Here is a 44442-nt window from a genome sequence, read left to right as displayed (position 1 = left end):
AGTCATGGCCGCCCATGATTTCTCCCGTGCCGCCTGAGTCAAATTAGCTGGCGTACCTAGCTGCGCCCCACGCGCCTTCTTCGCGGCGAGCGCATCACGGGTGCGGGTAGAAATGGCCGACGCCTCTTTCTGGGCCACGGCCGCCATGATGTGGAGGGTAAACTCATCGGCCGCCGGCAAGTCGACGGCCTGGAAGCGCACGCGGCTTTCCATAAGCGCAGCTAAGAAGGCGACGTTGCGCGCGAGCCGGTCCAGTTTGGCCACGAGTAGCACGGCATCTTCCTGTCGAGCGCAGGCGATGGCCGCTTGCAATTGGGGACGCTCGTTTTTCTTGCCGCTCTCAATTTCGAGAAAGGTCGCCACGAGTTGGGCATCGCCGCGCAGGAAGTTTTGCACAGCGGCCTGCTGGGCTTCAAGTCCGAGCCCGGACTGCCCTTGGCGGACGGTACTCACCCGGAAGTAGGCGACAAAGGTGGTCATTGGTACAAAACTACCCCAAAAGCACATCTTGTCACAAAAGTTAAACGGACGTTTAACAAATGACTATACCTCCTATCTTTACCTAAAAGCCCTTCCCACGCGCCCGTCTTTCTGTCATGCCCGCCTATTTTGCCTACTACCGCGTCTCAACCAAGCAGCAAGGCGCCTCCGGTCTCGGGCTCGAAGCGCAGCAGGCAGCCGTGGTCAGCTTCCTGAAAGGAGAGCAACCGCAGGGCGAGTATGTCGAAGTGGAGAGTGGCAAAAAGAACCAACGCCCGCAACTGCTCGCCGCAATGGCCGCGGCCCGCGCAGCGGGCGGAGTACTCCTTATCGCCAAGCTTGACCGGTTATCGCGCAATGCGAGTTTCATCCTGACCCTGCGTGACTCGGGGGTGGATTTTGTGTGTTGCGACATGCCCGATGCGAACACCCTTACCGTGGGCCTCTTCGCCGTACTTGCCCAGCACGAGCGCGAGACCATTTCGAAGCGCACCAAGGATGCGCTCGCCGCCAAGAAGGCGCGGGGCGCTCAGTTAGGCACGCCCGCTAATCTAACGGCGGCGGCCCGTGAGCAGAGCCTACTCGTGCGGCGAGCCCACCTACAGCAGCACCCGGGCCTGCGGCAAACGGCGGCCTTTATTGCGTCCCGTCGGGCGCAGGGGGTGAGCTTTCGCCAACTGGCGGGGGAGTTGAATGCCCTCGGCTTTACCGCCCCACGGGGAGGAACCTTTAACCAGAAGCAGGTCCAGCGCTTACACGAACGGCTTCCGCTAGTGAGTAAGCATACAGCCGCCGAGTGACCTTTATATAATAGGAGCAGCTAGGACTTGTTTAACTGGTACTCGAAAGAAGAAATAGGGAGCCGCGTTACCTTCTCCCTACCTACCTGGTCCCCGCGTCACGAGGACTTCCTGGGGTTCGACGCGATGACAGCAGCCAGAGGCCACCAGCCACCAGCGCCAGGGCGGCCCCTACGACGGCCGCTTTGGGCAAGGCGGGCGCTGCCTTTACTGGTTTCGCCTGGGCAATGGACTCATCGGTGAAGGGCTGGCGACTGGTCACAGCCAGAATCAGGCGAGCGGCTTCGGCGGGCTGGTCCCACTGTGGAAAGTGACCACAGTGCTCAAACCAATACAGGCGCGCATCGGGGAATTTCTCCAGGGCCAGTTTCGACTGGCTCGGCCAACACACCCGGTCCTGCCGGCCCCAGCCGATGACCAGGGGCCCGGGGATGCTGCCCTGGGGCGCGGGCTGCTGCACTTGACCGTGCGCCAGCTGGTCGAGCAATTCATCGAAGGCGGGCGAGTGAGCGAACGAGTGCATCTCGTCGATGGCCTGCTGCGCATCCACGGCCCAGGGCCGGGCCGAGAACTGGGGCAGCAGCAGCGTGCGCCCCACCGCCGAACCGGCCAGGGCGGGCATCACCGGTTGCAGGGCTTTCACGAGCTTGACCGACAGGTCCACCGAATGGTAGAAAAAGGGAATCTGCCAGCCCTGCCAGAAGCCGCCCGGGTCCAGGGAGACCACCGCGCCGAGCACCCCGCCGCGCCGGGCCAGCTCCAGCACCAGGCGCGCGCCCATGGAGCTGCCCACGGCATCAATGTCCAGCAGGTCGTGCTGGGTGAGAAAGCCCGTCACCGCGTCGGCCAAGGTGGCGATCGAGTTTTCGCCGGTTAGCTGAGGGGTTTCGCCGTGGCCGGGCAAGTCCACGGCAATGACGTCGCGCTCGGCGGCCAGGGCGTCGAGCAAGGTGTTCCAAGACCGCCAGCTGCCGCCGATGCCGTGAACTAGTAACAGGGGGCGGCCGGTGCCGCGGCGAACGAAGTGCAGGTTCATAAAATAGCAGCAGGGGAAGGGAAATAAGGAAGTAGCCGCCGGGCGGTACCTACCGGTCAGTCGGAACGGCGGTGCCCGGCTCCCCCTACAACGGAGAACTGTCCCGCAGGGACGAAAGCAGCCAATAGAAACTACTGCCTTTCCAGGACCAGCAGCTGACCCGTCGCGTTCGCGGCCCTTATCGTACTCTTTAGAGTACTGCCGGATATAATCGGCTTTAACTATCCTCTTCACCGGCTGGCCATCCCTTCCCCCCTCATAGCTTCCGCCTATTCCTTTCCTGATTGAGGTGGCCCAGCTACGACTCAGGTTCGATTTTTAACTCTTATCGTACCTAGAGTCTCCTTTCTGAATGGTAACCCTGAACCTCCTTTAGAACAACCCATCCTTTTCTGCTAGCCTATGCGGCAGGAAGGGAGCAACACGCCAGGCGGGCTCGGGCCGCGCCGCCAGCCCGGCCACGACGGCCAGGCACAGGGCAAACCAGCCCCAGGGCAGGCGCAAATCGAGCACCGATAAACTGGCAAAAACCATGGTCGTGGCCACGCTGGCCAGCGACTGAAAGGCCTGGTTGAGGCCAAACACCTCGCCCCGGTCGGCCTCCGTAGTGTGGCGCGCCAGGCGGCCCTCCAATAGGCCAGGAAGGAGCGACAGTGTGGCACAATCGAGCGCCACTACCCCGTAAAAGGCCAGCTTTGAGGTGCCCACTAGCCCGTAGCTCAGCAGCACGGGCGTGCCCAGCACTGCCAGCCACACCACGCTGCGGCGCTGGGGCAGGCGGTCGGCGAGGTAGGTGAAGAACCCGTAGTTGAAGACAATGCTGAGCCCGCCAAAAAAGATGAACAGATAGGAAATCTCCCGGGCGTCCAGCTGCAAGGGGCCCTGGCTCAGAAACGGGATGAAGTAGAAATAGTAGCCCGCGCTCAGGGTGAAGGCGACCTGCGTGAGCACCAGGCGCTGGGTACCGGGGTTGGTGGCTTCCTTGGCCCGCAAGCGCGCCCATAAGGTGAGCGGGTTGCTGCTGCGAGCCAACTCGGCGCGCAGCTCGGCCCCCCGCACAGCATTGCGCTGGCGAATGGTTTCGGGCAGCAAGCAGCTGAGCAGCACGTTGAGCGCCGCCAGCCCCACGGCCAAGCGCACCACGTAGGTAGCCTGCTGGCCCACCGGCACGTGCAAAACCGTGAGTAGCAGGCCCGCTGCCAGCGGCCCCAGCACGAAGCCCAGCGAAACAAGGGCGCCCTCCAGGCCCTGGTTGCGGAACAGCCGCTCGGGGGACGACACATCGGTAATAGCCGAGCGGGCCGTGGCGTACAAGCCATTGGTCAGGCCGTCGGAGACGCGGTTGGCAAGGTAGGCACTGGCCCGCACCGGCAGCAGCAGCCCCGTGGCCAGCAGCGTACCGATGGCCGAAACGATGAAAATGGGCCGGCGGCCGTAGCCGTCGCTGAGCCGCCCCAGCAAGGGCGCCGCCACCAATTGCACGCCCAGAAAGAGGCCGGTGCCCACCGAGAGCCAAACCTGCGGCTGGGCGAGCCCGCGCACAAAGTCGGGCATGACGGGCCCAATGGCGGTTCCGACCAGCACATCGACCAGGATGATGGCATATACTAAGGTCAGGCGGTGGTCAGCGGGAATAGGCACGGGGCAAAAGTAGGTGCCTAGCCCAGCGCGAGAAGGATGGTCACTCGTCAGAAAGGTATCATTTGTAACCATTATGATACCTAAACCTGCGGGAAAGAAAGGTTGCGTTTGCTATAATCTCTGCTTTTATAGCTCACCGGGAAAATCGACGCAGCTTAAGTCATTGCCCAAGCAAGCTGGCTACTTAGTTAGGTAGTGCCAGCTAGGCAAGGCGGGGAAAGTGAGCGAAGGATTTCCGGCTATATAATTCTCAAGCAAGGAGTGCTGCTTTACGCCTCGCTCAAGCTGCCAGGTTTCGGCTACCGCTGGCCTGCTGCGCCAGGAAGTTTACCAGGCCTTGCGGAAACGCCCGCCCCAGGATGCCGTATAAAGGGCCGGATGTGACCGGCATTCTCCCGCCTGGCGGCCGCCGACTGGTGCTCAATGCTGCGACTAGGAGTGCGCCTCGTAGCCGCCTTCACCAGTCAGCCTACCGGCGCTCTCGGCCACCGATGGCTTGGTAAGCTTGGCCCCACGCGCAGGTGCCTGCACCTAAGTTCGAGCACGTCCACCCAAAAAATGGAGGCTTCATAGGTCCACCAGGATTGGTCGGGCGGGGCTTCATTACTTAAACAGTCACTAGTTATGTTCGAGCACTCGAAGAAAATACGCTACGCCGTCGTGGGGGGCGGGCAGATTGCACAGCAGGCATTTATGCCCGGCATTGCGCGCACCAATAACTCAGAACTTGCGGCGCTGGTGACCGGGGACCCGGTGAAGGCTGACGAACTCGCCGGTCAATACGACATCAAGGCGTGGTCATACGAACAGTATAGTGCACTATTGGCCTTGGTTAAAAGTTTGGTCCAAAAGTTAAACGGGCGGGTCAGGGTTTTGCTCCCAGTTGAAGGCCAGCAGGGCCTCGATATCGAAGCGGAGCGAATCTTTGAGGGCGTCGTCGGAGAAGTCAAACTCGCCGTGCAGGTTGATGTGCTGCCAACTCACGGGCGAGCTGGCGGCGATGGCGTTGGCCACCGACTGGCGCTCGGCCGCCGGGGCCTGGAATAGGTACTGATTGAGGTAGAGACAGTTCCAGCACACAATCGTGTTCTGCACGAGCTGTTTGCAGGCATCGGCCAGTTGCTGCTCTTCCTTGCCGGCGTAGGGAATCTGCCCGTTTTGGCCGTAGAACACGGCCCGGGCGAACGTATGCGTGCTTTCGAGATTATCTAGCTGGTCATCAATGCGCTTGCGCAGGCTCTGGTCGTCCATGTAGCGCAGCAAAAACTCGGTACGCACCACCCGGCCCAGCTCGCGTAAGGCCAGGTAGAGGGGGTGCTGCTGGGAATAAGAGTTAAGCCGGCGCAGCAGGGTGGAAGCCGTTACCTGCTTCTGCTTGAGGCTCACCACCAGTCGCAGGAGCGTGTCCCACTGGGCCTCGATGAGGCCCTGGTCGATATACTTGACCGGGGCCAGGCCGTWGGCCGTCAGGTCCGGTACGTCCATCCCGGCGAAGGCGTAGAGCTGCTGGTCCTGAAACGACTGGATGCGGGGCGCAAACTCGATGGTCAGGAAGGCGGTGAGCGCGAAGTTGACTTCCGTGAAGCCGTGGGTATCCGTACTGTGGATGGTGGACTCCACCACGTCATTGTGCAGCAGCCCATCGACCAGATAGGCGGCCTCGCGCTCGGACGAGCTGAAGGTGGTGGAGTAGAAGAGCCGGTGGCGGTCGTCCAGAAAGCCGTAGGAAACGATGCCCTTCTCCTGGCCGAAGTACTTGTAGGAATGGGTGGCGTGAATCGAGTCGACGGCCACGTAGTATTTCTGGCCATCGGAGGAGGTGTGCACCACCTCGGGGTGACGTTTGAAGAGGCGGCTCACGGGCAGCTTGCCGGTCAGGGCCACCACGGCGTCATTGGCCCGGCGCAGGTTGTCGAGCGAGAAGTACCAGTTGACGGTGTTTTCCAGCGTGGCGAGCGCTACGTGCTTGGTGGCGTGGGCCATGCGCGTCAGCCCCAGATTGCAGCCGTAGGCCATGAGGCCAGCGAAGAACACCCGCTCCGCGGGCCGGGGAGGCCGATTACGGGGGCTCCAATGCGTGAGGCAGTCCGTGAAGTGACACTCCTGGTTGACGGTATGCAACACCTCGTGCAACGAAATCAGCCCTGGTCCTGGGAACAGCGGCCGGGTGGCGGGCGCATCCTGCTCCACCGGTCGGGCGGGGGTCAGGAAGCGGGGTCGCCCATTGGCACGCGGGCGCACACCGGGGTTGGTGCCGGCGTCCAGCCGCTCGCAGGTGCGGGCGAAGGCGGTGGCCAGCTTGGCTTGCAGTTCGGCCAACCAGGGCCCCGGCTCGCGCAGGTGGGTCAGGTCCGTCTGGACCAGCAACTCCTCCCGCTGTCGCTCCCAGGTGGCCGCGTCGAGCAGGTAGGTGTCGAAGGGGCGGTAGCGCAGCGAGTGGGCCAGGTTCAGCTTGCCGGCTTTCAGGTGGTCAGCCACGTGGCCCGCTAGCAGGGCCTTGTACAGGGAAACGGGGCTTTCGGCCTGCGCCAGGGCAGTCCGCTCGGCTGCTTTCAAAAAGGTAGTTGGCGGCTGGCTGCTTACCTGTCCGTCCCGCGCCCGGTACTGGGTGAGGGCCTGCGCCAGGKGGCTATCGGCCGCGCCTTCATAGGCCACGCTGCGCAGAATCTCGCCCAGTCGGCGCTGGAGCGTCCGGGAGCGCTCCTCGATAATCTGGTAGTAGGGGCCGGTGCTACTGCCCCCCCCTCCTTTGCGTAGCTGTTGGGCCGTTTGGCCCAACTGGCCGAAGGCCGCCACGGCCGGGGTTTGCAGCCAGGCCAGCAGGGCCGCTACCTTCTCCTCGTTGGTGCGGGCAAATGAAAAAGCCACCGCTTCGAGTTGCGCCAGCGCTGCGCTGTGGCTCACCACGCCCTCGAGCAACTGGCGCAGCTGGCCGGCCGTATCCTGCTGCTGGCGGTAGACGCGCTCCTGGGTCTCGCGCTGGGCAGCGTTGCGGTGGGTCTGCACGGCCTGCAACAGGGTCTCGGTCAGCAGGTCGCCGACCTGGTAGTACTGATAGACCACGAAGCAAAGCACCATCAGGTATTTCTTATCGGCCTGCTGCTGCACCTGAAAAACCTGCGTCCGCTCGACGTAGCGGGCGTAGTAGCGCACCACTTCCTCCGATAAGTCCAGCGCCTGCACCACGGGGTACACGTGGGTAAACAGCGCTTGGAGTACGGCGTAGTCCTGCACATTGGCGCGGATAGCCATCGGGCGCATCACCTCCAGGCTGCGCTTGAGCGTGGTGAGCCGGTAGGGGCGGTGGGAGTGGGCCGGCGCTTCTTCGGGTGTGGTGAACAGGGCATCCAGCTGCTGGCGCACGGCGGGCGTCAGGTGGTGGGCTAGCTGGGTGGTGAGGTGCTGCTCGACCGTGCGAAAGGCCTCGGTGACGAGGCCAGCCAGCGCCGCGTAGGTCGGCACTTCCCAGCGATGGGCGCGGATATAATCGGCCGCCGAGTGGAACACGGCCACTGGGTTCATTTGCTGGCGGGCAAAATGCGTCACCTGCTGGCGCACGGCGGCCTCGGCCTGCTCGAAGGACAGCACCCCGAATTGCTGCAGAATATACTCCCGGTGGTGGAAGCGGGTGGCCTTGTCGTAGCGCGCCCACTCGACCTCTCCCAGGTGGTAGCGCTGCTGCACGTAAGCGCAATCGGCGGCCAGAAACCGGTCGGCCGGGAAGAAGCGCCCGGTGGCTTTGAAGTAGCCGACCTGGAGCACGAAGCCGCCCCGGCTGTGCGGGGCCAGCAGCGTGGCCAGAAATTGGGTGGCCCAGTCGGGCAAGGCAAAGAAGAGCTGCCGCTGGGGCTGATTGAAAACAGGCGGCTGGTCGAAGGCGCGACGTTGAGTCGCATCGAGCAAGGGTAGGTGGCGGGCCATTAGGGGAGAGCAAATCCTAAAAGTAGCCCGCTGGCTTGTTCAGTGAAACGAACGTTTTAGTGAACAACTAAGCTGACCACCTGCCGACCGGGTAACTGGCCCCAAAAGCCGCCGATTTGGTTCAGAAAACTTGTTCAGCAATCAAAGTACAGAAAAGGGTATCTTCGTAACGCATAACCTGTACTTTACCCCATGAAAATCGGCTACGCCCGCGTCTCGACCCGCGACCAGAACCTGGAACTGCAACTCGATGCCTTGAATAAGGCCGGCTGCGAAACCATCTACCAGGAGAAGGTGTCCGGCGCGAGCGCCAGCCGCCCGGAGCTGGAGCGGCTGCTGACGCAGTTGCGCACCGGCGACACGGTTTACATCTACAAGCTCGACCGGCTTGGGCGCTCGCTACGCCACCTGCTGAAGGTAGTCGGTGACTTGCAGCAACTGGGCGTGGGGCTGGTCTCGCTCACCGATGCCATCAACACGACCTCGGCCCAGGGCCGCCTCGTGTTTAATCTATTTGCCTCGCTGGCCGAGTTTGAGCGCGAGCTCATTCGCGAGCGCACCCACGCCGGGCTGGCCTCGGCCCGCGCGCGGGGCCGGGTGGGTGGTCGCCAACGGGGCCTTTCCGAAGAAGCGGAGCGCACGGCCATCATCGCCGAAACCCTCTACCGCGAGCAGCAACTCGGGGTGAATGAGATTGCCCAGCGCTTGCACATCTCCAAAGTTACCCTTTACAAGTATTTACGCCATCGCAAAGTGGTGATTCACGCCCACCGCAAACCAGCCCCCAGTAACCCGCCCGTTTAACTTTTGTACCAAACTTTTAACCAAGGCCACTATTGGCTTCCGGCGAAATCGACGCCGTGTACGTGGCTACCCCGAATGCCCTGCATACCCCCTTCGTGGTAGCCGCGCTGGAGGCCGGTATCCACGTGCTGCTGGAAAAGCCCATGGCCTCGAGCGTAGCCGAAGCCGAACAAATCCTGGCCGCGCAGCAAGCAAGCGGAGCTAAACTCATGGTTGCTTATCGCCTGCACCACGAGCCCGGCAACGTGGAACTCTTTACACGGGCCCAAAACGGGGACTTTGGCGAGTTGCGGGCCTTTACTGCTACCTTCACCCAGGACGTAGCGGAAGCCAACTCTCGCGGTCACAATGGCTATTGGGGTGGGCCAGTGCCTGACATGGGCACTTATCCGCTCAACGCGGTGCGCAACCTCTTCGGCGAGGAGCCTATAAGCGTGTATGCGGTCGGCACGAAGACGCCGACGCGGGGCTTCAATTTTCACGATACGGTAGCCGTGACCCTGCGTTTTGCCAGCGAGCGCACCGCCCAGTTCACCGTTAGCTACGCAACGGCGGCGGCCGAGAGCTTCACCCTGGTCGGCACCAAGGCCACGGTGTACGCCTCGCCCTGCTTTGGGTTTGGGCCCAAGGTGGGCATCTCATACGTGGAGAAAACCAAGGAAGGCAGCCAGACGCACGCGTTCAAGCCGGTCGAGCAGTTTGGCAACGAAACACAATACTTCTCCGATTGCATTCTCCACGACCAGCACCCGGAAGCTGATGGGAAGGAAGGACTGCTGGATGTGCGCGTGCTGGCCGCCGTCGAGCAGTCGCTAGCCACCGGGGAAGCGGTGGCGTTGCCCCCCAGGCAGCGCCACCGCCGGGTGCAAGCTGACCAAGCCCTGGAGCTAAAGCCTGCCCCGGAGCCCAGCGAAGACGACATGATTAGTATTATTCCGCAATCGGCGTAAGCGCTGGCTTGCGGGCAGCACTTTCTGCACGCGGGCCGCCCCCGTAAACGTTAGGAAGTGCCTCTCTACACCATTTGCAGTCTCTACTTGAAACGGAGCGTTTACGCTTCGCTAAACAGATAGCCCCGACCTTCTTACAAAGGCTGGGGCTATCCGTATTGAGCATTTATCGTACCTAGAGTCCTCGGCGTCGGGTTGTCTAACTCACTGCTGATAATAGTGTCTTATCAGTCCTTATGTTACCAGCATCACTAAGCATCTCTCTATTTACAGCTGGTTCACTTGTATGGTAAGCGTACACCTGTTAGCGCACCCGAGTTTTGCTTCTCAAAATCACCTGAAACCCAAAAGTCCTCCTTGCCCCTAGGGGCAGGGAGGACTTTAAAAAGGGGAGTCGAGCCGAAGCCGACCAGCCAAGGCTTTACATTCGGGACGCTACTTGCTGTCCGTATCCAAGCTCTTCATATACGCCACCAGCTCTGCTCGTTGCGCGGGCGTAACGACGTAGAAGGGATGCGGGGCAGTTTTGCCGCGCTTGGCATCGAATAGTTCGTCGAGACTGTGCACCGAATCGTCGTGTAGGAACACGGGCTTGCGGGCCAAGTCCAGCAGCAGCGGCAAGGCATTGCCGCGAATGCCGCCGCCGGGGCTGGCATCAACTACCACCATCTTATCATCGAAGGTGCCGGGCGAATTCTGGATGGGCGTGAGCGGGGGCTTGCGCTGGGCAATTACCTTGGGCGCGTAGGCTGGCCAAATCACGTTCATCGGCACGAGCTTGCTCTGCACTGCGATACCCTGGTTGGTGTTGTGGCAGTCCGTGCACTTCTGCGAGACGAACAGGGCGCGGCCTTTCTCAACCAGCGCAGCATTGGCTACTACCCCTTTGGGGGCTTGCAGGCTGTTGACGTAGGCTTGCAGGTCGCGCAGCTTCTGCTCGTCGACGCGCTTGCCGGTGGGCGTGGGCGGGTCACCAGGCTTGCCCTGCATGTGGGCCGTCACGTAGGGGTAGCCCGTGACGCCAGTGGCGGCCAGCACACGCTTATAGCCCGCCAGCATCGAGTCGCCGGCTGTGGCGCCAAGGCCGTGGATGAACTGCATCCCGCCTGGCGAGAGCAAGTTGCTCTGGTCGAATAGGGCGGTGTACACCGTGTTGTTAAAGTCGTTCAAATCGCTGTTTTGGCCCGACGAGCCATAGGGCGCGGCCAAATCCTGGCGGAAGAAAGGCGTGATGTGAATCGAGTTGCCATTGCCATCGGGCGAGTCGTCGAACGTGCCGACGGGGTAGTACTTCGGGTTGCTGAAGTAAGCATCAAACTCGGCTTCCGTCGATTTGGCGGTGAGGCCCTTGGGGGCACGGCCGATGGTGCTGCCATCGGGGCCTACCAGCTGCGCGGTGGTAAAGAAGGCGCGGGTATTATCGCAGGTAGCYAGTAGTTTGCCGACGTTCAGCGTGTGCGGCGTCGGCCCGTCAATGCGCTTGCCGATGGTGCCTTTGTCCGTGAGCTCATACATCGACTTGTCGGTGATGGCGTGGCACAGGGCGCACGTCACGCCCACCTTACCGCCCTTAGGCACCATGCCGATAACGGCGTTGGCTTTCACGAGCTGGTCCAGAATGCTGGGGTCGTTGAGCTTAGGCGCTTTGGCGGGCGAGTGGTCCGTCTTTACTTCGCTGGCCAAGGCCGTTCTGAGGGCCGCCGGGATGGCATCGGCATCAAAACTTACCCCAGCCTGTAGCGCTTGCAGCACCGTCAGCTTGGCGGTTTTCATGCCTTGGGGCATCCGGGCGGCGTCGGTCCAGAAGCCCTCGTCCCCGAAGGTTTCGTAGCGGTACACGTCGCGGCCCGCTTCGATGCTGCCCGCGTGCAGTGCCGTGCTGGTAGCCCCGTTGGTGGTGGTGTCGCCTACGGCCTCGTGGGCGGTAGTGGGCGAGTCGGTGGTAGCCGTGGAACTGCCGCCGCTATTGCAGGCTACTGCCGCAACTAGGGCGAGGCCCGATGCGACGAGCGCGGGTACCCGCAAGGAATGAAAGGTGGACATGGGCCAGTGGTAAGGTGGAGTAGGAAGCGCAGCGCCAGACGGAGAAAGTATTTGGTGGCTACAAAAGGGGAGGCTAAGCAGGAAAGCGGCGTTGGCGTACAAGCCGAGTAAGCCCAGCCATTTTGTACTAGCGGGCGTAACACCCCAGCTAATAAGTGGACCTACGACTTAATCAGGCAACTGGTTGATATCAGTCGGCTCCACCTTGGCCACGGCGTTGGTGGCGTGGCGGTAGTTGCTCGACGAGGCGTAGGCCTTGATGCGCACCCGGTTGATGGAGCCCAGCGGCAGGTGCTCGGGTAGGCAATGGAAGGGGTTGAAGGAGAGCACGTCGTCGGCGTACACGCGGCGGGCGGGGCTGTAGGCGTCCTGGGCCGGCAGCACGATTTTGCCCAGCGCCTGGTAGGGGCTCTGGTCCTGGGGCCAGTCGATAGAGGCATCCTCCACGGGCATGGTTTTCAGGTCGGTGCAGAGCTGGGCGCGCAACTCGTACTCGGCCCCCTGGCTTTTGAAAAAATCCACGACCATGTCGCGGTAGGCCCCCGGTTCCGATACGTCCATCTCCTTGCCGACCAGGGCTTTTAAGTTTTCCGAAAGCGGGGCTACGCTGATTTTAGCTACGTAGTCGCCGTAGCGGATAGCGCCGAGCGTGGTGTAGGTTTCGCCCAGCATGTGGTGGTTGGGGTGCGCTTGCACCACCATCGGCAACTCCTTCTTCGTGCCTAGGGCCTCCAGTGCCTTGTCAACGACTACGCCCACTTCGTTGATAACGGTTTGGACGATTTCGGGGCCGTGGGCTAGCTTCTCGATGCGCAGTTGCATATCGTGGTAGCTTTTCACGTCGCCGGTCGGGATGATGGTATCGTTGACCATCAGGAAGTCCTGGGTAAGGGCATCCGCCTCTTCGGCCAGAAACTTCTTGCCCTCTACCCCAATGATTTTCAGCCCGAAGCCCTTCACGGCGGGCTGGTTATCGGGCTGGATGGCGCCCGGCGAGGTCGAGAGCCGGATGATAACCGGGAAGGTTTTGGTTTCCTTGAACATGCCCTGGGCCAGGTGCTCGGGCAGGTTGGGGTAGAGCTGCAATTCGCCGCGCAGAATGCCGTGGCTTTTGGCGTGGGCATCACGGATGGCATGACGGTTCTTCTCGAACATCATGCGGGCAACCCGCGCCATCGAGGCCACGGTATCGGAGCCGAGCTGGTCTTCGTTGGGCTGGATTTCTTCAACGCCGTCGGCGAAGCGAACGTAGCTGGTAGGCAGGGACATGGAGCAGAAATTAGAGGAGATACGGACGGTTATTGAAAAGCGGCCTTCAGGCGGGTGGCGGCAAAATCCTGGGCGTCGTTGGCCGGGGGCACCACGGCGTAGGTGCCGAAGAACTCGTGGGTCGTGCCCGCGTAGAGCTGGTACTGCACGCTTACGCCGGCGGTGGTGAGCTTATCGCGCAGGGTCATGCCTTCTGTTTGGAGGGGGTCGATTTCGGCGGCGATGATGGTGGTGGGCGGTAGGCCGCGCAGGTCGGCCACATCAACCAGTGAAATCAGGCGGTTGTCGCCATCGGCGGGTGTGTTGAAGTACAAGCCCGTAAAATATTGAATATTGGCCTTGCTCAGCGGCACCGCGTTGGCGTAGGTCGTATAGGAAGTCGTGGTCAGGTTGTTGTCGGCCACGGGGTACACCAGCAATTCGTGCACAGGCAAGGTCACGCCGCGCTCGCGGGCCAGGATGCACACGGCGGCGGCCATGTTGCCGCCCGCGCTTTCGCCGGCCACCGCAATTTTGGCGGGGTTCACGTTGAGGGCGGCGGCGTTGTCGCGCACGTACTTGTAGGCCGCGTAGGCGTCCTCGTGGGCGGCCGGAAACTTGTTGGCCGTTTCGGAGGCCAGGCGGTAATCCACCGAAAATACGATGGCTCCGGTGCGCTCGGCCAGGGCCTGCGCCGAGGGCTCGTACACGTCGAGCGAGCCAATCACCCAACCGCCKCCGTGGTAGTAAACGATGGCCGGGCGGGCCCCGGTGGCCACGGCCGTGGGTTTGTACACCCGCACCGGCACGCCGTCGGGGGCCGAGGCGGCGGTGTAGGCTTTGGGCAGCACCATCTGGCTGACGGTAACGGCGGCCGCCGGGGCGCTGCGGTTGTTCTTGGCCAGCAGCGCGTTTACGGCGTCCGTTACGCTGTGCGTCATGCGGGCCTGGCGGGCCGAAAGCGTGGGCAGCATCGGGTCGTTGAAGGCAATGAATTGCTCGACAACGGCCCACATCTGGTCGTTCTCGTTAGGTGCGTAAGCGGGCTTGGCAGTGGTGGGCTGGACAAGGCTCGGCGATGAGTCACCGTCTTTCTTGCACGACGCCAGCGGGGCTCCTACGGTAGTGGCGCAGGCGGCGAGCACGAGCAAACGGGCTAGGCGCTGCTTCAGCTGACGCGGCGTGGGTTGGGTAACAGGTAGGTGGTTCATATGATTGAAATAGGCAGGGCTAGGCTAGCGCATACGGCGGCGCGTCTTAATGCCTACGGCGTAGGGACGAGATGGCCGTTAGCCGGGATGAACTGCTTCTTTATGGGGATAAGTGGCCCACCTTATTTCAGGAAATGAACTGCTTGAGAAACTGCTGCAAGCCCTCGCTGTAGCTGCGGGAGGAACTCAGGTGCGTGCCGTCGTGCAGGGTTAGCAAAAACTCGCCGTGGGCCCAGGGGTGCAGCTCTTTGACCTGCTGCACGTTGACAATGAGCGAGCGGTGGATGCGCAGAAACTGGGCTGGGTCGAACTGCCGTTCCAGCTGGCTCAGGGTGGCGCGCAGCACGTGCTCGGCCCCGGAGGTGTGCACCGTCACGTAGTTGGCCGCCGCTTCCAGGTATTGCACCTGCGCGGTGGGCACGAAGTAGTAGCGGCCTGGCTGCTTGATGAGTAGCTGGGTGGGAAAAGCGGGGGCGGCGGGCGCCGGCGGCAGGGTGCGCAGCAACGTGGCGAGCTGCTGCTGCAGCGGCTCCACCGATGGTCGCGCCACGCGCTGAGCCACGTGCGCCAGGCAGCGCGCAAACCGGTCCGGGTCCAGGGGCTTGAGCAGGTAGTCGACGGCGTGGTGCTCAAAGGCTTGCAGCGTGTACTGGTCGTAAGCCGTCACGAATACAATAAGCGGTAGCTGCGGTAAGTGCTGCACGCGTTGCAGCACCTGCAAGCCGCTGAAGTCCGGCATCTGCACGTCCAAAAACACCAGGTCAATGCCCTCATCTTCGGTGAGGGCCGCTATGGCTTCCGTACCGTTGCTGCACTCGCCCCGGATGGCAAAATCAGGCCGCTCGGCCAGCAACTGCCCAATGCGACGACGGGCCAGGGGTTCATCATCTACCAGCAGGGCGCGAATAGGTTTCAAGAGCGTTGGGAGGGGCTAGGTCAAAAAAGGCAGTTCCAGGTGTACGCTCGTGCCTTGGCCGGGCGCCGGGCGCAGGGCCAGCACGTAGCGGTCGCCGTAGAGGGCGCGCAGCCGCTGCTCGCTGTTGGTGAGGCCCACGCCCCAGGGGCTGGCCGGGGCCGGACCGGGGCCCGAGTCGCGCACTTCCAGCACCAGTTGCCCATCGCGGCGGTCGGCCTGGATGTGCAGCCGGCCCTGGCCGCCTGCGCTCAGGCCGTGGCGCACGGCGTTTTCGACCAGCGGCTGGAGCAGCAGGTGCGGAATGAGGGCGGGCAAGACCGCCGGGGCTATCTGGTAGGTGACGGCGAGTCGGTCGGAAAAGCGCACCTGCTCCATTTCCAGGTAGAGCTCGATGAAGTGCAGTTCTTGCGCCAAGGGCACCTGCTGCGACTCGGTGTGGTCGAGTACCATGCGCAAAAACTCGCCGAGCTTGGCCGTCATGCGCTGCGCTTTCTGGGGCTCATCGCCGATGAGCGTGGCGATGGCATTGAGCGTGTTGAAGAGAAAGTGGGGGTTGAGCTGCTGCTTAAGGGCCAGCAGCTGGGCTTGCACGAGCTGCATTTCCAGGCGCACGGCATCCAGGTTGCGTCGCTGCCATTTGTCGTGGTAGTCCAGGGCGTAGGCCACGAACAGCAGCAGCCAGTAAATAAGAATCCAGACGTTGACCGACGAAAGCACTGCTGCCCACAACACCGGCCCGCCGGGCGCGCCGGCCAGGTACAGCGCCCCCACGTACAGGCCCCGGTAAATGATGGTAAGCCCCACGCTGGCGGCGGCATGCACCAGCAGATAAGGCAGCCAACGCGCGCGACCCGCCGTGAGGTTAAAGCGCGTGGCCAGCTGGAAGACGACCGGGGTGAGCAGCGTACCAAGCAGCCCGTAAATCAAGGGCCCTAGCAGGACGGTGCGCCAGTGCAGCGGCGTAGCCCCCGTGATGGCCTGCCCGTAGTCGAGCACCATCATGAACACGGTAAACACGCCCCAGGCCAGCGCCACGCGCAACCAGGTAATGCGATGAAATAAGGACATGCAAGTGGCGAGGGAATAGGCTCTCTCCAACGCATAATTCCTTCGCAGAGTTGAGAGCTGCAGCTGGAACGCATTTACCCCTTCCGAAAATTGCGCTTTTTAGTAGCACTACCTAAAACGGGTGCGAAGCGTCGTTTACGAAACGGGATAAGCTGCTTTTTCTTCCCCTTTATTATTATTCACCAACCGACTTGCCGGCTTTGGAAAGTGCCCTTCCAGCAACTGAATCCGGTTGACTTTGCTGTTGCTGTCGAAGTCACAGCCGCTAGGCACATTGGCAGTCGGTCGCAGTTATGCTTCCGCTTTAGCTCAGAGAGGGTTGTCTTGTGGAATCGGTTTCTGAGTGAACTTCTCGCTTATCTGCTAGTAAGTCCAAGCTAGATTAAGCAATCATCTCAAGTACGATTTTTAACATTTATCGTACCTAAAGTCTGCGGCGGTAGGTTGCTAAACTCAATTCTGATAAGTAAACATTATCAGTCCTTATGTGCAAGAATAGGTAGCCGTTCACTTTACTAATCACTACCTATTTTTCAAGCTTATTCTAACCTAGCTCACTATCTATGGAGTGGCAAAGCATTACCTAACTCAGTAGACCAGTTGCAAGCAGCGGAATTCTTGCTTCAGCCCGTTCCGCCAGGCGACTTGCCAGTTCTTCATTGAAACGCGCTTCGTCGGTACTTAAATCAACGTATTCCGAAGCGGGGATGGCGTTTCCTGCGCAAGCGAAGGGTAGTTAAGATGCTCTGTGCGCTCTCCGTACTTCTATCTACAACGCTTGCTAGCATATCGGCAGGCGGCAGGCCAGCGGGCAGTAGACAAGAAAAATTAACGCCGGGCAGTTTTTTACTGTTCATCGGGTTAGGAGCCATTTACCTTACTTCCTAGCTCCTGCCTTGCTTATGACCCGACAACTGCTCGTTGACTTCTCCGACGTATTCGATGAGGCCAGCTTACCTATTGAAACTTATCTAGCGGGTATAAGCCGGCTGCGACGTCTGCAATGCGTGGCCCATTTACTAGGTTACCTAAGCCAAGTGCCCGCTTCAGAGCGGGACTACAAAACGGATATGGAGCAGATTTTTGCTCCACATAATCGCCCCTTTGCATCGGTAGTTTACCATAAAATGACAAGCCTAGCCCAGCGCACAGGGGCTAAGGTCAACTTTCTACATCCCAAGGTGGTGCTTCAGCTTTATGGATACTGCTTCGAACTGCCCGACTGTGCGGACACACAATCTTACCCAGAGGTCGAGCGAAACCTTTATAAGGCCTGTCTAACGTTGAATGGGCCATACATTCGGCAGCAAGACCACGCCATGGCAGATGCTAATCGGCTGCTGCCAACCCATCGGTTAGCGGCGCTAGCGCTGGCGGGTACCTTCTCTGACTTTGAGTTGGTTAATCACCGCTTGCCCAATATTACCTTGTTGCAACTCATTAAGTCTGTGCGCTTTTTCGAGTTTATAGAGGCAGAAGCACGATTTCAGCCCCTTTTGCAGGCTTTCTTAGAGCGCTTCGGATGCCAGGATTGGCCGGAGTACTTCCGTAAGCTTAGCGGGGTAATTAAGCCCGTCATGCAGGCCAAGAAGCGCGGCCGTATTGCGGTAGAGGTAACCCCCGATGCTGACTTTGAGGCCAACCGCGCCTTCTTACGGCACTTTACCCTTCCCGAAAACATGCCGTTAGACCAAGCCGACTTTACTAGCTTGCGGACTACGCCGCTATGCGAAGAGGAGCCGGGCACATTTGCGCTGGTTTATCCCGTGCTGGTATTGGAGGCACTGCACAAAGGCTTGTACTTCCAGTTCGCCCTTGCCAACCGGACTCTGCCGAAAGGCCAGCGGGAGCCCGACTGGCGCTCGGTGTACTGCGACTTATTCTCGGAGCAATACCTGATGTACATGCTGTTGGATGCCACTTTTCGGGGCCGGGGGTTGGCCTTGAGCGGCCGGGCCATCTTCGACGGCTGGCAGTTGAAAGGGCAATCTGAGCCCGACTACTATTTCCGCCATGATAACCGAGCTGTGCTGTTCGAATCGAAAGATGTGTGGGTAAACAAGGTTGCCAAGGCCGGCCACGACTTCGCCACGTACCTGGATGAGGTAAAGAAAAAGTTCTACGAAGATGAAGAACAGCACCCCAAAGCCGCGCGGCAGCTGGCGAACAACGTTAAGCGCCTGCTGCGCCACAAGCTACCTTTTGATGCCAATTTCGACCCGGCCGAGTTGATAATTTACCCGGTACTGGTGGTACAGGACCGGCTCTATAACCAGCCCGGCCTGAACGTGGTCGTCAACGACTGGTTTCAGGAGGAATTGGCTAAGCTGGCGAAGGAAGGGCTACCCGTGCATAACGTGCGCCCGCTCATTATCATCGACGCTGATACGCTGCTGGCCTACCACGAGGATTTCCGCGACGGGCGGCTGGTGTTTGAAGATGTATTGGAAGAGTACGTGGCTTACCTACGTGCTCCGGCCTGGGCCGGTATCAGCGTGGCCGAGGACGAGCAGCGGCAGATGCAGAGCATCCATCCCTTCGCCCTATTCCTAGAGAACTACGCGGAAAAGCGCGGCATGTCGGGTACTCCTAAGGAGATGCTATACCAGATTCTACCCATCATCAATCGGGGCGTGTCTGACGAGCCAGCGCAGTTGTAAGTTTTCCTTTAAAACAGACCAATATAATCTAGGGTAAGGCGCCTTTGTAACAGCGCCTTACTTTACTCACGTAAAGTTAATTAATGCTCCGTTTAATATTAATAAACGTTATAAACTCGTCATTATGATGCAGAGGAGAATTCTCTGAGCACATTATGCTTGCCAATATTCTCAAAATCGACCTGCTCTGACCAGAGCAAGGCTGTGTAGTGTTGGTGTATTAAAAGGAACGCTCGGTGCTAGCCGCCGCAGGACTGAGTAGCGCTGTGGTCGTAGCAGGGCTGGGTTTCCATATAGATTCGGGGTTAGTGAAGCAGGCTCACAGTTTCTAAACTAGGCCTTGCTTATCTATGCCTTTCCCACTGGCTGCCGTTGACGCCGGGCTGCCGGTGCTACCTTTGCCCCCGATGCGTCTGTTTGCCCTGCTGTTTTCCTTATACCTCACCTGCCTCTCGTGCCTGCCTTGCGCCGACGATGTGCCGGTGCGCGAGGAGCAGACCCAAACGACCATCAGCGCCCGCTCGCATTCCGACGGTGGCCACAATATGGGCGACTGGTGCTCGCCGCTGTGCCAGTGCCATTGCTGCGCCGGCGCGGTAGTCTCCCTGCTCGGGACGACTCCCCTGGCTTTTCCCAGGCCTCTCCAGTGGGCCACCGGTTCACGTCACGCCCCGCTCATCGTGGCGGCCCCGACGCGGATAGCCGGTGACGTGTGGCAACCGCCGCAGGCCTAGCCTTCCCCTCTCTTTCCTGCTGACCCCGCCGGGTAGCTGGGCGCTGTATGCGCGCCGGCCGCCTTCTTCGTGCGTTCCGCACGGGCCGGGTTATGTCGCTGCCGCTGCCGCCCGTTGGGCCGGGGCCGCCGCGCCGCAGGGTTTTTCGGAAGCGTTAGACCTAACCCCCAGCAACGGATGTTCGACCGGCTGATTCATTTTTCTATCCATAACAAACTCATTATCGGGCTGCTGACCCTGGCCCTTGTGGCCTGGGGCGGCTACTCGCTCAGTCGGCTCCCGATTGACGCGCTGCCCGACATCACCAGCAACCAGGTCGTGGTGTACACCGTGGCCCCGTCGCTGGCCGCCCAAGAGATTGAGCGCCTGGTGTCCTTTCCCGTCGAGCAGGCCATGGCCACCATCCCCGGCCAGACCGAAATCCGCTCGTTTTCGCGCTTCGGCCTCTCGGTGGTCACCGTCGTTTTTGAGGACAAGACCGACATTTACTGGGCGCGCACCCAGGTGTCGGAGCGGCTCAAGGAAGCCGAAAGCCAGATTCCGGCCGGCACCGGCCGCCCCGAGCTGGCCCCGCTCAGCACGGGCCTGGGCGAGATTTACCAGTACCTGGTGCGCGCCAAGCCGGGCTACGAAAAGAAGTACGACGCCACGGCGCTGCGGACTATCCAGGACTGGATAGTCCGCCGCCAGCTGCTGGGCACGCCCGGTGTGGCCGACGTAAGCAGCTTCGGCGGCTTGCTCAAGCAGTACGAAGTGGCCCTCGACCCCGAGCGTTTGCGCTCGCTGGGCGTCACGGTGAACGAGGTGTACCAGGCCGTGGCCGCCAACAACCAGAACGCCGGCGGGGCCTACCTCGACCAGAACCCCACCGCCGCCTTCATCCGCACCGAAGGCCTGGCCACGAGTCCCGCCGACATTGGCAACATCGTCATCCGCAGTACCCGCGCCGGCTTGCCCGTGCTGGTGCGCGACGTGGCCGAGGTGCGCTACGGCGCGGCTGTGCGCTACGGGGCGATGACGCTCAACAACCAGGGCGAAGTGACCGGTGGGCTGGTGCTCATGCTCAAAGGGGCCAACGCCGCCGAGGTGATTAAGGACGTGAAAACGCGCATGGCCACCATCCGCAAAACACTGCCCCAAGGCGTCACCGTGGAGCCGTTTCTGGACCGCTCCAACCTGGTAGACCGGGCCATTCACACCGTCACCAAGAACCTGTTGGAGGGCGCGCTCATCGTGATTTTCGTGCTGGTTCTCTTTCTCGGTAACTGGCGCGCCGGGCTGGTGGTGGCCTCGGTCATTCCGCTGGCCATGCTCTTTGCCGTGAGTCTGATGCGCCTGTTCGGCGTGTCGGGCAACCTGATGAGCCTGGGCGCGATTGACTTCGGCCTCATCGTGGACGGGGCCGTGATTATCGTCGAAGCCATCATTCACCGCCTGCACGGCGGGCAGCTGCAAGTACCGGGCAACCGCCTTAATACTGAGCAGATGGACGACGAGACCTACCACGCGGCCAGTAAAATCCGCTCGTCGGCCGCGTTCGGCGAAATCATCATCCTCATCGTGTATTTGCCGCTGCTGGCCCTGGCGGGCATCGAGGGCAAGATGTTCCGGCCCATGGCCGAAACCGTGGCCTTTGCCATTCTCGGGGCCTTCATCCTGAGTCTGACCTACGTGCCCATGATGTCGGCGCTGGCCCTGAGCCGGTCCACGGCGAACAAAAAGACGCTATCCGACCGGATGATGGCCTTCTTCACGCGGGTCTATCWCCCCATGCTAGAAGGGGCGCTGCGCCACCAAGCCGTGGTGCTGCTCACTGCCATCGGCCTACTGGTGGGCAGCTTTTTCCTGTTTCGCACGCTCGGCGGCGAGTTCATCCCAACGCTCAGCGAAGGCGACTTCGCTATCGAGATGCGCACGCTCACTGGCAGCTCCCTGAGCTACACCATCGAGCAGGCGCAACAGGCCGGGGCCATCCTCAAAAAGCAGTTTCCTGAAGTCAAGGAAGTAGTGGCTAAAATCGGGGCGGGCGAGATTCCCACCGACCCCATGCCCGTCGAGGCTGCCGACGTGATGGTGATTCTCAAGGACCAAAAGGAGTGGACGTCGGCCGATAACCGCGAGGCGCTGGCCGACAAGATGGCCCAGGCCCTGAAGGTGATGCCCGGCGTCACGTTCGGCTTCCAGCAGCCTATCCAGATGCGCTTCAACGAGCTGATTTCCGGGGCCAAGCAGGACGTGGTGCTCAAAATCTACGGTGAGGACTTGCAGCAGCTGGCCGACTACGCCCAGCAGGCCGGGCGCTTGGTGCGCCAGGTAGACGGGGCCGAAGACGTGTACATCGAGCAGGTCACGGGTCTGCCCCAAATCGTGGTGCAGCTCGACCGCAACCGCCTGGCGCAGTTCGGTCTGAACGTGGCCGACGTCAACCGCACCGTGCAAACGGCCTTCGCGGGTGAAACCGCCGGCCAGGTGTTTGAGCAGGAGCGCCGCTTCGATTTGGTGCTGCGCCTGCGCCAGGACCTGCGCAAGGACATCAACAGCGTGCGCCGGCTGTTCATCGCCGGCCCCAACGGCCGGCAGGTGCCGCTGGAGCAGGTGGCCAGCGTGGAACTGCGCGAGGGCCCTAACCAGATTCAGCGCGACGACGCCAAGCGCCGCATCACGGTGGCCTTCAACGTGCGGGGTCGCGACGTGGAAACCGTCGTTAAGGAACTGCAAGGCAAAATCGATCGGCAGGTAAAATTCGCGCCGGGCTACTACACCACTTACGGCGGCCAGTTCGAGAACCTGCGCCAGGCCACCGACCGCCTTAGCATTGCCGTGCCGGTGGCCTTGGTGCTCATCTTCGTGCTGCTGTTCTTCACCTTCGGCTCGCTGAAGCAGTCGGTTATGATTTTCACGGCCATTCCGCTATCGGCCATCGGCGGCATCGCCGCGCTGTGGCTGCGCGGCATGCCGTTCAGCATCTCAGCCGGAGTGGGCTTCATTGCCCTATTCGGGGTGGCTGTGCTCAACGGCATTGTGCTGATTGGCTACTTCAACCAGCTGAAAGCCGACGGAATTGCGGACCTGAGCGAACGCATCCTGCGCGGCACCGAAGTGCGCCTGCGGCCCGTGCTGATGACGGCCACCGTGGCCTCGCTGGGCTTTTTGCCCATGGCGCTGGCCACCTCGGCCGGGGCCGAGGTGCAGCGCCCGCTGGCCACCGTCGTCATCGGCGGGCTGGTGTCGGCCACGCTGCTTACCCTGCTGGTACTACCCGTGCTCTACGCGCTTTCGGAACGGAAAAAGGCAGCGGAACCCGCGCCCGAAGCCAGCAAGCCCCTCGCTAAAAGCCTCCCCGTAGCGACGCTGCTCCTGCTGCTGTTGCCGTTGCTAAGCCAGGCCCAAAGCCCGCTCACCGCGCCCCAAGCCGTGACCCAGGCCTTGCAAACCAACGGCACGGTGCTGGCTGGCCAGCGCGCCCTCGAAGCCCAGCAGGCCGTGCGCCACACGGCCTACGACTACGGCCGCACCACGATAACCGGCAGCTACGGGCAGTACAATTCCCAGAACCGGGACAACCAGTTCTCCATCACCCAGGCGCTGGCCCTGCCCGGCGTGTACCGCAGCGCCGCTGGCCTGGCCGATGCCCGCATTGCCGGCCAGCAGGCCCAGCTGGTGCAGGTGCAGGCGGAATTGCGCCGCCAGGTGCGCCTGAACTACGAGCAGGCCGTGCACGCCCGCCACCGCCTGCGGGTGCTGCGCGGGCAGGACAGCGTGTACACCGAGTTTCTCCGGTCCGCCACCCTGCGCTTTAAAACCGGCGAAGCGGCCCGTCTCGAACCTGCCACGGCCCTGGTGCAACAGGGCGAAATCCGCACCCAGCTGCTGGCCGCCCGCACCGACTTCCGGGTGGCCCAGCGCCAGCTGCAAGCCCTGCTGCAAGTGCCCACGGCCGTGGTCGTGGCCGACAGCCTGCTGCGCCCGCTGGCTTTGCTGGGCGCGGCCTTGCTGGCCGATACCACCGCGCCCGCGCTGGCCGACACGCTGTTGCGGACCACCAATCCCCGGGCGCAGGTTCTCGCGCAGCAGGTAGTAGAGCGCCGCGCCGAAACCCGCGTGGCCCGGGCCGCCGGCTTGCCCGAGTTCACGGTCGGCTACTTCAACCAAAGCATCATTGGCTACCAGCGCCTCGATGCGGCGGGCACCGAAAGCTACTTCGGCCCCGGTGCCCGCTTCCAGGGCGTGCAGGCGGGCGTAGCCGTGCCCTTGCTGCGCGGTCCGCAAAAGGCGCGGGTGCGGGCCGCCCGCCTGCAAGAGCAGGTGGCCCAGGCCGGCTACGACCGCTACCGGGCCGAAATCGCTGGCCAGCTTGATGAGCTGCTGGCCCGCCGCCGCGAGCAGCAGCAGCGCCTGGCCTACTTCGAGGCCACGGCCCTGCCCCAGGCCGCTATCATCACCCGCTTGTCCACCATCGGCTACAAGGCGGGCGAAACCGGCTACTCGGAATACCTGCTCAACCTGGAGCGCGCCCGCCGCCTGCGTCTGGACTACCTCGACGCCCTGCTGCAACACAACCAGACCGTTATCGAGCTGGAATACCTCTTAGGCGCTCAGTAGCCAACCGGCTACCCGCCCCCTCCTTCAACTCCGCCCCATGCGAATCCTAGCAACCTATGCTTTGCTGCTCAGCCTGCTTGCCGGCTGCGGCGCAAAAGAAGCCTCCCTTGATAAAGACCAAGAAGCACCCACCGAGGCCGCCGGGGAGGCGGCGGAAAAGGCCGCCCCTGACCGCGTGACCCTCACCACGGCGGAGCAGCAGGTGGGCGGCGTGCGCCTGGGCGCCCTCACCCAGCGGCCCATGAGCGGCGGCCTTAAAGTGAACGGCGTGCTCGACGTGCCCCCCGAAAACCTCGTTTCGGTCAGCGCCCCGCTGGGCGGCTTCGTGGACCGCACCGACCTGCTGCAAGGCTCGCGGGTGCGCGCCGGCCAGGTGCTGGCCGTTATCCGCAACCCCGATTTCGTGCAACTCCAGCAAGATTACCTCGAAGCCCGCAGCCAGCTCAAGTACGCCCGCGCCGAGTACGAGCGGCAGGGCGAGCTGTACCGCCAGGAAGTGGCCCCGCAGAAAAACTACCAGCGGGCCCAGGCCGAGTACGAGGCCCTGCAAGTGAAAACCAACGCCCAGGCCGCCCGCCTGCGCCTGGCGGGCCTGCCCATCGGCGGGGGCATCGTGAGCACGGCCACCTTGCGCGCCCCCAAAGGCGGCTACGTCAAAGCCGTAAACGTGAGCATCGGCCAGAGCGTGACCCCGACCGACGTGCTGTTTGAAATCGTGAACCCCGAGCACCTGCACGTCGAGCTGACGGTGTTTGAAAAGGACATTCCGCAGGTGAAAGCGCAGCAGCTGGTGCGCTTCTCGCTGGGCAACGACTCGGTGAGCCGCGAGCGCACGGCCCACGTCTACCTCATCAGCAAGACCATCAGCGACGAGCGCACCGTGCGCGTGCATGCCCACCTCGACCGAGAGGACGAGCAGCTATTGCCCGGCACCTTCGTGCGGGCCGTCATCGAAACCAACCGCGTGACGGTGCCCACCCTGCCCGAAAAGGCGGTGGTGCAGTACGGCGCGCAGGCCTTTGTCTTCGTGGCGGCCGGTTCGGCGGCGAAAGCCGGCACCGCCGCTTACCGGATGGTGCCCGTCACGCGGGGCGTGAGCGAAGACGGCTACACCGAAATCCACCTGCCCGCCGCCGAGCAGGGCAAGCCCCTGCGCTTCGTCACCGAAGGCGCGTATGCGCTGCTAGGCAAACTTAAAAACGCCGAAGAGGAAGAATAACATCATGCCCCACCCCCAAGAAGACCTGCTCATCGCCAAGCAGATTGCGCCCACGGCCATGCGCCTGCTCGTGCTCCAGGTGCTCCAGCAGCACGCGGCGGCCCTGAGCCTAACCGATGTGGAGCAGCTGCTTCAGCCCGTGGACCGGGTTACCGTGCACCGCACCCTGAAAACCTTCACCGAAAAAGGGCTGGCCCATCGCATTGAGGATGGCAGCGGGGCCGCCAAGTACGCCCTCTGCGAGCCGGCCTGCACGCCCGAGCTGCACCAAGACCTGCACGTGCATTTTTTCTGCACGAGCTGCCGYGAAACCAGCTGCCTGCCCACGGTCGCCGTGCCGGCCATCACGTTGCCCGGCGCGTACCAAGTGCAGGAAACCAGCTTGGTCATGAAAGGGCGGTGCGCCCGCTGCGCAGCCCCCACCGAAACAATGCAATAGCATTGCATTGCCCGGCGCGCGAATTTTGCGGGCGCAACCGGCGGTGCGCTTGCCCTACCCCCTCCGCCCCATGCTCGAACTACTCACCGGCACCTTGCTCCTTAGCCTCCTGCACGCCGCCATTCCCAACCACTGGGCACCGGTGCTGGCCGTGGCGCGCGCCGAGCGCTGGCCCCTAGGCCGGGCCGTGGGCCTGACGGCGGTGGCCGGCCTGGCGCACGTGCTGAGCACGGTACTGCTGGGTTTGGCGCTGGGGCTGCTGGGCTGGCGGCTTTCGGCGCGCTTCGCGCAAGCTGCCGGCTGGGCCGCCCCGGCGCTGCTGGTGAGCATCGGCCTGTTCTACGCCCGCTCGGGGCCGGGGCATGCCCACCCCGAACCGGCCCCGGCCCGCCGGCCGCGCCAGTTGGTGCTGGGCCTGGCCCTGACCATGTTTCTGGCCCCCTGCCTCGAAATCCAGACCTTCTTTCTCACGGCCGGCACCCGCGGGCCGGCCGCGCTGGTGCTGCTCATGGCCGTGTACCTGGTCGTGACCGTGGCCGCCATGTGCGCGCTGGTGGCCCTGGCGCACCGCGGTCTGCACCGCCTGCCGCTGGCCGGCTTCGCCCGCTACGAGCGCCGCCTCACCGGGGCCGTGCTGGTGGCCGTGGGCCTAGCCGGCTTTTTCATGGACTGGTAGCCCCAACCCAGCCCTTTTCGCTAATTGACTTGATTTTAATACCATGCCCGACCCTGCTTCTCCCAACACCAACGAAGAGCTGAACACCGCCAAGCAGGTGCAGCTTGAAAATGTGGGTGCCCTTAGTCGCGACCAACTCACGCCCGCGGCGGCCACCGAAGCCCAGGGCCACGACGTGCCCGGCCACGACCACGCCTCTGCCGAGGACGCGCACGACCATGCCGGCCACGCGCACCACGAGCACAAAGGCCACGACCACGCCGGCCACTCCCACGACCCCGGCGAACTGAGCCTTACGGACGATGACGAGCACGACCATGACCACGGCCCCGCCGGCGCCAATCCGTACCTGCTACCCGGCATCAGCCTGGCGCTGCTGCTGGTCGGCCTGGCGCTGGACTACTATAAGGTAGGCTTCTTCACCGGCTACGTGCGCCCGGCGTGGTACGGGCTGGCCTTCGCGCTGGTGGGCTGGAACGTGGTCAAGGCCGCCGTGCTCAGCATTCCCAGCGGCAACATCTTCAATGAGTTTCTACTCATGAGCATCGCCACCATCGGGGCGTTCGCTATCGGCGAGTACCCCGAAGGCGTGGCCGTAATGCTGTTCTACACGGTGGGCGAGCTGTTTCAGGACGCGGCCGTGAACCGGGCCAAGCGCAGCATTCGCGCCCTGCTCGAAATTCAGGCCACCGAAGTCACCGTCGTGCGCGCCGGCCAGTCCCTGGTCATCGACCCCAAAGCCGTGCTGGTGGGCGATGTGATGGAAGTGAAGCCCGGCGAAAAAGTGGCCCTCGATGGCACGCTGAACGCCCGCCCGGCCAGCTTCAACACCGCCGCGCTCACCGGCGAGTCGGCCCCCCAGACCAAGCAGCCCGGCGAGGCCGTGCTGGCCGGCATGCTGAACCTCGACACGCTGGCCCAGGTCACCGTCACGGCGGCTTTCCAGGATACCAAGCTGAGCAAGATTCTGGCCATGGTGCAGGACGCGGTGGGCCGCAAGGCCAAGACCCAGCAGTTCATCACCAAGTTCGCCAAGGTCTACACGCCCATTGTGGTGCTACTGGCCGCGCTGCTGGTGCTGGTGCCCTACTTCGTGGTGCCGGACTACGTGTTCCGCGACTGGCTCTACCGGGCGCTGGTGTTTCTGGTTATTTCGTGCCCCTGCGCGCTGGTTATCAGCATTCCGCTGGGCTACTTCGGCGGCATCGGCGCGGCATCCAAGGCCGGCATCCTCTTCAAGGGCTCCAACTTTTTGGACGTGCTGCGCGAAATCGATACCGTGGTGCTGGACAAGACCGGTACCCTCACCAAGGGCGTGTTCGAAGTGCAGCAGGTGCAGCCCGCGCCCGGCACCGCGCCCGCGCAGCTGCTGCGGCTGGTCGGGGCCCTGGAAAGCAAATCGACCCACCCCATTGCCAAGGCAGTAGTGGCCCACGTCGGCGCGGCCAGCGCGGGCATTCCGGTTGAAGACGTGGAGGAAATACCCGGCTACGGCCTACGGGGCAAGGTGGACGGCCGCGACGTGCTGGCCGGCAACACCAAGCTGCTGCAAAAATTTAGTATTGCCTACCCCCCCGCCGTGGACCAGGTGGCCGACAGCATCGTGGTAGCCGCCGTCGATGGCCGGTACGCCGGCTACCTGACCGTCGCCGACGCCCCCAAGGAAGACGCCGCCCAGGCCGTGCGCGAGCTGCGGGCCGATGGCATCACCAGGCTCGTCATGCTCTCCGGCGACAAGGACAGCATCGTGCAGCGCGTGGCCAAAGAGCTGGGCATCACCGAGGCCCACGGCGGCCTGCTGCCCGAGGACAAGGCCCGCTACGTGCAGCAGTATCTCACCGAAGGCCGCAAGCTGGCCTTCGTGGGCGACGGGGTGAACGACGCCCCGGTCGTGGCCCTGGCCGACGTGGGCATCGCCATGGGCGGGCTCGGCTCCGACGCCACCATCGAAACGGCCGATGTCGTCATCCAAACCGACCACCCCAGCAAAATCGCCACCGCCCGCCGCATTGCCCGCACCACCCACACCATCGTGTGGCAGAATATCTGGCTGGCCTTCGCCGTGAAGGCCGTCGTGCTGGCCTTGGGCGCGGGGGGTCTGGCCACCATGTGGGAAGCCGTGTTTGCCGACGTGGGGGTAGCCCTGCTGGCGATTCTCAACGCCGTGCGCATCCAGCGCATGGACTTCACCAGCCAGCCCTAAGCCCATGCTGCTGACCATTCCCACCGCCGCTACCCCGTCCTGGACCACCCTGCTCGGCTTCTCGCTGCTGCCCGCCATCGTGATGATTGCCGGCGCGGGCCTGGCCGTTTGGCGCGCCCCCGGCCCGCAGCTGCGCAGCGCCATCCTGCACTTTGCGGCCGGCGTCATCTTCTCCGTAGTGGCCGTCGAACTGCTGCCCGATATCGTGCAGCACCACGCGCCCTACGAAGTGGCCCTGGGCTTCGGCCTGGGCGTGGCCGCCATGCTCGGGCTGCGCACCCTTACCCAGCGCCTGGAAAAGCAGGCAGCCGCCGCGCCCGCGTCAGCGGTGGTGCCCGCCACTACGGCGGCCCCGCTGCCGTGGGGCTTGCTCGTGGCCATCGGCATTGATATTCTCATCGACGGGCTGCTGCTCGGCATCGGCTTCGCGGCCGGGGCCAAAGAAGGCACCCTGCTGGCTATTGCGCTCACCATCGAGCTGCTGTCGCTGGGCCTGGCGACGGCCGTGGAGCTGCGCGACGGTGGGCACAGCAAGGGGCGGTCCGTGGCCATTGTGGCCGGCACCTCGCTCATGCTGCTGCTCGGGGCCGGCATCGGCACTACCGTGCTGCGCGGGGCGACCGGCAACGTGCTCGAAATCGTGCTCTCCTTCGGCCTGGCCGCCCTGCTCTTCCTGGTTACCGAGGAACTGCTGACCGAGGCCCACGAGGAAGCCGAAACGCCGCTGCTCACGCTGGCCTTTTTCGTGGGCTTTCTTTTGTTTCTGCTACTGGGCATGGTTGCCTAGCGGCTGTTTCACAATTGCTTATTCGCTTCCGAAGACTGCGCCCCGGTTCAACGCTACCCTTCTTTTTTACCCGAACCACTTCATTTCCACTTTTCCCTTCACGACGATGGCTGACCATCCCGAAGAACACCAGAAAATCATTGAGGCCCACCAGAAGGCCGCCCACTACTTCGAGCACGCGGTGCAAAACCACCGCGCCGCCGTGGAGCACCTCAAAAAAGGGGACCACGAAAAGGCCGCTCACCACGGCTACACGGCCTACGGTTTCGCCTCCCACGCGCAGAAGCACGCCGAGGAAGCCGCCCTGCACCACTCGCACGAGCACGGCGACCACGAGCCCCTGCACGCGCACGAGCAAGGTGGTGCCCAGTAAAAAAGGTTAGTTTGAGAAGCCCGTTTCCGACTGGAAGCGGGCTTTTTTTGTGGCATTTGCCTTCTGGTGAGAGTGCAAGATGAGTTGCTTTCTAGACTTTATAGTAGACCCTTATTTTCTAGTGCAGTCGTTGGAAAACGGGTAACTTAAGGGAAGAAAAAAGTGCTTCTACAGGCTGGTATGCAAGTTTTGGGAGGGGGAAAAAGATAGAAAAAGCAGCAAAATACTTGCTCACTTTGTTGCTACTTTAGCAACAAAGTGCTATCTTTATAGTAAGGAAAGGGTAACGAAGCCCCTCCTAAAACCCCTCACAAAATGGATAGTGTTCGCAACACTCCTACCCCAGGTGCCGGCGCTGCAAAAGCCGACGCCTACCAGGTAATCACTGACCGCATCTTGGAAAAGATGGAGGCCGGACAAATTCCGTGGCAAAAGCCCTGGCACTCGCTGGGCTCGCCCCGTAACTACGCCACGCAGCACGTGTACACGGGCATCAACGCCTTTCTGCTGCACTTCCTCAGCGAAGGCGCGCCGTTGTTCTTGACGTTCCAGCAGGCAAAAAAGCTGGGCGGCAATATTCGCAAGGGTGCCAAAGGCTTCCCCATCATTTTCTACAACGTCACCGAGAAAATGAAAGAGGGCGCGCAATCGGACGATGATACCGAGCGCCGGGCCTTCGTTCGTTACTCGACCGTTTTCAACGTGTCCGACGTGGAGGGCGTGAACCTACTACTGCCCGAAGAAGTGGCCGGTAAGCACCAGCCGCTCGAAGTGGCGGAGGCCATCGTAACCAGCTGGGCGGACCGCCCCCGCCTCACTAGCCTCGACCAGCGGGCCTACTACGTGCCCGGTCAGGACTACGTGAACCTGCCCGCTTTCGGCAGTTTCATAAACGCGGAACACTACTATAAAACGCTGTTCCACGAGTTTACCCACGCCACCGGCCACCCCAAACGCCTCAACCGCCCCGACCTAGCCAATAACATGGCCACGAAGGGAGCCGCCGGGTACGCCCGCGAGGAGTTGACTGCCGAAATGGGGGCGGCCTTCCTGTGCGGCGCGGCCGGTATCAGCCCCGAAGCCACGGACGAGAATACGGCCGCTTACCTGCAATTCTGGCTGGGTTGCCTGCGCAACGATAAGAAGCTATTGATACAGGCGGCCAGTCACGCGCAGAAAGCCGCTAACCTGATTTTAGGCCACGAGCCACCCCAGCCGGAGATACCGGCGTTGCCGAGCGGTTCGGCCGCTGTGGACCAGCCGATGATGCTGGCCGCCTAAGTCGCCCCAATGGTACCGGGTAGGCCCCCCTACCCGGTACTAAGTGGGAGCAGAGTAGTGACTCGTCAAACCGTTAAAATCTTGTTTAGTAACATGGGAGCCCTAAAATTAGAAACGCTGGCAGCTGCTGCCGAGCCTACTGAAGCCATCGCGCTTCAACCCGTTGCCGCCGTGGCCCTAATGGGTATTGAGCTACGCCATTTTCCCCTTGATGCGTTGTACATCGGTGGTAACTACCGCACGGCCATGAGTGCGCCGGGCCTAGAGGAATTGACCGAGAGCATTCGACATTCGGGCCTTATTCAGCCCATTACGGTACGCCCGCTGGCGGAACCCGTTGAGGGCAAGTACTTCGCCCTAGTGGCGGGGGCGCGGCGTTACGCGGCCCACGAACGGGCTGGACTGCCTACCATCTTGTGCAACGTGCGCGAAATGAGCGCGCAGCAGGCCGAGGAAGCCCGCCTGATTGAAAATGTGCAGCGTGAAAACCCACACCCGGCCGACGAGGCCGTGGCCGTGGGTAAGCTCAGCGAGAACGGCGCGACGTATCAGGAGATAGCTAGTCGCCTCGGGAAGCCGCTGCGCTGGGTGGCCCAGCGCAAGGCCGTGAGTCAATTGGTTGGTACCTGGCTACGGGCGCTTCGCGCCGACAAGCTCACGCTGGCCGCCGCCGAGGAGTTGGCCCGGTGGCCGCAAGCGGTGCAGGCGCGTTTGGCTGCGGAGAACTATAAAAATCAGCGCGACGCGACGCTAAGCGAAAGCACGGTAAAATACTGGCTGCAAAGCGAAACGCACATATTAAGTGCTGCCCCTTGGGGCCTCTATGATGCCAACCTTTACCCCCAGGCCGGGGCTTGCGCTACGTGTCCAAAGCGGAGCAGCTGCGCTGGGGTGCTGTTCGAGCAGCCCGGTAAAGGGAAAGATTCCTGCCTTGACAAGGGGTGCTGGGGCGTGAAGCTGGCCCGCCGCACTGCGCTGGCTATTAAGGAGAACAGCACCGACCAGCAGCCCGCCTACCTGCTTTCCAGCCGCTCCTACGAAACGCCGGCTGGGGCCTTGTCGCCCGGCCGTTACGAAGTGAGCAAGAAGAAAAAAGGCACCGTGGCCGGCGTGTTCATCGACGGGCCACAGCAGGCCCACGCCGTGCGCATTCTGTTGGTGGGGCTATCCGCAGCGGCTCAAAAGAACCACCAGGAGGCTCAGCAGGAAGCCCGCCGCAAGCGGCTGACCCAGCAGGCGACTAAATCCGTGCTGGCGGGCCGCGTCGTGGTGCTACTGGGGCAGCCCGATGAGGAAGGCGGACAAGTGCGGCGTGTGCTACTTGGGGAAGCCATTACGGAGCGGCTGCTTCACCACCGTACTGCGCTAGACGAGCTAGTGCTGGCCCACTTAGTGCGTGATTGGAAATGGTCCGTTATGCTGGATAAAACCCGCAAGGCCCTGCGCGGCGACGAGTACCGTCAATGGGTACGGGCGCAGGTCCAGGCCACCGCCCCAACCGAGGAAGTGCTGACCCGCTTGCTGCTCTACGTGCTGGCGCACCACGATTTGAGTAGTGAGTACAACGACCAGCAGCAGAAGGTAGTGACCCTACTCAACCGGCCGGAGCTTACGCAGGGACTAGCCGAGGCGGCCCAGGACCGACTAGCTCAGCAGTACGACCCCCTGACGCTGCGCGCCCGCAGCTAATCACTAACGGCCCCGGCTTGCTTACTAGCAGGTCGGGGCTTTAGGAGTCGCCCGCCCGGCTCTTTTTTCCCTGTAGTTATCTGACTGTGGCGAAGCTACACGCCTTTATTGCGGGGCTAGCGGTACTTTCGTCCCTTATGAAACCGGAGCCTACTCAGACCTTCAGCCAGCTGCTGCGTGCGGATAACCGTTTTACTGACCGCGACTTTATGAAAGCGCTGGTTATGGGCCACCCGAAGTTTAAGAGTCGCGAGGCTGACCCGTCGCTGTTCACCGTCGGAGAACTTATGCTACTGGCCAACCTCATTGGGCAACCAATCAAGGAAGTGATGCGGGTGGTGCTGGCGCAGGCCGAGCACAATCCGCAGGTGGCCGAGAAGAGCAAAGAGGCTCAAGAGCAGGTGGTGGGCCGCAAATACTACCCGCGAAAGGCGAAAGAAACGACGCTGTAAGCTGATTATCAGCAAGCTTATTCCTTTCTGCTGTTTCTGCCTTGTTGCCAAAATAGGAACAAGGCTAGAAATAGTAGTACCTTGCTACACCCATCCAAAACGACAACGGGAGCCCCTGCTGCAAACAGAGACTCCCGTCTAAAACAAATAGGATTCGCATGACAAATATAGAGACCATTTACTTGGACTCCAATATCTGCCGTTACCCCCACGAGGTACGGCAGTACGGGCCCTACCGTGGGCTGGCCATTGACTTAATCATGTGGGTGGCTAAAGAGACGTTCATTCCGAGCTTTCGCCAGAACCTGGCCCTGTTGCTTGATACCCCTAGCATTACGTTTCACGCGTCAGACTTTTACACCCTTTTCGGCCATAGCCGCAACTCGCTGCTACAACCTATGACGAAGGGTGGCCAGGTCATTTTTGCCTTGCAGCCCAAGTTTCGAGCCGATTACGGCCGCACGATTCTGGACGCGGTGCTCTTCAGCATGTCGGCCCACTCCATGCTCTACGACTCGAAGGAGTACCGGGTGGCTGGTCCCAAGCGCGAGACTCGCTATGTGCTGGGCAGCCTCAAGTTGTTCAAAGGCTTGACCATAACGCGTCGCGACCGCTCGTTTGTGCGGTATACCATGTCGGTGAATCCTGACTTCGTGCAGAATAATCACTTCCTGAGTCAGCTCATTACCCTACCCGACTATGCTAGCCTGCGCACGGCTGGCACTGAGCAGGAGCCAACGGGTAGCAGCTGGACCGTGGGCCGCTTCCTGTATCTGCGAATGCGCTATGCCTGGGGCCTCTGGTGCAGCAAGGACAACAAGGGCAAGCTGAAGTTTATAGAGAACTTCGACGAGCTCAAGGAAATCGCAGGTTTCGAGAAAACCCCATCCAAGAAAGCTGCGAGCTTACTGCGTGGGTTTCTCGCCCGGGTCTGTGCTTTGAATAGCATTCCTTTCACAGCTGAGGTCACCAAAATCGGGTCTACTGACCATCGCCAAGCCGACGGCACAATTGAGGACAAGTACCAAGTGCTGCTCACCAAGAAGCCTGAAATAGCGAAAGCTGAGGCTGAGGAACAGAAGCGCCAGAAGTCACAGAAGAATCAACTGAACTTTCAACAAAATCTGGTGGCTGTAGCTAAGCAAATGGAGAGATAAAGTCAGTATAAATCAAGTAGTTGTGGCAGTATAAAAAAGTCCATTTCCGTATTCGGGTGGACTTTTTTTATTACTTTTTTATACTGTCTTATTTGGTTCACCAACCTGTCTTATTTCGTTCACCTACTGTCTTATTTCGTTCACCACTGTCTTATTTCATTCACCGCATCTGTCTTATTTTGTTCCCCACCCTGTCTTATTTCGTTCACCTACTCCGTATAGATTAGAAGAATAAAGAAGATTAAGAATAGTAACCCGAAGTCAAGCAACGATTGGCTTTCAGAGAGGTGTTGGGACGGCCTAGCGCCTTAAAAGGCCAGTATTCGGCCTAGAGGTTATGCCTGTGGCACGAACTGTACTCAACGCAGGAATCTATACACAAAAAAAGAAGCCCCTCTCAGAGGGTCTGAAAACGCTTCAAATGTGTGCGGCCGGAAAAAGTCCGGCGGGAAGAAAGAAAGGCTCCGCACACTAGGGGCGCAGGATTAATCTCGTTTGATAGGGGTAGCGCAAGAGTAGGAACAGAAATTCCCGTTAGGGAAATGCAAAACGGGCTAATGCCTCAAAAAACGTCCGTTTTTGTGCTTCGTGCTTGTTTATCAGCTCGATAGCTAGACTGATGTAACATCTGTACCAAACTTTTAACTAAGGCCACTAGCCCCGGCTCTGCGCTACCTTTGGCCCATGCGCGCCGAGCAGCCTTTTTCAGCCACTACTCCCCGGCCGCCCCTGGTGGCGGGGCCGGTAATTGCGCTGGCCTGGCTGCTATTCAGCGGCTTCATGGTGCTGCTGATTTTTGGGCAAAACCTGTCGGCCGGCACGCCCACCGACTGGCGCGAGGCGCTGGGCGGGCGCTTGCTGCACGGGCTGATTTGGGGGCTGTTGACGCCAGTGGTGTTTGCGCTGGCGGCCCGCTTCGACCTCACCGAGCGGCGGCGCTGGCTGCCCAAGCTGCTGGCGCACGCGGCGGCCAGCTACGGGCTCACCCTGACCTACCGCCTCGTGTATGCTGGGGCGATGGACGCGGTGGGGGCCTTGCCGGGCGGCTTTTCGCTGGCCAGCGTGGTGGCCAATGCCAACAACTGGGTGCCCATCTACTGGATGCTGCTCTGCATTGCCTACGCCGTGCAGTACCGCGAGCGGTTTCGGGAGGGCCAGCTGCGGGCCGCCCAGCTCGAAACCCAGCTGGTGCAGGCGCAGTTGCAAGCGCTCAAAATGCAGCTCCAGCCCCATTTTCTCTTCAACTCGCTCAATGCAGTATCGGCTTTGATGAGTGCCGACGTGAAGGCCGCCCGCCGGATGCTGGCCCAGCTCAGCCAGTTTCTGCGGCTGGTGCTCGACGGCGCCGATGCCCACGAGGTGACCCTGGCGCAGGAGCTGCACTTAACGCGCCTCTACCTCGAAATTGAGCAAACCCGCTTTCCCGACCGCCTGGCCGTGGCCTACGACATCGCGCCCGGCACCGAGGGCGCGCTACTGCCGGCCCTGCTGTTGCAGCCGGTGGTGGAGAACGCCGTGCGCCACGGCCTGGCCCCGCAGGCGGGCGCGGGCGAGCTGGCCATCAGCGCCCGGCAGCAGGGTGGGCGGCTGCTGGTGCAAGTGCAGGACAACGGCCGGGGCACCACCAACACCGCCGCCCGCGGCATCGGCCTGCGCAACCTCGAAAGCCGCCTGGCCACCCGCTATGGCCCCGACTACGCCGTAACCGTGGACACCGCTCCCGGCCAGGGCTACTGCCTGCGGCTGTCGCTGCCCTTCGTGGCCGCCGCGCCAGCCAGCCAATCTCTCGTAACAGCATGAGCGCTAGCATCCGTACTCTGCTGGTCGATGATGAGCCGCTGGCCCGCCACTTGCTGCGCGAGTTGCTAGCCGACTTCCCCGCCCTGGCCGTGGCCGGCGAGTGCACCAACGGCCCCGAGGCCCTGGCTGCCCTGCAAGCCGGCGGCTACGACGTGGTGTTTCTGGACGTGCAGATGCCCGGCCTCGACGGGGTGCAGGTGCTGCAACAGCTGCGGGCCGTCGGTCAGCCCCTCCCCCTGGTGGTGTTCGTGACGGCCTACGACCAGTACGCCGTGGCCGCCTTCGGCCTGCACGCGGTCGATTACCTATTGAAGCCCCTCGACCCCGACCGCTTTGCCGACTGTGTGCACCGGGTGCAACTACAAATAAGCCAGCGCGATACCTACGCCGCCGGGGCCGGCCTGGCAGCCCTGCTCCGCGCCTGGCCCCCGGCCGCCCCTACCCCCCTACCCGACTATCAGGACCGTTTCCTGGTGAAGCAGCCGGAGCGGCAGTTTTTCGTGCCCGCCGCCGACGTGTGCTACCTCGAAGCCACCAGCAGCGGCGTGCTGCTGCACCTGGCCGGGGCCACCCACCCGCTGCGGGCCACCCTAAGCCAGCTGGCCGAGCGCCTCGACCCGGCCCATTTTCTGCGCATCCACCGCTCGGTTGTTATTCAGACCGAGCATATTGTGGAGTTTAAGCCGTGGGCGCACGGCGAGTATGTGTTTCGGATGGCGAATGGGCTGCACGTTACGTCGTCGCGCAGCTACAACACAGTTATTCAGCAGTTTTTAAAGCGGTTTGGGTGAGGGGCAGACTGTGCTAGCGGCCCGCCTCACCAAAAAAAAGCCAATTCAACCCGAAATAAGGCCAACTCACCGCCGGGCCGTAGCTAGCGCCCCGCGAAGCCCGTACGTTTGAGCGGCCAACGCTATTACCTGGTCGCCAAAACGAACGTGAAAAACACCCTCCTGCTTTTCGGCCTGTTGCTCGGGACCACCTCCGCCGCCCGGGCCCAGCACCACATGGCCGGCATGAGCCACGCCGGCATGGCCGGTATGACGATGCCCGCCGCCAAACCCGGCAGCCCGGTGGCTGCCTTCCAGCACGGCATGGACTCGGTAATGGTGGTGATGGACGAAGGCATGCGCCGCATGGACGGGGCCAACCCCGCCGACATCGACGCCAGCTTTGCGGCCATGATGGTGCCGCACCACCAGGGAGCCGTGGACATGGCCCGCCTGCAACTCCTCTATGGCAAAGACCCGGCGTTGCGCCGCCTGGCCCAAAGTATCATTGCCGAGCAGCAGGTCGAGATTCAGCAGATGCAAGCCTGGCTGAAGCAGCACCCGGCCAAGCCCTAGGTAGCGTTTAGCGTGAACTCTGCGAGTCCGCGCGTTGCCCGAATTACCCCACGCGCGGACTCGCAGAGCCCGCGCTACATTCTTATTGTCAATGAAATACTTTCTCCTACCCGCCCTGCTGCTGGCCGGCACCGCTGCCCGGGCCCAGGCCGTGAGCCACCGCGACCGGGTGTATACCGCCGACCAGATTTCCAACACCGTGTCCGTTATCGACCCGATGGATAACAAGCTGCTGGGCCAGGTGATACTAGGCAAGCCGCAGCCCGATTTAACGTCGGCCCTCTACCGGGGGCAGGCGCTGGTGCACGGCCTGGGGGCCTCGCCCGACCACCGGCTGCTGGCCGTGGTGTCGGTGGGCTCCAACAACGTCACGTTTATCGAAACGGCTACTAACGCCCTGAAAGGCAGCGTGTACGTAGGCCGCGCCCCGCACGAGCCCACCTTCCGCCCCGATGGCAAGGAGGTATGGGTGACGGTGCGCGGCGAGGACTACCTCTCCGTCATCGACGTGGCCACGCTGCGCGAAACCCGTCGCATCCAGGTGCCCAACGGGCCGGGCCAAATCGCCTTCAGCCCCGATGGCAAGCGGGCCTTCGTGTGCTCCAGCTTCTCGCCCGAGCTGGCGGTGGTGGACGTGGCTACCTATAAGGTTATCAAGAAAATACCTGTCGTCAGCCCGTTCTCGCCCAACATCTTTCCCACCAAAGACGGCCAGCAAATCTGGTTCACGCACAAGGACGTGGGCAAAGTATCGGTGCTCGATACCAAGACCTTGACCATCAACGGCGTGCTGACGACGGGCCCCATCACCAACCACGTCGCCACGGTGGACTTACCCACCGGTAAGCTGGCCTACGTGACGGTGGGCGGCGAAGACGTGGTGAAGGTGTACAGCCGCGAGGCGGGCTTTAAACAGCTGGCGACCATTGCGGTGGGGGCCAATCCGCACGGCATCTGGCCCGCGGGCGATGGCAGTCGGGTGTACGTGGGCCTCGAAAACGGCGATTCGGCGGTGGCCGTGCTCACGGCCACCAACCGGGTACTAGGCAAAATCAAGGTTGGCCAGGCCCCGATGGCGCTGATGTACGTGCCCGATGCCGTGCCCTCGGGTGTGGCCAGCGCGGCCAACCTCGGCCAGCAGCTCATCGACCAGGCCACGGTCATCCGTAACCTACGGCCCCCGACCCCTGGCCCCGCCGCCGGCACCATGAACCTGCGCTCGGAAGGCCTCGTGGACCTGGCCACCTTCAACCTGCGCGCCCTGGCCCCCAATACGGATTACGACATCTACCTCACCAACTCCACCCAGGCCCCCTACGCCCGCGCCTACCCCCTCACCACCGTGCACACCGACGCCAAGGGCGGCGCGATGGGCCAGGCGCTCGGCCCCGTGCAGCGCATTGCCAGCGGCGATTTGCACCCGGCCGGCAAGGCCTTTACGCGGGTGGTCGTGGCCCCCAAAGCAGCCGATGGCCCAGCGGCGCTGGTAAGCGAGTAGACGGGTTGTTCGGGCCGTTGCGCGGACTTTTAGCTCATTGCCTACGTGATACGGCAGGCAGCGAGGTGGACCCCAGCTGCAACGTGCGCACCACCTTCGGCTGGGTAGTGGGCGGCACCTTGCAGCTGCCGGCCGGCAAAACCAGCGTCACCATCAAGGCCGCCGTGGTGGACAACGCGGGCAAAACCGGCAGCGCCACCCAAGTAGTGCCAATCAGCCCCGTAGACAACGGCTGATGCCCGCGGCCCGTTAAGGGAGTACCCCGCTCGGGGGGCGCATGGTGCGCTACCACGAATTTATTTACCGACTCCTTTATGGAAGAGACTACGCACGCACCGGGCCAGGGCCTGAGCCGCCGGGCCGTTTTGAGTGGCCTGGTGCCAGCGCTGGCCGTGGCCGGCACATCGGCGGCCTGGGCCAGCGCTACGCCCGTGGCTAGCCCCCCGGCGGCGCTGGGCCGGGGCACGTTCCCGGGCCTCATCACCCGCGAAAAAGAGCCGATGAACCTGGAGCTGCCCTTCCCCACGCTGGAGGACCGGCTGGTGCCCAACAACCGCTTCTACGTGCGCAGCCACTTCCACATTCCCACGATAGAGGCGGCGAGCTGGCAGCTCAGCATCGAGGGCGAGGTGCGAAACGCCTTGAAAATCAGCTACGACGAGCTGCGCAAAATGCCTTCTAAAACCGTGACGGCTACCCTGGAGTGCGCCGGCAACGGCCGCGCCCGGCTAGCCCCTAAGGTCAAGGGCCTGCTCTGGGAGCAGGGCGGCGTGGGCAATGCCACCTGGACCGGCGTGCCCCTCTCGGCGCTGCTGGAGCGGGCCGGCGTGAAGCCGGGGGCCGTGGAAATCATCTTCGAGGGCACCGACCAGGGCGAAGTCACGGAAGAGCCCAAGTCGCCGGGTGCCATTCATTTTGCCCGCAGCCTGCCGCTGGCCAAGGCCCGCCAGCCCGAGGTGCTGGTGGCCTACCTCATGAACGGCCAGCCCCTGCCGCCCGAGCACGGCTTCCCGGTGCGGCTGGTGGTGCCCGGCTGGTACGGCATGGCCTCGGTGAAGTGGCTCAGCAAAATCATGGTGAGCGCCGTGCCCTACGACGGCTACTGGCAAACGCTGGAATACGCTTACTGGAAGCGCGAGCGCGGCCTACCCACCCTCACGCCCGTGACGGAAATGCTGGTAAAAGCCGAAATAGCCCGCCCCGCGCTGCACGAGGAAGTACCCGCCGGCCAGCCCTACCGCGTGTACGGCGCGGCCTGGACGGGCGAGAGCGAGGTCACCCGCGTGGAAGTTAGCACCGACAACGGCGGCAGCTGGCAGCCCGCCCGGCTGCTCGAAGCCGCCGTGCCTTTTGCCTGGCGCTTCTGGGAGTTCAGCTGGACGCCGCCCACTGCGCCGGGCCGCTACACCCTGCAAGCCCGCGCCACCGACCGCGCCGGCCACACCCAGCCCACCGCCCACGACCCCGACCGCCGTACCTACATGGTCAATAAAATCGGGGCCGTGGAGGTAGTCGTGCCCTAAAGTCAGCTCCGCTACTCCCCCCAAAGGCCCCTGCCGCATCCTGCGCTAGGGGCCTTTTTGGTGCTAGATTAGACCCGTGCCCCGGCCGCAGTGGCGCACCGCCAGCAGCTAGCTGGCCGCCTGCTGGCAGGCCGCTAGCTGCTGGCGGTGCGCGCGAAAGCGCCATAAGCCCACCGCCAGCACCACGGCCGCCACGGCCAGGGCCGTGTAGCCCAGCCGCCCGCCCCGCTCGGGGTGAAACTGAATGAGGGCCAGCCCAAAGCCTACCAGCGCCAGGCTGGTGCGCACATAGGTCAGCAAGGTGCGCTCGTTGGCCAGGCGAGTGCGTTGCAGGGCTAGCCGGTCGGACAGGGCCAGCTGCGGGGAGGAAGTGGGGGTAGTCATACAGAAAAGAGGCTACGCCAGCGTCACCGAATCGCCCGGCTCGGCTAGGCGCAGAAACCTGATGCCGTGTTTCTCGAAATAGGGCTCATAATTGTCGTAGCGCTGCTGCACGAAAAAGGGCTTGAGGTACCCGTCGTGCACCGGCAAAATCTGCTGGGGCCGCATCTTCAAGGCAAAGTCGGCCACCACCAGCTCCGTGAGGAAGGGCGCGGTAACGGGCAGAATCAGCAACTCTACCCCCGCAAACTGGAGCAGGTTTTCGGCAAAGGAATCGGCCGGGTTCAGCACCCGGCCGTTAACCAGCCAGGCCGTCATTTGGGGCAGCGGGCTGTCCAGAATGGCCTCGTGCCGCACTGGCAGGGCTTGCAGCTGAAACGCGCCCCGGTCGAGCGGGCCTTCCTCGTGGATTTGCACGGCTAGCCCCTGCTGCTTCAGCTTGGCGGCCACTTCGCCATTGGAAATAATAATGGCTCCGCTGCGCTCCACGATGCGCTGGAGGGCGTCCACATCGAGGTGGTCGGGGTGGTCGTGGGTAATGATGACCGTGGCCACGTCCTTGAACACGTCGGGCTGCACYAGCCCTTCGGTGAAGGAAAACTTGCCGGGGTCGAACAGCAATTGCCGGCCGTTTAGCTCAAACAGCAGGCAGGAGTGGATATACTTGGTAATGCGCATGGGGTAGGGAGAAGAGTGCCTGACATGCAGGATAATACCAATAAATTCAGTCGCCCAGCCAGCGGTCGGCCACCAGGCCCAGGGCATAGTTGAGCTGCACCAGCAGCAGCAGGATGGCCCCGGCGTACACGCTCACGAAGCACAATCCCGCCGCCGCCGCGTAGAGCACCTGCATGAGCACGATGCGCCGCACCAACGCCTGGCTCACGGCCGCATCCACGGCCCGCAACAGGCTGTGACGCTGGGCGTAGCGGTAGCTGCCCAGCAGCGCAGTGCCCACCAGCAGCAGGTTGGCCCAGTACACCAGCACCGCCCCGCGCAGCGGAAAATGCGTGGTCAGAAAGGCCGTTGAAAACGGCAGCAGGCCCACCACCAACAGAAAAGCAATATGCCACCAGGCCAGCCGCCGGTCGCTGTGCTCCAGGTACGTGAACTGCGTGCTCTGGCACACCCAGAAGATGCCCAGCGATAGAAACCCCAGCACGTAGCCCCCGATGCTGGGCAGCAGCCCCAGCAGGGCCGGCCCCACGTCGGCCTCGGTGCGCACGAGGTCGGCGGCCGGCACCCGCAGGTTGAGCACTAGCAGGGTCATGGCGATGGAAAATACGCCGTCGCTTAGCGACTCGATGCGGCGCAAGTTTTGGCCCGCCACGGTGGTGTAAGCCACGGGCGGGGCGTGCAGCCGGGCCACGGGCTAGCGGCGGGGCTTGGCCCGGCGGTGGTCGCGGCGGTCTTCCTGGCGCACCAGCTTCGGCTCTTCACTAAGGCTTTCGCCGTGCTTGAGGGTGTGGGCGCGGTCCATTTTGCGGTCGGCTCGCGCCTGCTTTTGCACGCCGCGGGGCGTGTTTTGGGCGGCGGCCGGGAGGCTGAGGGCGGCAAGGACCACCGCAGCAGCCAGGAAACGAAGAAAATTCATAAGCGTAAGAAAGAGCGTAAAAAAGGGCTTGCCCCCGCCGTGTACGGCAGGGGCAAGCCACTGGGTTGGGCCCGGCTACTCGCCACTGGCCTGGGCCAGCTGCACCTCCTCCCCGAGCAGGTTCGACTCGGGCGTGGCCGAGTAGGGCACGGTTTGGGGGATGAAGTCGGCGTCGGCACCGGGCTTGCTGTAGTCGTAGGGCCAGCGGTACACGGCGGGTATTTCGCCGGGCCAGTTGCCGTGGGGCACATCGATGGGCGTAGTCCACTCCAGGGTGTTTGAGTGCCAGGGATTTTGGGTGGCGAGGCGGCCCCGGAAAATGCTGTAAAAGAAGTTGAAGAGGAAGATAAACTGCGCGAAGAACACGGCGATGGCCGCCAGCGAAATCATCCGGTTGAGGTCGGCAAACTGCGAAAAGGCGTCGAAGGCCGTCCAGGAGTAGTAGCGGCGCGGGAAGCCGGCAATGCCCAGGTAGTGCATGGGCATGAAAATGAGGTAGACGCCCACGAAGGTGAGCCAGAAGTGGATATAACCCAGCTTCTCGTCCATCATCCGCCCAAACAGCTTCGGAAACCAGTGGTACACCCCGGCAAACATCCCGAAGAACGCCGCCGAGCCCATCACCAGGTGAAAGTGGGCAATGACGAAGTACGTGTTGTGCAGCTGAATATCGAGCGCCGCGTTGCCCAGCACAATGCCCGTGAGGCCGCCCGCGATGAAGAGTGACACGAACCCGATGCTGAAGAGCATGGCCGTCGTAAACCGGATGTTGCCGCGCCAGAGGGTGGCAATCCAGTTGAAGCTTTTCACGGCCGAGGGCACGGCGATAATCAGGGTCAGAAACATGAACACCGACCCCAGGAAGGGGTTCATGCCCGTCACGAACATGTGGTGGCCCCACACCGCAAACGACAAAATGAGGATGGCGAAGAGCGAGCCAATCATGGCGCGGTAGCCGAAAACGGGCTTACGGGCGTTGGTAGCCAGGATTTCGGATACGATGCCCATGCCCGGCATGATGACGATGTACACCTCGGGGTGGCCCAAAAACCAGAACAAGTGCTGAAACAGCACCGGCGAGCCGCCCTGGTTGTGCAGCGCCTGCCCGGCAATATAGATGTCGGATAGGTAGAACGAGGTGCCAAACGAGCGGTCAAACACCAGCAGCAGCAGGCCCGCAAACAGCACCGGAAACGTGAGAATGCCCAGGATAGCCGTAATAAAGAGCGCCCACACCGTGAGCGGCAGCTTGGTCATGCTCATGCCCTTGGTGCGTAGGTTGAGCACGGTGGTCACATAGTTGACGCCGCCCAGCAGCGTGCTCACCACGAAGAGCACCATGCTCACCAGCCACAGGGTCATGCCCAGGCCCGAGCCGTCGATGGCCTGCGGCAGGGCCGAGAGCGGCGGGTACACCGTCCAGCCCGAGGCGGCGGGGCCGGTTTCGAGGAATAAGGACGTGAACATGACTACCCCCGACAGGAAAAAGAACCAGTACGAGAGCATGTTCATGAAGCCCGACGCCATGTCCCGGGCCCCAATCTGCAGGGGAATGAGCAGGTTGGCAAACGTGCCGCTGAGGCCTGCCGTGAGCACGAAAAACAGCATAATCGTGCCGTGCATCGTCACCAGGGCCAGGTAAAACTCGGGGTTGAGCTTGCCGCCTTCAATCCACTTGCCCAGCAGCGGCTTAAGCCATTCCAGGGTGGCCTCGGGCCAGCCCAATTGCAGCCGGAAAAGCGTGGAGAGCACCCCGCCCACCAGCGCCCAAAACATGCCCGTGAGCAGAAACTGCCGGGCAATCATTTTGTGGTCCTGGCTGAAAACGTACTTAAAAAGCCAGTGCTGCGCCTCGTGGCGGTCGGGTCCGGCTAGGTGGTCGGCGTGGGTAGTGGCCGGAGCGGCGGCCG

35 protein-coding genes and 1 pseudogene (1 of these 36 cut by a window edge) are annotated in these 44442 nt (G+C 62.4%); 22 read left to right on the top strand and 14 right to left on the bottom strand.

All coding sequences use genetic code 11. The features are described from left to right. Positions 1-480 (bottom strand): recombinase family protein (locus EAH73_RS20835; protein WP_140469365.1); only part of this gene is annotated, 480 nt, incomplete at its 3' end. A gap of 116 nt (positions 481-596) precedes the next feature. Between EAH73_RS20835 and EAH73_RS20830 the strand changes: the two genes are divergently transcribed. Beyond that, positions 597-1280 (top strand): recombinase family protein, encoded by a 684-nt coding sequence (locus tag EAH73_RS20830; protein WP_140469364.1) that lies wholly within the window; start codon positions 597-599, stop codon positions 1278-1280. Positions 1281-1362: 82 nt separating this feature from the next. Here EAH73_RS20830 and EAH73_RS20825 read toward each other — a convergent pair whose 3' ends face one another. The 3 genes from EAH73_RS20825 to EAH73_RS20815 all read right to left on the bottom strand — a co-directional run bounded on the left by EAH73_RS20825 (position 1363) and on the right by EAH73_RS20815 (position 7878). Further along, complete coding sequence (locus tag EAH73_RS20825) at positions 1363-2316, bottom strand: alpha/beta fold hydrolase (protein WP_140469363.1); 954 nt, start codon at positions 2314-2316, stop codon at positions 1363-1365. A 372-nt stretch (positions 2317-2688) separates the two neighbouring features. Further along, on the bottom strand, positions 2689-3957 hold the full coding sequence (locus EAH73_RS20820; protein ID WP_317129403.1) for an MFS transporter: 1269 nt from the start codon (positions 3955-3957) through the stop codon (positions 2689-2691). Positions 3958-4809: 852 nt separating this feature from the next. Further along, positions 4810-7878, bottom strand: coding sequence for a Tn3 family transposase (locus tag EAH73_RS20815; RefSeq protein WP_140469361.1), 3069 nt, complete (start codon positions 7876-7878; stop codon positions 4810-4812). 192 nt (positions 7879-8070) lie between these two features. Between EAH73_RS20815 and EAH73_RS20810 the strand changes: the two are divergent. Both EAH73_RS20810 and EAH73_RS20805 read left to right on the top strand, forming a co-directional pair. After that, positions 8071-8667 (top strand): annotated as a pseudogene (locus EAH73_RS20810) (recombinase family protein); the annotation flags it as partial. Positions 8668-8714: 47 nt separating this feature from the next. After that, complete coding sequence (locus EAH73_RS20805) at positions 8715-9632, top strand: Gfo/Idh/MocA family protein (RefSeq protein ID WP_140469359.1); 918 nt, start codon at positions 8715-8717, stop codon at positions 9630-9632. A gap of 435 nt (positions 9633-10067) precedes the next feature. On the opposite strand, the gene EAH73_RS20800 is transcribed toward EAH73_RS20805, so the two are convergent. The 5 genes from EAH73_RS20800 to EAH73_RS20780 all read right to left on the bottom strand — a co-directional run bounded on the left by EAH73_RS20800 (position 10068) and on the right by EAH73_RS20780 (position 16118). After that, the gene (locus tag EAH73_RS20800) at positions 10068-11675 is read right to left on the bottom strand and encodes a hypothetical protein (protein WP_140469358.1); all 1608 of its coding nucleotides are present in this window, start codon (positions 11673-11675) and stop codon (positions 10068-10070) included. Between the two features lie 168 nt (positions 11676-11843). Next, positions 11844-12944 carry a catalase family protein gene (locus EAH73_RS20795; RefSeq protein WP_140469357.1) on the bottom strand — a complete coding sequence of 367 codons (1101 nt, stop codon included), beginning with the start codon at positions 12942-12944 and terminating at the stop codon, positions 11844-11846. A gap of 29 nt (positions 12945-12973) precedes the next feature. Beyond that, complete coding sequence (locus EAH73_RS20790; RefSeq protein WP_140469356.1) at positions 12974-14134, bottom strand: alpha/beta hydrolase; 1161 nt, start codon at positions 14132-14134, stop codon at positions 12974-12976. A 127-nt stretch (positions 14135-14261) separates the two neighbouring features. After that, entirely contained in the window at positions 14262-15050 is a 789-nt protein-coding gene (locus tag EAH73_RS20785; protein ID WP_140469355.1) for a LytR/AlgR family response regulator transcription factor, read from the bottom strand. 15 nt (positions 15051-15065) lie between these two features. After that, positions 15066-16118: a sensor histidine kinase gene (locus EAH73_RS20780; protein ID WP_140469354.1), complete on the bottom strand. Its 1053-nt coding sequence runs from the start codon at positions 16116-16118 to the stop codon at positions 15066-15068. A gap of 1679 nt (positions 16119-17797) precedes the next feature. Here EAH73_RS20780 and EAH73_RS20775 point away from each other — a divergent pair. The 19 genes from EAH73_RS20775 to EAH73_RS20685 all read left to right on the top strand — a co-directional run bounded on the left by EAH73_RS20775 (position 17798) and on the right by EAH73_RS20685 (position 40557). Beyond that, complete coding sequence (locus EAH73_RS20775; RefSeq protein WP_140469353.1) at positions 17798-18778, top strand: hypothetical protein; 981 nt, start codon at positions 17798-17800, stop codon at positions 18776-18778. A gap of 407 nt (positions 18779-19185) precedes the next feature. Then, positions 19186-19512 carry a DUF6660 family protein gene (locus EAH73_RS20770; protein WP_317129404.1) on the top strand — a complete coding sequence of 109 codons (327 nt, stop codon included), beginning with the start codon at positions 19186-19188 and terminating at the stop codon, positions 19510-19512. Between the two features lie 177 nt (positions 19513-19689). Further along, on the top strand, positions 19690-24114 hold the full coding sequence (locus EAH73_RS20765; protein WP_140469351.1) for a CusA/CzcA family heavy metal efflux RND transporter: 4425 nt from the start codon (positions 19690-19692) through the stop codon (positions 24112-24114). A 37-nt stretch (positions 24115-24151) separates the two neighbouring features. Beyond that, positions 24152-25333 carry an efflux RND transporter periplasmic adaptor subunit gene (locus EAH73_RS20760; protein ID WP_140469350.1) on the top strand — a complete coding sequence of 394 codons (1182 nt, stop codon included), beginning with the start codon at positions 24152-24154 and terminating at the stop codon, positions 25331-25333. A gap of 4 nt (positions 25334-25337) precedes the next feature. Next, positions 25338-25772 (top strand): Fur family transcriptional regulator, encoded by a 435-nt coding sequence (locus EAH73_RS20755; protein ID WP_140469349.1) that lies wholly within the window; start codon positions 25338-25340, stop codon positions 25770-25772. A gap of 70 nt (positions 25773-25842) precedes the next feature. Further along, on the top strand, positions 25843-26448 hold the full coding sequence (locus tag EAH73_RS20750; RefSeq protein WP_140469348.1) for a hypothetical protein: 606 nt from the start codon (positions 25843-25845) through the stop codon (positions 26446-26448). Between the two features lie 43 nt (positions 26449-26491). Beyond that, on the top strand, positions 26492-28651 hold the full coding sequence (locus tag EAH73_RS20745) for a heavy metal translocating P-type ATPase (RefSeq protein WP_140469347.1): 2160 nt from the start codon (positions 26492-26494) through the stop codon (positions 28649-28651). Between the two features lie 4 nt (positions 28652-28655). After that, positions 28656-29438, top strand: coding sequence for a ZIP family metal transporter (locus EAH73_RS20740; protein WP_240047357.1), 783 nt, complete (start codon positions 28656-28658; stop codon positions 29436-29438). 106 nt (positions 29439-29544) lie between these two features. Beyond that, positions 29545-29811: a hypothetical protein gene (locus EAH73_RS20735; RefSeq protein ID WP_140469346.1), complete on the top strand. Its 267-nt coding sequence runs from the start codon at positions 29545-29547 to the stop codon at positions 29809-29811. A 315-nt stretch (positions 29812-30126) separates the two neighbouring features. Beyond that, positions 30127-31092 (top strand): ArdC family protein, encoded by a 966-nt coding sequence (locus EAH73_RS20730; RefSeq protein WP_140469345.1) that lies wholly within the window; start codon positions 30127-30129, stop codon positions 31090-31092. A gap of 180 nt (positions 31093-31272) precedes the next feature. Next, positions 31273-32781 (top strand): ParB/RepB/Spo0J family partition protein, encoded by a 1509-nt coding sequence (locus tag EAH73_RS20725; protein ID WP_240047358.1) that lies wholly within the window; start codon positions 31273-31275, stop codon positions 32779-32781. A gap of 137 nt (positions 32782-32918) precedes the next feature. Continuing rightward, positions 32919-33233, top strand: coding sequence for a hypothetical protein (locus tag EAH73_RS20720; RefSeq protein WP_140469343.1), 315 nt, complete (start codon positions 32919-32921; stop codon positions 33231-33233). A gap of 182 nt (positions 33234-33415) precedes the next feature. Then, a complete protein-coding gene (locus EAH73_RS20715) occupies positions 33416-34390 on the top strand; it encodes a hypothetical protein (RefSeq protein ID WP_140469342.1) in 975 nt (324 codons plus the stop codon). A gap of 684 nt (positions 34391-35074) precedes the next feature. After that, complete coding sequence (locus EAH73_RS20710) at positions 35075-36190, top strand: sensor histidine kinase (protein WP_140469341.1); 1116 nt, start codon at positions 35075-35077, stop codon at positions 36188-36190. Further along, complete coding sequence (locus EAH73_RS20705; protein WP_140469340.1) at positions 36187-36981, top strand: LytR/AlgR family response regulator transcription factor; 795 nt, start codon at positions 36187-36189, stop codon at positions 36979-36981. The genes EAH73_RS20710 and EAH73_RS20705 overlap by 4 nt, the downstream gene beginning before the upstream one ends. Positions 36982-37128: 147 nt before the next feature. Then, positions 37129-37536 carry a DUF305 domain-containing protein gene (locus EAH73_RS20700; protein WP_198992708.1) on the top strand — a complete coding sequence of 136 codons (408 nt, stop codon included), beginning with the start codon at positions 37129-37131 and terminating at the stop codon, positions 37534-37536. Positions 37537-37627: 91 nt separating this feature from the next. Continuing rightward, the gene (locus EAH73_RS20695) at positions 37628-39034 is read left to right on the top strand and encodes a YncE family protein (protein WP_140469339.1); all 1407 of its coding nucleotides are present in this window, start codon (positions 37628-37630) and stop codon (positions 39032-39034) included. A 65-nt stretch (positions 39035-39099) separates the two neighbouring features. Further along, on the top strand, positions 39100-39270 hold the full coding sequence (locus EAH73_RS20690; RefSeq protein WP_240047356.1) for a hypothetical protein: 171 nt from the start codon (positions 39100-39102) through the stop codon (positions 39268-39270). A 78-nt stretch (positions 39271-39348) separates the two neighbouring features. Further along, the gene (locus EAH73_RS20685; protein ID WP_140469338.1) at positions 39349-40557 is read left to right on the top strand and encodes a sulfite oxidase; all 1209 of its coding nucleotides are present in this window, start codon (positions 39349-39351) and stop codon (positions 40555-40557) included. Between the two features lie 108 nt (positions 40558-40665). Here the strand turns inward: EAH73_RS20685 and EAH73_RS20680 are convergent, their stop codons facing one another. The 5 genes from EAH73_RS20680 to EAH73_RS20660 all read right to left on the bottom strand — a co-directional run. Next, a complete protein-coding gene (locus EAH73_RS20680) occupies positions 40666-40941 on the bottom strand; it encodes a DUF202 domain-containing protein (RefSeq protein ID WP_140469337.1) in 276 nt (91 codons plus the stop codon). 12 nt (positions 40942-40953) lie between these two features. Then, positions 40954-41616 (bottom strand): MBL fold metallo-hydrolase, encoded by a 663-nt coding sequence (locus EAH73_RS20675; protein WP_140469336.1) that lies wholly within the window; start codon positions 41614-41616, stop codon positions 40954-40956. Positions 41617-41662: 46 nt separating this feature from the next. Continuing rightward, entirely contained in the window at positions 41663-42307 is a 645-nt protein-coding gene (locus EAH73_RS20670) for a TMEM175 family protein (RefSeq protein WP_140469335.1), read from the bottom strand. 3 nt (positions 42308-42310) lie between these two features. Next, positions 42311-42532 carry a hypothetical protein gene (locus EAH73_RS20665; protein ID WP_140469334.1) on the bottom strand — a complete coding sequence of 74 codons (222 nt, stop codon included), beginning with the start codon at positions 42530-42532 and terminating at the stop codon, positions 42311-42313. A 75-nt stretch (positions 42533-42607) separates the two neighbouring features. Beyond that, positions 42608-44442, bottom strand: the 3' portion of a protein-coding gene (locus EAH73_RS20660; RefSeq protein ID WP_140469333.1) for a cbb3-type cytochrome c oxidase subunit I. 49 nt of this gene lie beyond the right edge of the window; only the last 1835 of its 1884 coding nucleotides appear in the window; its start codon lies beyond the right edge, outside the window; the stop codon is at positions 42608-42610.

The organism is Hymenobacter nivis, from assembly GCF_006439025.1.
Lineage (GTDB): Bacteria > Bacteroidota > Bacteroidia > Cytophagales > Hymenobacteraceae > Hymenobacter > Hymenobacter nivis_A.
Note: the sequence above shows the minus strand (reverse complement) of the source record. Positions and strands in the feature narration are given on the sequence as shown.

Coding starts and splice junctions, on each gene's coding strand:
- EAH73_RS20760 (WP_140469350.1), top strand. CDS start 24,152: ATGCGAATCCTAGCAACCTATGCTTTGCTGCTCAGCCTGCTTGCCGGC.
- EAH73_RS20770 (WP_317129404.1), top strand. CDS start 19,186: ATGCGTCTGTTTGCCCTGCTGTTTTCCTTATACCTCACCTGCCTCTCG.
- EAH73_RS20750 (WP_140469348.1), top strand. CDS start 25,843: ATGCTCGAACTACTCACCGGCACCTTGCTCCTTAGCCTCCTGCACGCC.
- EAH73_RS20680 (WP_140469337.1), bottom strand. CDS start 40,941: ATGACTACCCCCACTTCCTCCCCGCAGCTGGCCCTGTCCGACCGGCTA.
- EAH73_RS20720 (WP_140469343.1), top strand. CDS start 32,919: ATGAAACCGGAGCCTACTCAGACCTTCAGCCAGCTGCTGCGTGCGGAT.
- EAH73_RS20735 (WP_140469346.1), top strand. CDS start 29,545: ATGGCTGACCATCCCGAAGAACACCAGAAAATCATTGAGGCCCACCAG.
- EAH73_RS20780 (WP_140469354.1), bottom strand. CDS start 16,118: ATGTCCTTATTTCATCGCATTACCTGGTTGCGCGTGGCGCTGGCCTGG.
- EAH73_RS20825 (WP_140469363.1), bottom strand. CDS start 2,316: ATGAACCTGCACTTCGTTCGCCGCGGCACCGGCCGCCCCCTGTTACTA.
- EAH73_RS20745 (WP_140469347.1), top strand. CDS start 26,492: ATGCCCGACCCTGCTTCTCCCAACACCAACGAAGAGCTGAACACCGCC.
- EAH73_RS20685 (WP_140469338.1), top strand. CDS start 39,349: ATGGAAGAGACTACGCACGCACCGGGCCAGGGCCTGAGCCGCCGGGCC.
- EAH73_RS20695 (WP_140469339.1), top strand. CDS start 37,628: ATGAAATACTTTCTCCTACCCGCCCTGCTGCTGGCCGGCACCGCTGCC.
- EAH73_RS20795 (WP_140469357.1), bottom strand. CDS start 12,944: ATGTCCCTGCCTACCAGCTACGTTCGCTTCGCCGACGGCGTTGAAGAA.
- EAH73_RS20710 (WP_140469341.1), top strand. CDS start 35,075: ATGCGCGCCGAGCAGCCTTTTTCAGCCACTACTCCCCGGCCGCCCCTG.
- EAH73_RS20775 (WP_140469353.1), top strand. CDS start 17,798: ATGCCGTTAGACCAAGCCGACTTTACTAGCTTGCGGACTACGCCGCTA.
- EAH73_RS20740 (WP_240047357.1), top strand. CDS start 28,656: ATGCTGCTGACCATTCCCACCGCCGCTACCCCGTCCTGGACCACCCTG.
- EAH73_RS20705 (WP_140469340.1), top strand. CDS start 36,187: ATGAGCGCTAGCATCCGTACTCTGCTGGTCGATGATGAGCCGCTGGCC.
- EAH73_RS20830 (WP_140469364.1), top strand. CDS start 597: ATGCCCGCCTATTTTGCCTACTACCGCGTCTCAACCAAGCAGCAAGGC.
- EAH73_RS20730 (WP_140469345.1), top strand. CDS start 30,127: ATGGATAGTGTTCGCAACACTCCTACCCCAGGTGCCGGCGCTGCAAAA.
- EAH73_RS20665 (WP_140469334.1), bottom strand. CDS start 42,532: ATGAATTTTCTTCGTTTCCTGGCTGCTGCGGTGGTCCTTGCCGCCCTC.
- EAH73_RS20725 (WP_240047358.1), top strand. CDS start 31,273: ATGGGTATTGAGCTACGCCATTTTCCCCTTGATGCGTTGTACATCGGT.